The 53,396-nt window shown below is 72.2% G+C and carries 59 protein-coding genes (2 of these 59 only partly in view); 22 read left to right on the plus strand and 37 right to left on the minus strand.

Going from position 1 to position 53,396, the window contains the following annotated elements:
• Nucleotides 1–108: the start of a GNAT family N-acetyltransferase gene (locus tag ACZ7OH_RS07280; RefSeq protein ID WP_470280040.1), read on the minus strand. 408 nt of this gene lie to the left of the window's left edge; 108 of the gene's 516 nt are visible here — the first part of the coding sequence; the start codon lies at nucleotides 106–108; the stop codon falls past the left edge of the window.
• Nucleotides 109–151: 43 nt separating this feature from the next.
• On the opposite strand from ACZ7OH_RS07280, the gene ACZ7OH_RS07285 reads away from it, so the two are divergent.
• From ACZ7OH_RS07285 to ACZ7OH_RS07295, 3 genes are all read left to right on the plus strand, one after another.
• A complete protein-coding gene (locus tag ACZ7OH_RS07285; protein WP_470280041.1) occupies nucleotides 152–715 on the plus strand; it encodes a helix-turn-helix domain-containing protein in 564 nt (187 codons plus the stop codon).
• A 146-nt stretch (nucleotides 716–861) separates the two neighbouring features.
• Nucleotides 862–1,467, plus strand: coding sequence for a TetR/AcrR family transcriptional regulator (locus tag ACZ7OH_RS07290; protein ID WP_470280042.1), 606 nt, complete (start codon nucleotides 862–864; stop codon nucleotides 1,465–1,467).
• Complete coding sequence (locus ACZ7OH_RS07295) at nucleotides 1,451–3,073, plus strand: acyl-CoA dehydrogenase family protein (RefSeq protein ID WP_470280043.1); 1,623 nt, start codon at nucleotides 1,451–1,453, stop codon at nucleotides 3,071–3,073. Before ACZ7OH_RS07290 ends, ACZ7OH_RS07295 begins: the two co-directional genes overlap by 17 nt.
• On the opposite strand, the gene ACZ7OH_RS07300 is transcribed toward ACZ7OH_RS07295, so the two are convergent.
• On the minus strand, nucleotides 3,070–3,603 hold the full coding sequence (locus ACZ7OH_RS07300; RefSeq protein WP_470280044.1) for a TetR/AcrR family transcriptional regulator: 534 nt from the start codon (nucleotides 3,601–3,603) through the stop codon (nucleotides 3,070–3,072). The two genes, ACZ7OH_RS07295 and ACZ7OH_RS07300, sit on opposite strands and share 4 nt — an antisense overlap.
• A 259-nt stretch (nucleotides 3,604–3,862) precedes the next feature.
• Between ACZ7OH_RS07300 and ACZ7OH_RS07305 the strand changes: the two genes are divergently transcribed.
• Nucleotides 3,863–4,138 (plus strand): hypothetical protein, encoded by a 276-nt coding sequence (locus tag ACZ7OH_RS07305; RefSeq protein ID WP_470280045.1) that lies wholly within the window; start codon nucleotides 3,863–3,865, stop codon nucleotides 4,136–4,138.
• Here the strand turns inward: ACZ7OH_RS07305 and ACZ7OH_RS07310 are convergent.
• Nucleotides 4,135–4,335 (minus strand): hypothetical protein, encoded by a 201-nt coding sequence (locus ACZ7OH_RS07310; RefSeq protein ID WP_470280046.1) that lies wholly within the window; start codon nucleotides 4,333–4,335, stop codon nucleotides 4,135–4,137. The two genes, ACZ7OH_RS07305 and ACZ7OH_RS07310, sit on opposite strands and share 4 nt — an antisense overlap.
• The gene (locus ACZ7OH_RS07315; protein ID WP_470280047.1) at nucleotides 4,332–5,261 is read right to left on the minus strand and encodes an ATP-binding cassette domain-containing protein; all 930 of its coding nucleotides are present in this window, start codon (nucleotides 5,259–5,261) and stop codon (nucleotides 4,332–4,334) included. The genes ACZ7OH_RS07310 and ACZ7OH_RS07315 overlap by 4 nt, the downstream gene beginning before the upstream one ends.
• Nucleotides 5,262–5,341: 80 nt before the next feature.
• Between ACZ7OH_RS07315 and ACZ7OH_RS07320 the strand changes: the two genes are divergently transcribed.
• A complete protein-coding gene (locus ACZ7OH_RS07320; protein ID WP_470280048.1) occupies nucleotides 5,342–6,118 on the plus strand; it encodes a TetR/AcrR family transcriptional regulator C-terminal domain-containing protein in 777 nt (258 codons plus the stop codon).
• Here ACZ7OH_RS07320 and ACZ7OH_RS07325 read toward each other — a convergent pair.
• Nucleotides 6,101–7,270: a cytochrome P450 family protein gene (locus ACZ7OH_RS07325; RefSeq protein ID WP_470280049.1), complete on the minus strand. Its 1,170-nt coding sequence runs from the start codon at nucleotides 7,268–7,270 to the stop codon at nucleotides 6,101–6,103. The two genes, ACZ7OH_RS07320 and ACZ7OH_RS07325, sit on opposite strands and share 18 nt — an antisense overlap.
• 86 nt (nucleotides 7,271–7,356) lie before the next feature.
• On the opposite strand from ACZ7OH_RS07325, the gene ACZ7OH_RS07330 reads away from it, so the two are divergent.
• From ACZ7OH_RS07330 to ACZ7OH_RS07350, 5 genes are read left to right on the plus strand one after another with little or no spacing between them, the layout of a single operon-like run.
• On the plus strand, nucleotides 7,357–8,427 hold the full coding sequence (locus ACZ7OH_RS07330) for a TetR/AcrR family transcriptional regulator (RefSeq protein ID WP_470280050.1): 1,071 nt from the start codon (nucleotides 7,357–7,359) through the stop codon (nucleotides 8,425–8,427).
• Nucleotides 8,428–8,447: 20 nt separating this feature from the next.
• A complete protein-coding gene (locus tag ACZ7OH_RS07335; protein ID WP_470280051.1) occupies nucleotides 8,448–9,722 on the plus strand; it encodes an RNA polymerase sigma factor in 1,275 nt (424 codons plus the stop codon).
• Nucleotides 9,719–10,483: an alpha/beta fold hydrolase gene (locus tag ACZ7OH_RS07340; protein WP_470280052.1), complete on the plus strand. Its 765-nt coding sequence runs from the start codon at nucleotides 9,719–9,721 to the stop codon at nucleotides 10,481–10,483. Before ACZ7OH_RS07335 ends, ACZ7OH_RS07340 begins: the two co-directional genes overlap by 4 nt.
• Nucleotide 10,484: 1 nt before the next feature.
• Nucleotides 10,485–10,817 (plus strand): YciI family protein, encoded by a 333-nt coding sequence (locus tag ACZ7OH_RS07345; RefSeq protein ID WP_400907060.1) that lies wholly within the window; start codon nucleotides 10,485–10,487, stop codon nucleotides 10,815–10,817.
• On the plus strand, nucleotides 10,817–11,302 hold the full coding sequence (locus ACZ7OH_RS07350; protein WP_470280053.1) for a GyrI-like domain-containing protein: 486 nt from the start codon (nucleotides 10,817–10,819) through the stop codon (nucleotides 11,300–11,302). Before ACZ7OH_RS07345 ends, ACZ7OH_RS07350 begins: the two co-directional genes overlap by 1 nt.
• Nucleotide 11,303: 1 nt before the next feature.
• On the opposite strand, the gene ACZ7OH_RS07355 is transcribed toward ACZ7OH_RS07350, so the two are convergent.
• Complete coding sequence (locus ACZ7OH_RS07355; RefSeq protein ID WP_470280054.1) at nucleotides 11,304–11,753, minus strand: anthrone oxygenase family protein; 450 nt, start codon at nucleotides 11,751–11,753, stop codon at nucleotides 11,304–11,306.
• Between the two features lie 17 nt (nucleotides 11,754–11,770).
• The gene (locus tag ACZ7OH_RS07360) at nucleotides 11,771–12,592 is read right to left on the minus strand and encodes an NAD(P)H-binding protein (RefSeq protein ID WP_470280055.1); all 822 of its coding nucleotides are present in this window, start codon (nucleotides 12,590–12,592) and stop codon (nucleotides 11,771–11,773) included.
• An 81-nt stretch (nucleotides 12,593–12,673) separates the two neighbouring features.
• Here ACZ7OH_RS07360 and ACZ7OH_RS07365 point away from each other — a divergent pair, with 81 nt between their 5' ends.
• A complete protein-coding gene (locus ACZ7OH_RS07365) occupies nucleotides 12,674–13,600 on the plus strand; it encodes an AraC family transcriptional regulator (protein WP_470280056.1) in 927 nt (308 codons plus the stop codon).
• On the opposite strand, the gene ACZ7OH_RS07370 is transcribed toward ACZ7OH_RS07365, so the two are convergent.
• The 6 genes from ACZ7OH_RS07370 to ACZ7OH_RS07395 all read right to left on the minus strand — a co-directional run bounded on the left by ACZ7OH_RS07370 (nucleotide 13,572) and on the right by ACZ7OH_RS07395 (nucleotide 17,533).
• Entirely contained in the window at nucleotides 13,572–13,976 is a 405-nt protein-coding gene (locus ACZ7OH_RS07370) for a YybH family protein (RefSeq protein ID WP_470280057.1), read from the minus strand. The genes ACZ7OH_RS07365 and ACZ7OH_RS07370 overlap by 29 nt on opposite strands.
• A complete protein-coding gene (locus ACZ7OH_RS07375; RefSeq protein ID WP_400907043.1) occupies nucleotides 13,973–14,404 on the minus strand; it encodes an SRPBCC domain-containing protein in 432 nt (143 codons plus the stop codon). The genes ACZ7OH_RS07370 and ACZ7OH_RS07375 overlap by 4 nt, the downstream gene beginning before the upstream one ends.
• Nucleotides 14,401–14,745 carry an ArsR/SmtB family transcription factor gene (locus ACZ7OH_RS07380; RefSeq protein WP_470280058.1) on the minus strand — a complete coding sequence of 115 codons (345 nt, stop codon included), beginning with the start codon at nucleotides 14,743–14,745 and terminating at the stop codon, nucleotides 14,401–14,403. The genes ACZ7OH_RS07375 and ACZ7OH_RS07380 overlap by 4 nt, the downstream gene beginning before the upstream one ends.
• Nucleotides 14,746–14,784: 39 nt before the next feature.
• A complete protein-coding gene (locus tag ACZ7OH_RS07385) occupies nucleotides 14,785–15,855 on the minus strand; it encodes a hypothetical protein (protein ID WP_470280059.1) in 1,071 nt (356 codons plus the stop codon).
• Nucleotides 15,856–16,001: 146 nt separating this feature from the next.
• Complete coding sequence (locus ACZ7OH_RS07390; protein WP_470280060.1) at nucleotides 16,002–17,192, minus strand: RNA polymerase sigma factor; 1,191 nt, start codon at nucleotides 17,190–17,192, stop codon at nucleotides 16,002–16,004.
• On the minus strand, nucleotides 17,189–17,533 hold the full coding sequence (locus ACZ7OH_RS07395; protein ID WP_470280061.1) for a YciI family protein: 345 nt from the start codon (nucleotides 17,531–17,533) through the stop codon (nucleotides 17,189–17,191). Before ACZ7OH_RS07395 ends, ACZ7OH_RS07390 begins: the two co-directional genes overlap by 4 nt.
• Before the next feature lie 127 nt (nucleotides 17,534–17,660).
• Here ACZ7OH_RS07395 and ACZ7OH_RS07400 point away from each other — a divergent pair, with 127 nt between their 5' ends.
• On the plus strand, nucleotides 17,661–18,692 hold the full coding sequence (locus tag ACZ7OH_RS07400; RefSeq protein ID WP_470280062.1) for a site-specific integrase: 1,032 nt from the start codon (nucleotides 17,661–17,663) through the stop codon (nucleotides 18,690–18,692).
• 1 nt (nucleotide 18,693) lies between these two features.
• Here ACZ7OH_RS07400 and ACZ7OH_RS07405 read toward each other — a convergent pair whose 3' ends face one another.
• Nucleotides 18,694–18,855 (minus strand): hypothetical protein, encoded by a 162-nt coding sequence (locus ACZ7OH_RS07405; protein ID WP_400907027.1) that lies wholly within the window; start codon nucleotides 18,853–18,855, stop codon nucleotides 18,694–18,696.
• Nucleotides 18,856–18,880: 25 nt separating this feature from the next.
• Here ACZ7OH_RS07405 and ACZ7OH_RS07410 point away from each other — a divergent pair, with 25 nt between their 5' ends.
• Nucleotides 18,881–19,390, plus strand: coding sequence for a CGNR zinc finger domain-containing protein (locus ACZ7OH_RS07410; RefSeq protein ID WP_470280063.1), 510 nt, complete (start codon nucleotides 18,881–18,883; stop codon nucleotides 19,388–19,390).
• On the opposite strand, the gene ACZ7OH_RS07415 is transcribed toward ACZ7OH_RS07410, so the two are convergent.
• Nucleotides 19,380–19,613 carry a hypothetical protein gene (locus ACZ7OH_RS07415; protein WP_470280064.1) on the minus strand — a complete coding sequence of 78 codons (234 nt, stop codon included), beginning with the start codon at nucleotides 19,611–19,613 and terminating at the stop codon, nucleotides 19,380–19,382. The genes ACZ7OH_RS07410 and ACZ7OH_RS07415 overlap by 11 nt on opposite strands.
• 121 nt (nucleotides 19,614–19,734) lie before the next feature.
• Here ACZ7OH_RS07415 and ACZ7OH_RS07420 point away from each other — a divergent pair, with 121 nt between their 5' ends.
• Nucleotides 19,735–20,511: an SGNH/GDSL hydrolase family protein gene (locus ACZ7OH_RS07420; protein WP_470280065.1), complete on the plus strand. Its 777-nt coding sequence runs from the start codon at nucleotides 19,735–19,737 to the stop codon at nucleotides 20,509–20,511.
• Here the strand turns inward: ACZ7OH_RS07420 and ACZ7OH_RS07425 are convergent.
• The 6 genes from ACZ7OH_RS07425 to ACZ7OH_RS07450 form a co-directional block, all read right to left on the minus strand.
• Entirely contained in the window at nucleotides 20,491–21,105 is a 615-nt protein-coding gene (locus tag ACZ7OH_RS07425; protein WP_470280066.1) for a TetR/AcrR family transcriptional regulator, read from the minus strand. The two genes, ACZ7OH_RS07420 and ACZ7OH_RS07425, sit on opposite strands and share 21 nt — an antisense overlap.
• Entirely contained in the window at nucleotides 21,086–21,562 is a 477-nt protein-coding gene (locus ACZ7OH_RS07430) for an SRPBCC family protein (RefSeq protein ID WP_470280067.1), read from the minus strand. The genes ACZ7OH_RS07425 and ACZ7OH_RS07430 overlap by 20 nt, the downstream gene beginning before the upstream one ends.
• Nucleotides 21,559–21,876, minus strand: coding sequence for a metalloregulator ArsR/SmtB family transcription factor (locus tag ACZ7OH_RS07435; RefSeq protein WP_400907012.1), 318 nt, complete (start codon nucleotides 21,874–21,876; stop codon nucleotides 21,559–21,561). The genes ACZ7OH_RS07430 and ACZ7OH_RS07435 overlap by 4 nt, the downstream gene beginning before the upstream one ends.
• On the minus strand, nucleotides 21,876–22,262 hold the full coding sequence (locus ACZ7OH_RS07440; protein WP_470280068.1) for a VOC family protein: 387 nt from the start codon (nucleotides 22,260–22,262) through the stop codon (nucleotides 21,876–21,878). Before ACZ7OH_RS07440 ends, ACZ7OH_RS07435 begins: the two co-directional genes overlap by 1 nt.
• Nucleotides 22,263–22,288: 26 nt before the next feature.
• Nucleotides 22,289–23,812 (minus strand): FAD-dependent monooxygenase, encoded by a 1,524-nt coding sequence (locus ACZ7OH_RS07445; RefSeq protein WP_470280069.1) that lies wholly within the window; start codon nucleotides 23,810–23,812, stop codon nucleotides 22,289–22,291.
• Nucleotides 23,813–23,892: 80 nt separating this feature from the next.
• A complete protein-coding gene (locus ACZ7OH_RS07450; protein ID WP_470280070.1) occupies nucleotides 23,893–24,510 on the minus strand; it encodes an acyl-CoA-like ligand-binding transcription factor in 618 nt (205 codons plus the stop codon).
• Nucleotides 24,511–24,663: 153 nt separating this feature from the next.
• On the opposite strand from ACZ7OH_RS07450, the gene ACZ7OH_RS07455 reads away from it, so the two are divergent.
• Nucleotides 24,664–26,007 carry an MFS transporter gene (locus tag ACZ7OH_RS07455; RefSeq protein WP_470280071.1) on the plus strand — a complete coding sequence of 448 codons (1,344 nt, stop codon included), beginning with the start codon at nucleotides 24,664–24,666 and terminating at the stop codon, nucleotides 26,005–26,007.
• A gap of 62 nt (nucleotides 26,008–26,069) precedes the next feature.
• Here the strand turns inward: ACZ7OH_RS07455 and ACZ7OH_RS07460 are convergent, their stop codons facing one another.
• The 7 genes from ACZ7OH_RS07460 to ACZ7OH_RS07490 form a co-directional block, all read right to left on the minus strand.
• Entirely contained in the window at nucleotides 26,070–27,419 is a 1,350-nt protein-coding gene (locus ACZ7OH_RS07460) for an SPFH domain-containing protein (RefSeq protein ID WP_470280319.1), read from the minus strand.
• 88 nt (nucleotides 27,420–27,507) lie between these two features.
• Nucleotides 27,508–27,996, minus strand: a complete 489-nt coding sequence (locus ACZ7OH_RS07465; protein WP_470280072.1) for an SPFH domain-containing protein — start codon at nucleotides 27,994–27,996, stop codon at nucleotides 27,508–27,510.
• On the minus strand, nucleotides 27,993–28,427 hold the full coding sequence (locus ACZ7OH_RS07470) for an NfeD family protein (protein ID WP_470280073.1): 435 nt from the start codon (nucleotides 28,425–28,427) through the stop codon (nucleotides 27,993–27,995). The genes ACZ7OH_RS07465 and ACZ7OH_RS07470 overlap by 4 nt, the downstream gene beginning before the upstream one ends.
• An 84-nt stretch (nucleotides 28,428–28,511) precedes the next feature.
• A complete protein-coding gene (locus ACZ7OH_RS07475) occupies nucleotides 28,512–29,327 on the minus strand; it encodes a DUF3097 domain-containing protein (protein WP_470280074.1) in 816 nt (271 codons plus the stop codon).
• Nucleotides 29,328–29,378: 51 nt separating this feature from the next.
• Nucleotides 29,379–30,266: an aminoglycoside phosphotransferase family protein gene (locus ACZ7OH_RS07480; RefSeq protein ID WP_470280075.1), complete on the minus strand. Its 888-nt coding sequence runs from the start codon at nucleotides 30,264–30,266 to the stop codon at nucleotides 29,379–29,381.
• Nucleotides 30,251–31,054: an SCO1664 family protein gene (locus ACZ7OH_RS07485; protein ID WP_470280076.1), complete on the minus strand. Its 804-nt coding sequence runs from the start codon at nucleotides 31,052–31,054 to the stop codon at nucleotides 30,251–30,253. Before ACZ7OH_RS07485 ends, ACZ7OH_RS07480 begins: the two co-directional genes overlap by 16 nt.
• A 2-nt stretch (nucleotides 31,055–31,056) precedes the next feature.
• A complete protein-coding gene (locus ACZ7OH_RS07490) occupies nucleotides 31,057–31,632 on the minus strand; it encodes a DUF3090 domain-containing protein (protein ID WP_400906985.1) in 576 nt (191 codons plus the stop codon).
• A 76-nt stretch (nucleotides 31,633–31,708) separates the two neighbouring features.
• Between ACZ7OH_RS07490 and ACZ7OH_RS07495 the strand changes: the two genes are divergently transcribed.
• Genes ACZ7OH_RS07495 through ACZ7OH_RS07505 form a run of 3 tightly spaced genes read left to right on the plus strand, consistent with a single transcriptional unit; the run spans nucleotide 31,709 to nucleotide 34,928 of the window.
• Complete coding sequence (locus tag ACZ7OH_RS07495) at nucleotides 31,709–33,628, plus strand: prolyl oligopeptidase family serine peptidase (protein WP_470280077.1); 1,920 nt, start codon at nucleotides 31,709–31,711, stop codon at nucleotides 33,626–33,628.
• Complete coding sequence (locus tag ACZ7OH_RS07500; protein ID WP_470280078.1) at nucleotides 33,625–34,524, plus strand: S66 peptidase family protein; 900 nt, start codon at nucleotides 33,625–33,627, stop codon at nucleotides 34,522–34,524. The genes ACZ7OH_RS07495 and ACZ7OH_RS07500 overlap by 4 nt, the downstream gene beginning before the upstream one ends.
• Entirely contained in the window at nucleotides 34,521–34,928 is a 408-nt protein-coding gene (locus ACZ7OH_RS07505; RefSeq protein WP_470280079.1) for a TIGR03668 family PPOX class F420-dependent oxidoreductase, read from the plus strand. The genes ACZ7OH_RS07500 and ACZ7OH_RS07505 overlap by 4 nt, the downstream gene beginning before the upstream one ends.
• A gap of 3 nt (nucleotides 34,929–34,931) precedes the next feature.
• Here ACZ7OH_RS07505 and mptB read toward each other — a convergent pair whose 3' ends face one another.
• Genes mptB through ACZ7OH_RS07530 form a run of 5 tightly spaced genes read right to left on the minus strand, consistent with a single transcriptional unit; the run spans nucleotide 34,932 to nucleotide 41,917 of the window.
• A complete protein-coding gene (gene mptB, locus ACZ7OH_RS07510; RefSeq protein ID WP_470280080.1) occupies nucleotides 34,932–36,467 on the minus strand; it encodes a polyprenol phosphomannose-dependent alpha 1,6 mannosyltransferase MptB in 1,536 nt (511 codons plus the stop codon).
• Between the two features lie 47 nt (nucleotides 36,468–36,514).
• Nucleotides 36,515–38,167 carry a nickel ABC transporter ATP-binding protein NikE gene (nikE, locus tag ACZ7OH_RS07515; protein ID WP_470280081.1) on the minus strand — a complete coding sequence of 551 codons (1,653 nt, stop codon included), beginning with the start codon at nucleotides 38,165–38,167 and terminating at the stop codon, nucleotides 36,515–36,517.
• Nucleotides 38,164–39,060, minus strand: a complete 897-nt coding sequence (locus ACZ7OH_RS07520) for an ABC transporter permease (protein WP_470280082.1) — start codon at nucleotides 39,058–39,060, stop codon at nucleotides 38,164–38,166. The genes nikE and ACZ7OH_RS07520 overlap by 4 nt, the downstream gene beginning before the upstream one ends.
• Nucleotides 39,057–40,082, minus strand: coding sequence for an ABC transporter permease (locus ACZ7OH_RS07525; protein WP_470280083.1), 1,026 nt, complete (start codon nucleotides 40,080–40,082; stop codon nucleotides 39,057–39,059). Before ACZ7OH_RS07525 ends, ACZ7OH_RS07520 begins: the two co-directional genes overlap by 4 nt.
• A 2-nt stretch (nucleotides 40,083–40,084) precedes the next feature.
• Nucleotides 40,085–41,917 carry an ABC transporter substrate-binding protein gene (locus ACZ7OH_RS07530; RefSeq protein WP_470280084.1) on the minus strand — a complete coding sequence of 611 codons (1,833 nt, stop codon included), beginning with the start codon at nucleotides 41,915–41,917 and terminating at the stop codon, nucleotides 40,085–40,087.
• Nucleotides 41,918–42,086: 169 nt separating this feature from the next.
• Here ACZ7OH_RS07530 and ACZ7OH_RS07535 point away from each other — a divergent pair, with 169 nt between their 5' ends.
• Nucleotides 42,087–42,914, plus strand: a complete 828-nt coding sequence (locus tag ACZ7OH_RS07535; protein WP_470280085.1) for a M55 family metallopeptidase — start codon at nucleotides 42,087–42,089, stop codon at nucleotides 42,912–42,914.
• A complete protein-coding gene (locus ACZ7OH_RS07540; RefSeq protein WP_470280086.1) occupies nucleotides 42,907–44,205 on the plus strand; it encodes a M20/M25/M40 family metallo-hydrolase in 1,299 nt (432 codons plus the stop codon). The genes ACZ7OH_RS07535 and ACZ7OH_RS07540 overlap by 8 nt, the downstream gene beginning before the upstream one ends.
• A gap of 12 nt (nucleotides 44,206–44,217) precedes the next feature.
• Here ACZ7OH_RS07540 and ACZ7OH_RS07545 read toward each other — a convergent pair whose 3' ends face one another.
• Genes ACZ7OH_RS07545 through ACZ7OH_RS07555 form a run of 3 tightly spaced genes read right to left on the minus strand, consistent with a single transcriptional unit; the run spans nucleotide 44,218 to nucleotide 46,773 of the window.
• Nucleotides 44,218–44,457 carry a hypothetical protein gene (locus ACZ7OH_RS07545; protein WP_470280087.1) on the minus strand — a complete coding sequence of 80 codons (240 nt, stop codon included), beginning with the start codon at nucleotides 44,455–44,457 and terminating at the stop codon, nucleotides 44,218–44,220.
• 9 nt (nucleotides 44,458–44,466) lie between these two features.
• On the minus strand, nucleotides 44,467–45,099 hold the full coding sequence (locus ACZ7OH_RS07550) for a class I SAM-dependent methyltransferase (protein WP_400906953.1): 633 nt from the start codon (nucleotides 45,097–45,099) through the stop codon (nucleotides 44,467–44,469).
• Between the two features lie 42 nt (nucleotides 45,100–45,141).
• On the minus strand, nucleotides 45,142–46,773 hold the full coding sequence (locus tag ACZ7OH_RS07555; protein ID WP_470280088.1) for a tannase/feruloyl esterase family alpha/beta hydrolase: 1,632 nt from the start codon (nucleotides 46,771–46,773) through the stop codon (nucleotides 45,142–45,144).
• A 147-nt stretch (nucleotides 46,774–46,920) separates the two neighbouring features.
• Here ACZ7OH_RS07555 and ACZ7OH_RS07560 point away from each other — a divergent pair, with 147 nt between their 5' ends.
• Nucleotides 46,921–51,231 (plus strand): GH92 family glycosyl hydrolase, encoded by a 4,311-nt coding sequence (locus ACZ7OH_RS07560; RefSeq protein ID WP_470280089.1) that lies wholly within the window; start codon nucleotides 46,921–46,923, stop codon nucleotides 51,229–51,231.
• A gap of 67 nt (nucleotides 51,232–51,298) precedes the next feature.
• Here the strand turns inward: ACZ7OH_RS07560 and ACZ7OH_RS07565 are convergent, their stop codons facing one another.
• Nucleotides 51,299–52,045: an alpha/beta fold hydrolase gene (locus ACZ7OH_RS07565; protein ID WP_470280090.1), complete on the minus strand. Its 747-nt coding sequence runs from the start codon at nucleotides 52,043–52,045 to the stop codon at nucleotides 51,299–51,301.
• 91 nt (nucleotides 52,046–52,136) lie between these two features.
• Here ACZ7OH_RS07565 and ACZ7OH_RS07570 point away from each other — a divergent pair, with 91 nt between their 5' ends.
• On the plus strand, nucleotides 52,137–53,396 hold the 5' portion of the coding sequence (locus ACZ7OH_RS07570; protein WP_470280091.1) for a GH92 family glycosyl hydrolase. 1,863 nt of this gene lie beyond the right edge of the window; the window shows 1,260 of its 3,123 coding nt (coding positions 1–1,260); the start codon lies at nucleotides 52,137–52,139; its stop codon lies beyond the right edge, outside the window.

The following is a 53,396-nucleotide window of genomic DNA, read 5'->3' on the forward strand; positions in this document are numbered from 1 at the left end:
GGTGGCGGAGGGCGGTTCGGTTTCGAAGGAGATGGCGGTGTCGGTGACGTAGGGCGCGTAGACGGCGGCGCATGCGGCGGCGTCGGCGGGAAGGGCGTCTCGAATCATGGCTCATATGGTAGCTAAACTGGCTCGTATAGTATCCCGAGTTATGACCGATCCCCTGACCGCGCGTCTGGCGGCCACCGTCCACGCGGCTCGCACGTCCCGAGGTCTGTCGGCCGCTGCGCTCGCGGAGCAGTCCGGAGTGTCGCGCGCGATGATCGGCAAGATCGAGCGGGGTCACGTGCAGCCGACGGCCGCGTTGCTGGCGAAGCTGTCCGCCGCGCTGGGCATGACGTTGTCGGAGCTGATCGCGCGGGCCGAGGGCGACGAGCGGCGGCTGGTGCGCGCGGCGGAGCAGCCGGTGTGGGTGGACCCGGACTCCGGGTACCGGCGGCGGGCGGTCTCCCCCGCGGGCGGGCGTCCGCTGGAGCTGGTGGAGGTCGAGCTGCCGCCGGGGGCGCGGGTCCCGTTGGCGGCGGGGACGTACGCGTTCCTGCACCAGCAGATCTGGGTGCTGGAGGGACACCTGCGGTTCCACGAGGACGCGGAGGTGCACGAACTGGACGCTGGGGACTGCTTGCAGCTGGGGCCGGCGGCGGACTGCGTGTTCGCGAACCCGGGGCCGCTCCCCTGCCGCTACCTGGTGGCGCTGGTGAAGCGGGCCCCCTGACCAGGTGATCCGGGGTGACGAGTACGCGTTCGTGTTGCAGGTCTGCGGGGTGGCGGTATCTGCCGGGGGTGCGGCGGGTGCTGGCGTTCCTGCGTCCGCCGCTCGAGCGTTGACTGAAGCAATGAATCAGTGCTTCACTTCTTGACGTGCCCTACCGCCGCACCCCGAAGGTGCAGGAACGCCTGGACGCCCAGCGCGCGACGATCGTCGCCGCCGCGACCGAGCAGCTGGCCGAACACGGCTATGGCGGCTGCTCAGTCGCCGCGGTGGCCGAACGCGCCGGAGTCGCCGTCGGCAGCGTCTACCAGCACTTCCCCACCAAGGCCGACCTGGTCGTGCACGTGTTCCGGCAGGTCGTGACGCGGGAGGTCGAAGCCGTCCGGGCGGTGTCCGCGCAGCCCGGTGCGCCCGCCGAGCGGGTCCTGGCGGTGTTCGAGACCTTCGCCCAGCGCGCCCTGAAAGCCCCGAGGCAGGCCTACGCGCTGCTCGCCGAGCCGGTCAACGCGCTGATCGACGCCGAGCGGCTGGAGTTCCGGCGCGCGTTCACCGAGGTCGTCGCCGAGCACGTCGCGGCCGGCGTCAAGGACGGCACCCTGCCGCCGCAGGACGACCGGCTCACCGCCGCCGCGCTGGTCGGCGCGGCCGCCGAAGTCCTCATCGGCCCGTTGACCAGCGGCAACGCCGGTGACGTCGCCGAGCTCCGCACGTTCGTCGTCCGCGCTCTAGGAGGTTCCGATGCCCGCCACGCATGAGGTCACCAACCAGGTCCCGCCGCTGACCGGCCACGACGTCGGTGCCGACCCGGCGTTGCTGGAAGGCCTGGAGCGGGCGGGCGCGGGCTGGGCGGCGGGCGAGGTGCACGAGCTGGGCCGGCTGGCCGGGAGCGAGCAGGCCCAGGAGTGGGGCCGGCTGGTCAACGAGAACGAGCCGGTGCTGCGCACCCACGACCGGTACGGGAACCGCATCGACGAAGTCGAGTTCCACCCGCACTGGCACGACCTGATGACCGTCGCGGTGTCGCACGGCTTGCACGGCACGCCGTGGCAGGACCGGCGCGAGGGTGCGCACGCGGCGCGGGCGGCGAAGTTCTACGTCTGGGGCCAGGTCGAGGCGGGGCACAGCTGCCCGATTTCGATGACGTACGCGGCGGTTCCGGCGCTGCGGGCCAACCCGGAGCTGGCCGCGCGGTACGAGCCGCTGCTGGCGGCGACCGAGTACGACTTCGGGCTGCGGGAGCCGAGCGGCAAGCGCGGCCTGATCGCGGGCATGTCGATGACGGAGAAGCAGGGAGGCTCCGACGTCCGGGCCAACACGACGACGGCGACGCCGAGCGCGGACGGCAGCTACACCCTCGTCGGGCACAAGTGGTTCACCTCGGCGCCGATGTCGGACATGTTCCTGACGCTGGCCCAGGCGCCCGGCGGGCTCTCGTGCTTCCTGCTCCCCCGCGTCCTGCCCGACGGCTCGCGCAACCCGATCCGGTTGCAGCGGCTGAAGGACAAGCTGGGCAACCGGTCGAACGCGTCGTCGGAGATCGAGTACGACAACGCGGTGGGCTGGCTGGTCGGCGAGGAGGGCCGCGGGGTCCGCACGATCATCGAGATGGTCAACAACACCCGGCTGGACTGCACGCTGGGCAGCGCGTCCGGCATGCGGCTGGGCGCGGTCCGCGCGGTGCACCACGCGACGCACCGGCACGCGTTCGGCAAGGCGCTGGTCGACCAGCCGCTGATGGCCAACGTGCTCGCGGATCTCGTGGTCGAGTCGGAAGCGGCGACGACGGTGGCGATGCGGCTGGCCGCGGCGGGCGACCGGCGCGAGGACGCGCAGGAGCAGGCGTTCCGGCGGCTGGGCCTGGCGGTGTCGAAGTACTGGGTGTGCAAGCGGGCGCCGATGCACGCGGCCGAGGCGCTGGAGTGCTTCGGCGGCAACGGGTACGTCGAGGAGTCGGGCATGCCGCGGCTCTACCGCGAGGCGCCGCTGTCGTCGATCTGGGAGGGCTCGGGCAACGTCGCCGCGCTGGACGCGTTGCGCGCCATGGGCAAGCAGCCGGAGTCGGTCGCGGCGTTCTTCACCGAGGTCGAGCAGGCAGCGGGCGGCGACGCGCGGCTCGACGACGCCGTGGGCCGCGTCCGCAAGGAGCTGACCGACCTCGACGGCATCGAGTACCGGGCCCGGCGGGTGGTCGAGGCGATGGCGCTGGTGCTGCAGGGGTCGCTGCTGGTGCGCCACGGTCACCCGGCGGTCGCGGACGCGTTCTGCGCGTCCCGCTTCGGCGGCGACTGGGGTATCGCGTTCGGCACGCTGCCGGTCGGGGTGGACACGGGCGCGATCATCGAGCGTGCGGCGGTGCGTTAGCTCCCGAGGGCGTCGAGGGCGCCGGCGACCGCGGCGGCTTTGAGTTCCTCGACGGGGGCGTCGGGGAACTGCATGCAGACGTCCTGCAGGCCGCCGAGCGCGAGGATGGCCCTGGCCTGCCGCTCGAGGGTCGGCGACGGGCCGCAGATCAGCGCGGTGAGCCGGGTGCGCCAACCCAGTGCCTTGTCGATGAGGCCGAGGTCGGCCAGCGTCGGCATCTCGGCCAGCAGCATGATCACGTCGGCGCGGTGCCGGTAGTTGAAGTCGAAGAACCCTTCGACCAGCTGGCGGACCGGGGCGTCGCCGCGGGCTTCCTGGGCGAGGAGGAACTGCTCGCCGTCGTCGAGCATCGGGGCGACGATGCTGCGGACGAGGTCGTCGCGCGACGGGAAGTGGTAGTAGAGCGCGGGTTTGGTGATGCCCAGCCGGTCGGCGATGTCCTGCAGGCTGGTGCGCTGTACCCCTTGCGTCGTGAAGAGGTCGCGGGCGACGTCGAGGATGCGCTGTTTGGTGTCGGAGGGTTTCGGCACGCGCCCAGCATAACTGACTTAACGATAGGTAAGGGCCTGTAATGCAGCTTACCTATCGTTAAGTCAGGGAGGTGCTGATGCGGATCCTCGTCTCGGGCGCCAGCATCGCCGGCCCTGTGCTCGCCTATTGGCTCACCCGCCACGGCTTCGACGTCACCGTCGTCGAGCGCGCCCCGGCGCTGCGCAAGACCGGCGGCCACGCCGTCGACCTCTTCCGGCCCGCCATGGACATCACCGAACGGATGGGCGTGCGCCGCCCGTGGACCTGTCGAAGATCTACCGCGCCACCTCCGACCGGCACGTCGAGATCATGCGCGACGACCTCAGCGAGATCTACTACGACGCCGGCCGCGACGACGTCGAGTACCTCTTCGGCGACTCGATCACGGCCCTCTCCCCCGACGGCGACGTCACCTTCGAGCACGCCGCGCCGCGGAGGTTCGACCTCGTCGTCGGCGCCGACGGGCTGCACTCGAACGTCCGGCGCCTGACCTTCGGCGAGGAGGCCGGGCTGACGAAGTTCATCGGCGCCTAACTGGCCGTGCTGTCCCTGCCCGGCACCTCCGGCCTCGGCGACGGCGAAACCGTCATGCACCTGGCCCCGGCCGCACCGCCGGCATCTACCATCAGGATCGGGAACGCCACCACCGTGGCCAGCCGCGCCGGGCGCCGGGCCAGCTGCGCGAGGTAACGCCCGGTCAGCGTCCAGCCGTCTTCGAGAGCCCACCTCATCGCGACGCCTTTCCGGTCAGCTCCAGGAACACTTCGTCCAGCGTCGGGTGCCGCAGCGCCACGTCGGCGACGGCCAGTTCGGTCGCGGCCAGCTCGCGGACGAGGTCGGTCAGCATCGACGGCTCGGCCGGCGCGCTCACGCGCAGCTCCTCGGTGACCGGCTCGGCGCCGGTGACCCGGGCCAGCAACGCCGTCGCCGCACCCACGACGTCCGGATCGGTCAGCGCCAGCTCGATCCGGGTCGCGCCGAGCGAGCCCTTCAGCTCGTCCGGGGTGCCTTCGGCGATCACGCGGCCGTGCTCGACCAGCGAGATCCGGTCGGCCAGGCGGTCGGCTTCCTCCAGGTACTGCGTGGTGAGCAGGACGGTGGTGCCGTCGGCGACCAGGGACCGCACCGCGCGCCACACTTCGGTGCGGCTGCGTGGGTCGAGGCCGGTCGTCGGCTCGTCGAGGAAGAGCACCCGCGGGGTGGCCAGCAGTGACGCGGCCAGGTCCAGCCGTCGCCGCATGCCGCCCGAATACGCCGAGACCGGCTTCGAGCCGGTGTCGGCCAGGCCGAAGCGTTCGAGCAGGTCGTCGGCGCGGCGCGTGGCTTCGCGCCGGCCCAAGTGGTGCAGCCGGCCGAACAGCACCAGGTTCTGGCGGCCGGACAGGATTTCGTCGACCGCGGCCTGCTGGCCGACCAGCCCGATCGCCGAGCGCACTTTCGCCGGTTCGGTGGCGACGTCGAACCCGGCCACGCGCGCGCCACCACCGTCGTGCCCCAAGAGGGTGGAGAGCACGCGCACGGCCGTGGTCTTGCCCGCACCGTTGGGGCCCAGCAGGCCGTGCAGCGACCCGGCGGGGACGGAGAGGTCGAACCCATCGAGAGCGTACGCGTCGCCGTAGCGCTTGCGAAGTCCCTCGGCGTGGATCTGCGGAGTCATCAAGGCCCCTTAACTCTGTACTATGTACGAAGAAGAGGTTAGCACAACTCTGTACGACGTACGAGAATCCGGTGGGCAGAATGAGCGGCGTGCGCACCGAGGACAACGGCGACGGCGACCCGCGACGGGCGATCGAGCTGCTCTGGGGCGTCTCCGCGCCCCCGCGACGCGGCCCGAAACCCAAGCTGGCCACGGCCGACGTCGTCCGCGCGGCCATCGCGCTGGCCGACGCCGACACCATCGAGGCCGTCACCATCCGCCGCGTCGCCGAGCAGCTCGGCGTCTCCCCCATGTCGCTCTACACCTACGTGCCGGGCCGCGCCGAGCTGCTGGACCTGATGATCGACCACGCCCACGGCGAGCTGCCCGTCCCCGACCCGGCCCTCGGCTGGCGCGACGCGCTGACCGCGATCGCCGAAGACCAGTGGGCGCTGTTCCACCGCCACCCGTGGCTGCTGCAGATCACCAGCAGCCGCTCGGCGCTGGGCCCGCACAGCTTCGCCAAGTACGAGCACGAGCTGCGCGCGGTCGAGGGCATCGGCCTCGACGACGTCGAGATGGACGCCGCCGTCGGCCTCGTCACCGGCCTGGTGCGGACCACCGCGCGCAGCTCGCTCGACGCCGCCCGCCTGGTCCGCACCAGCGGCCTGACCGACGCGCAGTGGTGGGAGCGCGCCGCGCCGGTGCTCGCCGGCATCCCGGCGGCCGCCGCCGAGCACTACCCCCTGGCCTCGCGCGTCGGCCAGGCCGCGGGCGAAGCCCACAACGCCGCCGAAGACCCGGCCTACACCTTCCGCTTCGGCCTCGCCCGCGTCCTCGACGGCATCCAGGCGCTCGTGTCAGAGCGTCAGAAGTAGCTTCGCCGGCCGCCACGTCCCGCCGTCCGGAGCGCGGGGGACGTCGCCGGCCAGCTCCAGGTTCGGGAAGCGCCGGAACAGCGTCGAGAGCGCCACTTCCGTCTCCACCCGCGCGATCGACGCGCCCAGGCAGAAGTGCGGGCCGTGCGAGAAGCCGAGCTGCGCGGGCCCGGTACGCGTGACGTCGAGGCGGTCCGCGTCGCCGAACACGCGCGGATCGCGGTCGGCGGCCACCATCGCCGCGGTCACCCGCTCGCCTTCGCGGATCAGCTGCCCGTCGATCTCGACGTCCTCGCGGGCGAAGCGCGGCGTGGTCAGCAGCTGCGGGCTGCAGAAGCGCATCAGCTCCTCGACCGCACCCGGCCACAACTCCGGGTCCGCCCGCAGCAGGTCCAGCTGGTCCGGGTGCCGCAGCAGCACTTCGACGGCGTTGGCGATCAGGTTCACCGGCGTCTGCCCGGCCAGGACCAGGTGCCAGACGAGGGTGACCAGCTCGGTGTCGGTGAGCCGGTCACCGTCCTGGGCGTGGACGAGGTCGCCGATGAGGTCGTCACCCGGTTCGGCCCGGCTGCGCGCCACCGCCTCCTTCGCGCCCTCGATGATCGCCGGGATCGCGGCGGCGAAGTCCGGACCGGCTCCGCCCGCGACCGCGGCGCCGTACTCCCGCCAGCGCGGCCGGTCGGCCTCGGCGATGCCCGCCAGCTCGCAGATGACGTCCATCGGCAGCGGCCGGGCGAAGTGCGGCACCAGGTCCACGACGCCGTCCTCGGCGTGGCCGGGCAGCTCGTCGAGCAGCCGTCCGGTCAGCTCCGCCAGCCGTGGCCGCAGCTGCGCGGCGCGTTTCGGGGTGAACGCCGGCGCGACCAGCCGCCGCAGCCGCAGGTGCTCGGGGCCGTCCTGCTCGGCCATGGTCCGCAGGTACTCGAGGCAGTGCTCGGGGATGCCGGGCGGGCGCATGAAGCTCTCGGAGCGGACCTCGAACCGCGAGTCGGCCAGCATCGCGCGGGCCTCGCGATAGCGGGTGAGCGCCCAGAACGGGCCGAAGCCGGGGATCACCAGCCGCGCCACCGCGCTCACTTCGCGCGCCTGGTCGTAGGCGGTGAAGGGGTCGGTCAGGACCTTGAAGTCGGTCAGGTCGATCTCGGGGGTCATCCACCACTCCAGATGTTGTAATCAGATGTTCTTATCATCTCAGTGGTCACGGTATCTTGGCTCGCACCGGCACGGCAAGGAGGACGATGGTCAGGCTCAGCAGGGCGGAAACCCAGGAACGCAACCGCGCGAAGGTCCTCGCCGCCGCCCGCGACGAGTTCGCCCGGCGCGGCTTCCGCGAGGCGAAGATCGACGTCATCGCCGAACGCGCCGAGCTGACCCGCGGCGCGGTCTACTCCAACTTCCCCGGCAAACGAGCCCTGTACTTCGCCGTCCTGGCCGACCTCGCCGAACGCGCGCCCCGGCCCGCCACCCCGCCGGCGGACCCCACCGCCGCCGACGCCCTGGCCGCGTTCGCCCGCGCCTGGGTCGCCCGTCTGCCCCTGGCCACCGACGCCGACAGCGGCGAAGCCCGCCTCGGCCGCGACCTGCTCCCGGAGATCCTCGCCGACGAGCACACCCGCCGGCCGTTCGCGCAGCTCATGCGCGTCGACGCGATCCTGCTCGGGCTCGCCCTGGAACGGCTCCGCCCCGGCCGGCGCCTCGTCCGCGTCGCCGAAGCCGCGTTGACGACGTTGCACGGCGCGAGCCAGCTCGCCGCGGCCGCACCCGGCTTCGGCGAACCGTTCCACATCGTCACCGCCTGCGCCGCGCTGCTCGACCTGGGCCTCGACGACGACTGGCCGGCGACCCCGCCCCTCGCCGCCCAGGCCCGGCCCGCCGACGAGCCCTGGGCACCGCCGACGGTGACCGACCTGCTGACCGGCGAGCCGGTCCGGCCCGGCGACGGCGTCGTCACCGTCCTCGGCCTGCACCGCGCCGCCGCCTTCGAAGAAGCCGTGCGCGCCGGCGCCGACGTCACCGCCGTGCTCGTCACCAGCGACCCCGGCGAACTCGCCCCGCTGGCCCGGCTCGCCGTCGCCGACCTGCGCGGCTGCCTCGACCAGGCCGTTGCGCCCCCGGCCCGGCCTCGGCTGCGGCTGATCTGCGACGCGACCGGCGAGCTCGCCGCGGCCGCCGGCGTCACCGCGGTCAGCGACGCCACCGAGACCGCCGTCCGCGTCGAAGACGGCCGGATCGTCGCGCGCGCCGAAGGGTTCGGCGCCTGCCACGCGGCCGCTGTCGGTTCCGGCCCGAGCCGTTCGTCGGGTGGGTGACCCGGCGCGAAGGAGGCACGGTGGACGTCGAGACCGCGGTCGCGGAAGCGTTCCGCGAAGAGTGGGGCCAGGTCGTGGCCACGCTCATCCGGATCACCGGCGACTGGGACCTCGCCGAGGAGTGCGCCCAGGAGGCGTTTGCCCTCGCCCTGCGCACCTGGCCCCGCGACGGCGTCCCGAAACGACCCGGTGCCTGGCTGACCACCGCCGCCCGCAACCGCGCCACCGACCGGCTCCGCCGCGACACCGTCGGCGCCGCCAAGCTGCGGGAGGCCGCGCTGATGGACGTCCCCGACGCCCCAGACCCGGACGGCTCCGGTGTAGCCGACGACCGGCTACGGCTGATCTTCACCTGCTGCCACCCGGCCCTGGCCACCGAAGCCCAGGTCGCCCTCGCCCTGCGTACCCTCGCCGGGCTCTCCACCGCCGAGATCGCCCGCGCGTTCCTCGTCCCCGAAGCCACCATGTCCCAGCGGCTCGTGCGGGTGAAGCGCAAGATCAAGGGCGCCGGCATCCCCTACCGCGTCCCGCCCGCGCACCTGCTGCCCGAACGCACCGCCGCCGTCCTCGGCGTGCTGTACCTGACGTTCAACGAGGGCTACTCCGCCAGCGCCGGACCCGACCTGCTGCGCCCCGACCTCGCCGCCGAAGCCGTCCGCCTCGCCCGCGTCCTGGCCCGGCTCATGCCCGACGAACCCGAGGTCCTCGGCCTGCTCGCATTGATGCTGCTGCAGCACGCCCGCCGCGCCACCCGCACCGGCCCCGACGGCGAGCTCGTCCCGCTCGAGGAACAGGACCGCACCCGGTGGGACGCGGGCGAAATCGCCGAAGGCACCCAGGTCCTGGAGACGGCGTTGCGCCGGCGGCGCCCGGGGTCGTACCAGATCCAGGCCGCCATCGCCGCCTGCCACGCCACCGCCGAGACACCCGCCGACACCGACTGGGCCCAGATCGCGGGCCTCTACGGCGAGCTGCGCAAGTTCGTCCCCAGCGCCGTCGTGGAGCTCAACCGGGCCGTCGCGGTCGGCATGGCCGACGGCCCGCTCGCCGGTCTCGCCCTGCTCGACGAGCTGGACATGGACGGCTACCACCTGCTGCCCGCCACCCGCGCCGACTTCCTCCGCCGCCTGGGCCGGACCGCCGAAGCCGCCGAGTGGTACGCCGTCGCTCGCGACCTCGCGCCCACCGACGCCGAACGCGCCTACCTGACGCGAAGAATTTCGGAGGTGGTGTCGGTCCCGGGCGAGCCCGTTCGTCGGTCGGGCGAAACCCGACCACCGGAGGAAATCTCATGACCACCCTCGCCGTCCCCGGCGCCACGCTCACCTACGACGTCACCGGCCGCGGTCCGGTGCTGCTGCTGGTTCCCGGCGGCCCCGCCGACGCCGCGGTGTTCACGCACATCCGGCCGGTGCTGGCCGAGGACCACACCGTCGTCACCTACGACCCGCGCGGCCTCGGCCGCAGCCCCCTCGACGGCGAACCGGGGGACGACATCGTCGGTGAGCACGCCGACGACGTGCACCGCCTGCTCACCGAGGTCGGGCCCGCGGACGTCTTCGCCAGCAGCGGCGGCGCCATCACGATGCTCGAGAACGTCGTCCGCCACCCCGGCGACGTCCGCACCGTCGTGCTGCACGAGCCACCGGTCAGCCGTTACCTGCCCGCCGGCGCGCTCGACGGGCCCGACATCCCCGCGCTGTTCCGCGACCAGGGCATCGGTGCGGCCTTCCCCGCGTTCATGGCGCTCGTCGGTGTCGACCCCGCGCCGCCGCTAGACCCGCGTGGCGAAGGCAACTTCACCTACTTCTTCCGCCACCTGATGGCCGCCACCGGCGCCTACGAACCCGATCTCGACGCGCTCCGGGCGACGTCCGCACGGCTGGTCGTCGCCGTCGGGGAGAAGTCCGCCGGGTCGACGGCCCACGAAACCGGCCTCGGGCTCGCCGACGGCCTCGGCCTGACCGCCGTGGAGTTCCCGGGCGACCACGGCGGGTTCGCCACCGAACCGGAAGCTTTCGCCGCGCGCCTGCGCGAAGTACTGGAAGGACGCTGAAGTGCGGTACCTGCTGCTGATCGCCGGCGACGAAACCGCCGAAGAACACCAGTACGACGGCTGCGACGGCTGGGGTGAAGACCTCGCCCGCCGCGGCAAGATCCACGGCGGAGGCGGCCTGCGCCCGCCGTCGGAAGCCACCACCATCCGCGTCCGCGACGGTGAAGTGCTGCTCACCGACGGGCCCTTCGCCGAAGCCAAGGAACAGATCGGCGGCTACGTCGTCATCGAGTGCGACGACCTCGACGAAGCCTTGGAGATCGCGGCCAAGCACCCCGCCGCGACGTACGGCAGTATCGAGGTCCGTCCCGTCTTCGTCCCGGAGGAGCCCTGATGCCGTCCATCGTGGACCGGCCGGCCCAGCCCTACGTCGCCGAGCGCGCGACCCTCGGCATCGAGGAGTTCCCGCGCATCGCCGACCGGCTGCCCCCGCTGATCGGCACTCTCGCCGGGCACGGGATCGTCCCGGCCGGCGCGCCCTTCTTCCGCTACCGCGTCCTGCACCCCGGCATGCGGTTCACCGTCGAAGCCGGCGTCCCCATCGAAGGCGGCTTCGACCCCGAAGAACCGGCGTTCCTCGGCGAAGTCCCGGCCGGGAAGTATGTGCTCGACACCTACGTCGGCGCCCCCGACGGCCTGGCCGCCGCGACCGGAGCGGTCCTGGCCTGGGGCGCCGCCGAGGGCCTCACCTGGGACGTCACGGAGGGCCCGGACGGCGAGGAATGGGGTGGCCGCCTGGAAGTCCTGCGCACCAACCCCTTGGAAGTGCCCGACCCGAAAGAGTGGGTCACCGACCTGCTCTTCCGCCTCGCGGACTGAGTCACCGCCTGGTGAGCACGGCGGCGACCAGGCAGCCGAAGCCGGCCGTGCTCACCACCGCGCGCAGGACGTTCCAGCGCACCCACACCGCCTCGAAGTTCGCGCGCACCGCCGCGTAGTCGTCGCCGCCGGAGTCCAGCGCGTTGTTGAGCGGGATGTTCACCACGGCGGTGATCACGACCATCGCCGCCAGGCACGCGAACCCGGCGATCACCCACGGCCGCGGCCCCGGGTCGAGGAAGATCGCCACGCCCGCCAGCAGCGGCGCCCCCAGGAAAGTCAGCAGGAAGACCGGGTTGACGATCGCGACGTTGATCCCGCGCATCGCCTCCACGAACGTCTTGTCGTCGCCGCGGCCGATCCCCGGCATCACCGAGCACGCGTAGGCGTAGAACAACCCGGCGATCAACCCGGCCGCGACCAGCGCGGCCACCAGCACCACAGTGGACATCGGTGTCACCTTCCCCTTCACCGGGCCCAGACCCCGGTCGCCGCCGCGTCCCGCGCGAAGTCCGTGAAGTCCGTCGCCGGGCGCCCCAGCACCCGTTCGACGTCGGCGGTCACCGACTCGTTGCGGCCGTCGAGCACGCGTGCGAACAGCTCGGTCAACGCGCCGATCTCGTCCTCCGGCACGCCGTACTCGAGCGCCGCGGCCGCGTACTCCTCGGCGGAAACCGGAACATAGCGGACATCCCGCCCGGACGCGGCCGTGATTTCCGCGGCCGCATCGGCGAAGCTCAGCAGCCGTGGCCCGGTCAGCTCGTAGAGCTTTCCGGTGTGCCCGGGTTCGGTGAGCACTTTCACCGCGACGTCGGCGATGTCGCGGACGTCGATGAACGGTTCGGTCACCGCGCCCGCCGGCAATGCGATCTCACCGCCGCGCACCGCGTCGAGCAGGAAGTGCTCGCTGAAGTTCTGCGCGAACCAGCTGCACCGCAGGACCGTCCAGCCGGTCCCCGCCTCGGCCACGATCCGCTCGCACGCCTCGGCCTCTTCCTCGCCGCGGCCCGACAGCAGCACCAGGTGCCCGACGCCGTGCGCCACCGCCAGCTCGGCGAACGCCCGGATGTCGGCGGCCGCACCGGGCACCACCAGATCGGGGTAGTAGGTCAGGTAGACGGCGTCGACGTCCTTCAGCGCCGGCGCCCAGGTCTCGCGATCGCTCCAGTCGAACGGCGGCGCCCCGCGCCGCGACGTGATCCGCACCGGCAGGCCGTGCTCCCGCAGCCGGTCCGCCACGCGGCGCCCGGTCTTGCCCGTGCCGCCCACCACCAGGAAGTTCGTTGTCATGGCTCTGAGTCAACCGGCCGCCGGTGAGACTCTCCATAGTTCACAGGCTCGATCGCATATTCCAGCGTCTACACTCAGCGCATGGACCCGCTTGCCGCGCTCCTCGACGGTCCCCGCGCCCACGGCGCGTTCCTGCTCCGCTCGGTGCTGACCCCGCCGTGGTCGCTGCGCATCGAGGACCGGGCACCGCTGACCGTGGTGTCGGTCGTGCGCGGCGAGGCGTGGATCGTCCCGGACGCCGGCGAGGCCGTTCTGCTGGGCGAAGCCGACGTCGCGATCGCCCGTGGCCCGGACCCGTACCTGGTCGCCGACCACCCGTCGACGCCACCGCAGGCGCTGATCCTGCCCGGCCAGGAGTGCCGCACCCCCGACGGCGGTCACCTCACCGACTACGCCGACCTGGGGGTCCGCACGTGGGGCACCGGCGGCCCGGTCGTGCTGCTGACCGGCACCTACGGGATGGAAGGGGAGATCAGCAAGAAGCTCCTCGCGGCACTGCCGGCGTTGATCGTGCTGCGGGCGGCCGACTGGCCCACGCCACTGGTGGGGCTGCTGGCCGGCGAGATCGGCCGGGACGTGCCCGGGCAGGAAGCCGTCCTCGACCGGCTGCTCGACGTGCTGCTGATCGCCGCGCTGAGGGCGTGGTTCGACCGGCCCGACACCAGCGCGCCCGCCTGGTACCGCGCCCACGAAGACCCCGTCGTCGGGCAGGCACTGCGGTTGCTGCAGCACCAGCCGGACGAGCCGTGGACGGTCGCGAAGCTCGCCGCCAACACCGGAGTTTCCCGGGCCTCGCTGGCCCGCCGCTTCGCCACGACGGTCGGTGAGACCCCGATGGCGTACCTGACCGGCTGGCGGCTGGCCTTGGCGGCGGATCTGCTGCGCCAGCACCCGGAGTCGACGATCGCGTCGGTCGCCCGCCAGGTCGGCTACGGCAGCGCGTTCGCGCTGAGCGCGGCGTTCAAACGCGAGTTCGGCGTCAGCCCGCAGCAGTACCGGACGGCGTGAACGGCACGGAACTGTGCTCGTGGACGATCTTCCAGCCGTCCTCGCCGCGGCGGAACCCGACGGTGGCGCGGACCCACATGTCCACCTCGGTGCCGTCGGTCATGGTGCCGCGGACCCGGAACAGGTAGTGCGCGAAGCCGACATCGCCGTCGGCGACCACCTCGAGGTCCTTGATGGTCAGGTCGATCGTGGACCGGTAGCCGCCGAACCACTCCCGCAGCCGGTTCCGTTCGACGTCCCGGCCGGTGTCGCGCAGTGGGCCGAGCGCGTCGAACAGCGTGACGTCCTCGGCGTACTGGGCCACCAGCGTCTCGACGTCCTTCGCCGCCACGGCCCCGGTCCGGGATTCGACGAGGGTGGCCAGCGCAGCGGTCATCGGAGGGCCTCGCCCAGGCGGTCCAGCCAGTCGCCCGTGCCTTGCTCGCGCCACGCCGGTTCTTCGGCGCCGTCGAGGAAGGTTCCCTGCTCGGTGAGGGTCAGGCGGGTGCCGTCGCCGTCGGCGGCCAGTTCGACCGTGGTGATCGACACCGTGGCGAGCGCCTTGCCGCCGCTGAGCGTCGTCGAGTAGACGATGCGCTGCTCCGGCACTATGTCGTGGTAGGTCGAGGTGACGGCGAGCGCGATGCCGTCCGGGCCGGTGGCGCCGACGGTCTCCACGCCGCCGACGCGGAAGTCCAGCTCGTGGGTCCCATCGGGGACGAACCAGCGTGCTTTGGCGGCCGGGTCCGCCCAGGCGGCGAACACCCGCGCCGGCGGGACGGCGTAGGTGCGTTCCAGCGTGAACGTGCTGTGCGTGACGGTCATGACGTGGTCCCTTCCGACGTGTCGGGCGGCTCGGCGAGGAAGTCACCGAGCCGGTCGAGCCTGCTTTCCCACGCGGTGCGCTGCCGACCCAGCCAGTGCTCGCCGGCGCGCAGCATCTCCGGCTCGATCCGGCAGGTCCGCACGCGGCCGACCTTCTCCGACCGCACGATCCCGGCGGATTCGAGCACCTGGAGGTGCTGCACGACGGCGGCGAGCGACATCGTCAACGGCTCGGCGAGCTCGCTGACCGACGCTGGCCCGCGCACGAGCCGCTCCACCAGCGCCCGCCGCGTCCGGTCGCCCAGGGCGCGGAACACCAGGTCCAGCTCATGGTCAAGCATGTACTTAAGTTATGACCATCGGGCGTGATAGTCAAGTAACTACTTGAGCATTGCCGTGACGTCCTCGGGCAGCTCCAGGCCCGGCGCCTCCCTCAGGACCGCCAACGCCCTGGTCAGGGCACGTTCCGCGTTGTCCGCCCGGCCGGCGCTGGCCCGCAGTTCGGCACCGAGGTTCGTAGTGGTCTCGTGCATCGACCGCACGGTCTGCTCGTGGGCCGCCTGCAGCTCGGCCAGGCGCTCGTCGAACCGGGCGCGCAGGCGATCCGTCTCCATTCGTGCCTGGTCCTGGGCGGTTTGGTGGGCAGTAGCTGCCTTGGTCAGCTCTTCGTGTGCCGCGTCGAGGCGTGCGGTGGCGGCATCAGCACGCGATTCGGCCGCTTCGAGACGGAGGGCCGTCGTTTCGGCGCGGCTCTCCGCGGCTTGGCTGCGACCGCGTTCCTCATCGAGGGCGGCGCGGGTGGCGGCGAGTTCGGCGGTCAGCGTCGCGATCGTCCCGGCGCGTTCACCGGCCACCGCGGCGGCGGCGTCGGCTCGCTCGGCGACCCGGGCCAGTTCGTCCCGCACGGCGGCCAACTGGCCTTCGGCGCGCTGCTGCTCCTGCAGTGCCTCCCGCTGGGCGCCGCGGGCCGCGTCCCGCTCCCGGATCGCCGCGGCCTTCTCCTTCTCCGCCGCCGTCGCGGCAGCGGAGGCTTCCTGCGCAATCTCCCGCGCTTGCCCGGCGTCGGCTTCGGCCAGCCCGCGCTGACGGCGGTGTTCGTCGGCCTCGGCCAGCGCGGCATCGCGTTCGGCGAGCGCGGTCGCCGTGGTGGCTTCCAGCTGGTGGCGCAGCGTCGTGAGCGTCTCGACGAGCCCGCGCGCGGGCTCGAGCACCCGGTCGACCTGCCCGGCGAGCGCGGTGACGGCGGTGTCGTCCAGCTCGGTATCGCTTTCCCGCAGCGACTCGGCGTCGGACAGGACGGCCTCGGCGTCGCGGCAGGACAGGTTCCGCCGCCCCCAGATCTTCCCGTCCTGGCAGAACCGAGCCCGGCTCCCCCGTCCCACCGCCGGCGGCAGTGGGGCTCCACAGCGCCGGTACTCGCAAACCCGTGGCTGACCAGCATCTTCCGTCATGATCGAGACTTTATCAAAGCTTCTAATCAGAACTAGAAAGAGCTATTCAAAATCAGAAGTAATCTGGATGGCTGTCTGGGTTTGGATAAGGTCACATATCCGAACTCAGATGTGGTGGTCTCGCTCCAGACAGTCGAGGGCGTCTCCTACGCCGTCGCTGAGGCGCGCTTGCGCTCCAGCAGCGCTCGCTCGGCGGCGTTGCGAGTGAGGTCGATGGCCACGGTGTAGGCCGCCGTCGCTTCCGCGGTTCGGCCCAGGCGGCTCAGCAGGTCCGCGCGGATGGCGTGGAACAGCGGGAACCGAGCCAGATCCAGGTCCTCCACCAACGCCAACGCCTCGCCGGGGCCGTCGACCTCGGCGACCGCGACCGCCCGGTTCAACGCCACCACCGGCGTCGGCGTGATCCCCAGCAGCTGGTCGTACAACGCCTTGACCTGGGACCAGTCCGTCGGCGCGTCGCTGTGGACGGCCTGGATCGCCGCCTGGATCTGGTACGGCCCGGGCTGGTTGCGGCGCAGGCACCGGCGGACGATGCCCTGGCCCTCGGCGATCAGGTCCGCGTCCCAGCGCGACCGGTCCTGGTCGGCCAGCAGCACCACTTCACCGGAGGCGGTCGTGCGGGTCGCGCGGCGGGCGTCGATCAGCAGCATCAGCGCGAGCAGGCCCCAGACCTCCGGCTCGTCGGGCATCAGGCCGGCCAGGACGCGGGCGAGGCGGATCGCCTCGCGGCACAGGTCGTCGCGGACCAGGTCCTCCCCCGCGCTCGCCGTGTAACCCTCGTTGAAGATCAGGTACAGCACGGCGAGCACCGCCGACAGCCGCGCGGGCAGGTCGGCGTCCTGCGGGACGCGGTACGGGATGCCCGCGTCGCGGATCTTGCCCTTCGCGCGGACGATCCGCTGGGCCATCGTGGGTTCGGCGACCAGGAACGCGCCGGCGATCTCGGCGGTGGTCAGGCCGCCGAGCAGCCGCAGCGTCAACGCGACCTGCGTGGGGCGGGCGAGGGCGGGGTGGCAGCAGGTGAAGATCAGCCGGAGCCGGTCGTCGGGCACGGCGCCCTCCTCCACGGGCTCTTCCTCGGCGTGCAGCAACGCCGCTTGGGCGTGCTTGTCCGCGCCGGCGGCCTCGCGGCGCAGCCGGTCGATCGCGCGGTTGCGGGCCGTGGTGATGATCCAGCCCGCCGGGCTGGGCGGGATCCCGGCGTCCGGCCACCGCCGCACCGCCTCGGTGAACGCGTCCTGCACGGCTTCCTCGGCGACGTCGATGCTCCCGAAGACGCGCACCAGCACCGACACGGCGCGGCCGTACTCGGCGGCGAAGACGTCTTCGACGCTCATCCGGCGAACGGCCGCACCTCGACCGGCAGCGGCGCGACGGCGTCGGCGAGCCGGCTGCCCCAGGCGAGCGCCGCGTCGAGGTCGGGCGCGGTGATGATGGTGAACCCGCCGAGGTGTTCCTTGCCTTCGGCGAAGGGGCCATCGGTGATGAGGGTGTCCCCGTCGTCGGCGCGCAGCACGGTGGCGGTGGACGGCGGGTGCAGCCCGCCCGCGAACACCCAGGCCCCGGCCGCCTTGAGGTCGGCGTTGAGGGCGCCAAGCTTCTTCACGACGCCGTCGAGCACGTCCGGCGGCGGGGTCGGCCCGTCGGGCTGGTAGATGCTGAGCAGGTACTGCTTCACGTCGGCTCCTTTCGCTGGCTCGCCCCTCATACGAACGCCGCCCGGCCGGATCGACAACCTCGGCGGACGAATTCTGCGTGGACACCGCCGGAAGGATCAAGACAGCGACATCCCGTAACCTCGGCGCGTGCCCGAGCTGGAACCGGTGACCGCCGCCCTGAGCCCGCAGGACCGGCTCGCCCTGCTGGACGAGGCTGCCGCCCGGCACGTCGATGGGCAACGGCCGCCCAACACGCTCAAGGCTTACGCCCAGGACTGGCAGGTCTGGCAGGACTACACCGCCGAAGCCGGGATCCCGCCGCTGTCGGCGTCGATCGGCGCGCTCACCGGGTTCGTTGTCTGGCTCGAACGCGGGCGGACCCTGCGGCCTGACGAGCGCGCCGTGCCCGAGGTTCCGGAGCGGGCCGCTCCGGCGGCGCCCTCGACGATCGAACGGCGGCTCACCGGAGCGCTCGCCGGGCTGCGCCACCACAAGGTCGTCGTCGACCCCGAGGCCAGCCGCGCCGCGTGGCGGGCGCTGAAGGGCTACCGGCAGCGGCTGGCCCGCGAGGGGATCCAGCGCGGCCGCGGCAAGGCCACCATGGTCACCCTCACCGACCTGCGGGCGATGTCGCGGGCCTGCCCGGACACTCTGGCCGGCGCCCGCGACCGGGCGATGCTGCTGATCGGGTTCCCGATCGCCGCCCGGTGTTCCGATCTGGCGAACCTGCTGGTCACCGACGTCGAGCCGGTCGACGACCGGGGGCTGGCGGTGACCGTGCGGCACGGCAAGAGCACCGGTGACATGGTCGTCCCGCGGCGCGAGAGCCCCGACACCGATCCCGTGCGGGCGTGGCACGCGTGGCGCTCGGGCGCCGGGATCACCGGGGGGCCCGCGTTCCGCCGCGTCGACCGGCACGGCAACGTCGGCGAGCCGGCGCTGAGCACCACCGGCGTCAACCAGATCCTCACCCGCGCGGGCGTCCGCGCGGGCCTGCCGTACCCGGTGACCGGGCACTCGCTGCGGTCCGGGTTCGCCACCGAGGCGCGGCGAGCCGGGGCCGACGACCTCGCGATCGCCGACCAGGGCCGGTGGGTCCGCGGCAGCCGCGCGCTGTACGAGTACATCCGCCGCGTCGACCAGTGGAACGACAACGCCGCGGGCGCGCTCGACCTGTGAGTCACGGCGTGCGCGTGGCGCCCACGACCTCGCCGTCGAGGCGGGCGAGCCAGCTGCCGCAGACGCAGCGCACATAGTCGAGCCGGTGGGTGGCGGGCCGGGCCGCGGTCGCCGGCAGTTCGGCGAGCGGCCAGCCGCAGCGGGGGCAGCGGTGTACGTCCATTCCCCGATCGTGCTGTAATGGCTTTGTGCACTTCAACCCTTACGGCGGCGCGGCCGCGCTCGTGGCCGCCGACGTGGTGAACGCGGGGTCGGCGGGCGAGCTGCTGGCCGGGATGGTCCGCAACGGCATGTCCATCCCGGCGCTGACCGACGACGAGGCGACGCGGATCGCGGGGTGGGCCGCCCGGCTGCGGCCGGTGTTCGCCGCGGACGCCGCCGACCGCCCGGAGCTGGTCAACGACCTGCTGGCCGAAGCGGCGTGCCGCCCGTACATCACCACCCACGACGGCAAACCGCCCCACCTGCACTACTCGGCCGAGGACGCCGGGCCGGTCGGCCGCGTCCGCGCCTACACCGCGGGCGGCCTGGCCCACCTGGTGTGCGAAGCGCCGGACCGCCTGGGCATCTGCGGCCGGGAGGGGTGCGAAACGGCGTACGTCGACACGTCCCGCAACGGCCGCCGGCGCTTCTGCTCGACCCGCTGCGCGACCCGGGTGCACGTCGCCGACCACCGGGCCCGGCAGGTCACCGCTTGACGGCCCGCCAGCCCAGCACGGTCGGCGTGGGTGCGCCGCCCTCGGCGAACCGCTCGAACACCAGCCCCGCGTCGAGGACGGCGTGGAGCAGCTCGGGCAGCGGCCGGTGGGTGGCGCCGACCTTGTCCCGCAGGCCGCGGTCGGTCCACGACGGCCTGCTCGTCGGACCGGTCGGTGAATTCGCCGCAGACGCCGGGACGCACTCCGATGTGGACGCACCCACCGGTTGGGTGGGCGCCGGTGTCGCGGCCGAACTCGTGGCGCAGTCCGGAGCCGTGGGCCGTCATCTTTCCCGGGTACCGGCCCCGGACGGCACCCGGCGGCCCGCTGCCTAAACTGGCGACATGAGCAAGCGCTTAGTGGTCATGGGGGACTCGTTCACCGAAGGCGTCGGCGACGACGATCCGGCTTCCCCGAACGGCGTGCGCGGCTGGGCCGACCGCGTCGCCGAACAGCTCGCCTCGCGGGAGCCGGACTTCCGGTACGCCAACCTCGCCATCCGGGGCAAGCTGCTGCCGCAGGTGCTCGCCGAACAGCTCGACGCGGGGCTGGCCATGGAGCCCGACCTCGTCTCCCTCTACGCCGGCGGCAACGACCTGATGCGGCCCAAGGTCGACATCGACGCCCTGCTCGTCGGCTACGAAACCGCCGTCGCCCGGGTCCGCGCCACCGGTGCGCGGCTGATCCTGTTCACCGGGGTCGACGGCGTCGAGGACCCGCTGTTCCGCACGATCCGCGGCCGGGTGGCGATCTACAACGAGCTCGTGCGCGGGATCGCCGCCCGGCACGGTGCGCTGCTGGTCGATCTGTGGTCGATGCGGCAGCTGTGCGACCGCCGCTTCTGGGCGCCGGACCGGCTGCACCTCAACGCGCTCGGCCACACCGAGGTCGCCATCGAGGTCCTGCGCGTGCTCGGCGTCGAGCACCCGCTGGCCAGCCCGGAGCTCGCACCGCGTGAGACGCTCAGCCCGGCCGCGCGCCGCAGCCAGAACCTGCAGTGGGCGCGGGAGCACGCGCTGCCGTGGGTGCGGCGACGCGTGCGGGGCGAGTCCTCCGGGGACACCATGGCCCCGAAGCGCCCGACGCTGGAGCCGGTCGGCTCAGCCGCGCTGCCCCGCTGACACGCGCGGGCGGAGGCCGTCGAAGAGGATCGTGACGGCCCGGTCGCGCAACTGAGCGTCCGGGCCGGCGTACTCGGCGGCCTTCGCCACGCCGATGATGATCGTGATCAGCTCGCCCGGGACGAGGTCTTCGCGGACCGCGCCCGCGGCCTGGGCCCGCGACAGCAGCACCCCGAGCGCGCCGAGCAGCCGGCCGCCGATCTCGGACTTCGCCTTCGGCACGGTGACCCCGGCGGCGGTGAGCGCCTCGAAGTAGGCGTTCTTCGCGCTGGACATCTCGATCCAGCCGGCGAGGAAGGTGAAGAACGCCGCCCCCGGGTCGGCGGAGTCGGCCGCCACGACGGCTTCAGCCTCGTCGGCGAAGCGGTGCAGCCGGGCGATGAGCACGGCTTCGAGCAGGGCTTCCTTCGTCGGGAAGTGCCGGAACACCGTGCCGATGCCGACGCCGGCCGCGCGGGCGACCTCTTCGGTGGGCGCCCCGGTGCCCTTGGCGGCGAACACGCTCTCGGCCGCTTCCAGCACGCGCGCCCGGTTACGCCGGGCGTCGGCGCGCAGGGGTTTGGACTCGGTGGGCTCAGCGGCGGCGGGGGTCACCTCCCGATCGTAACGGGGTGGGGTCGTCGAGGGTGTCCAGCAACCGGGCCAGTGCGCGCGGCACGTGAGAGCGCCAGCCGCCGCCCATGATGCGCCGGGAGAAGCGCTGGAACTCGTCGTCGGGGTCGAAGCCCTCGTGGCTGAGGAAGAGCCGGGTGCCGGTGCCTTCCGGTTCCAGCCGCCAGGTGACCGTCCACTGCGGACCCCAGCGGATGCTCAGCTTGCGCTCGGGCTCGACTTCCAGGACCTCGCACGCCACCGGCCCGCCGGCGAACCCGGCCGCGGGCACCGGTTCGGCCAAGAGCTGGAACCGGTGTCCCACCACCGGTTTGATGTCGTTGGGCATGTTGATCCAGCGCTCCAGCAGGTCCGGTTCGGTCAGCGCGCGCCAGACCTTGCGGGCCGGGTGGGCGAGGAACTGGTCGACGTGGATCGCGGTCGGGTCGTCCTCGGTCACAGGTCCTCCTCGTCGAGCAGGTCACGCAGGTTGGCGAGCTTGCTCCGCCAGAACCGCTCGTAGGGCGTGAGCCAGTCGGCGACTTCTTCGAGCGGGGCCGCGTCCAGCCGGTAGACGCGGTTGCGGCCCTGCCGCTGTTCGCTGACCAGGCCCGCCTCCCGAAGCACCCGAAGGTGTTCCGAGAGGCTGGGCCGGGCCATCTCGAAGCGTTCGGCGATCGCGCCGGCGGCCATCGGACCGTCGAGCAGCAGCCGCAGGACTTCCCGCCGCGCCGGGCTGGCGAGGGCGGCGAAGACGTCGTCGTTGACCGGCATCAGTTCGGGACGTTGCCGAAGTCCGACGGCTGGAGCAGGCCGAGCGTGTGGCCGTCGAGGTCCTTGAAGGACGTCGCCCGCCCCCACGGCCGGTCGTCCGGGTCGGCGACCTCGACGCCGGCCGCCCGCAACGCGGCGACGTCGGCGTCGAGGTCGGTGGTCTGCAGCTGGAAGTGCCGCGGGCCGGGCTCGACCCCGGTGACCTGCTGGTCGGTCAGCACCACGCCCGTCTGCGCGCCCTTCGGGGCGACCATCACGAACCGCCCGCCCTCCGGTGTCCGCCGGTCGACGAGCGCCTCGAAGCCGAGCTTGCCGACGTAGAAGTCGCGCGCGCGGGCGTGGTCGGCGACCGGCAGGGTCAAGAACTGCACGTGGGTGATCGTCATGCCGCCGACAATACGTAGGAGATCTCCTACATGTCAACGGGCTTGCCGAACCACCGCTCGAGGGCCGTCCGCAGCGCCTTGCGCTCGGTGTCGTCGGGCTCGGCCGCGCTGGTCGCCCAGGCGACGTAGCCGTCGGGACGGATCAGCAACGCGGTCGCGTCCGCGTCCGCCTGACCGCTGACGAGGTCGACGCGATCGGTCCAGCCGCGCAGCTCCCCGCCCAGCGCGCCGGTGAAGTCCAGCAGCAACGGCCGGGCCGTCCGGGTCAGCTCGGCCAGCCGGGTGCCGTCGGCCAGCACGAGGTCCGGGGCCCAGCAGCCGTCGAGCGGGTGCCCGGTGCCGGGTTCGTAGCGGACGTCGGCGCCGGACATCAGGTCGGCGATGTGCCGCACGGTGCTCGGCAGCCGCAGCAGTTCGCCGAACAGCTCCCGCAGCGCCGTGACGTCGCGACCGGGCGCGATCAGCGCGGACTGGGCCTGGGTGTGCATGACGACGCGCTCGGCGACCGGACGGCGTTCGCTCTCGTAGGTGTCGAGCAGGCCGGCCGGCGCCCAGCCGTGCAGCTCGGCGGCGAGCTTCCAGCCGAGGGCGACGGCGTCCTGCAGGCCGAGGTTCAGGCCGGGGCCGCCGATCGCGGAGTGGACGTGCGCGGCGTCGCCGACCAGCAGGACGCGGCCCTCGCGGAACCGGTCGGCCAGCCGGGTGTTGCGCCCGCGCAGCCGCCGCAGCAGGTGCGGCCCGTCGCCCTGCGGCGGCCCGATCGGCAGGTCGAATCCCAGCACGCGCTCGATGCTCGCGCGCTGCTCCCCGAGCGTCATCGCCGGCTCGTCGGCGGGCTCTTCGTCGTCGGTCCACTCCATCGTCGTGACGAGCGGCCCGGCGGGGAACGGCGCGTAGACGAAGAGCCCGGTTTCGGTGCGGTAGTGGAAGAACGGCGGGATCACGCCGTGGCCGGGCACGGTCAGCCCGCCGGACGCCGGGTCGACGAACTCCGCCGGCACGGTCGCGTTCGCGGTGCGGGAGAGCGTGCGGTCCTCGGTAACACCGGGGAAGCCGATGCCGGCGAGCTTGCGGGTGACGCTGCGCCCGCCGTCGGCGCCGACGAGGTACCGGGTGGTCAGCCGGCCCGGTCCTTCCGGCCCGGCGAAGTCGATCGTGACGGCGTCGGCGTCCTGGGTCAGGCCGGTGACCTCGTGCCCCCGGCGGATCTCGACCCCCAGCTCGGTGGCGCGTTCGGCGAGCGTCGCCGCGACGCGCCGCTGCGGCACGCCGAGGATGTGCAGTGAGTTGTGCTCGGGCAGCGTCAGGTCCAGGCGCATCGCGCCGAAGACGAACGCGGGGACGGGCGGCCCGATCGGGCCGGCCAGGCGCTCGTGCAGGCCGCGGCGGTCGAGCAGGCGCACGACCTGGCCGACCAGGCCGTTGGCGCGGTTCTCCTCGGTCGGCTCGGGCAGCCGCTCCAGCACGAGCGGGCGGATGCCGGCGAGGGCGAGCTCGCAGGCGAGCATCAGGCCGTTGGGCCCGGCGCCCGCGATGATGACGTCTTCCATGACGGAACTCCTTGGTGTGGAGAGAAAAGGGCATGACGAACCAGCCCGGCGACCCCGGCCGGGCGTGGGGTGGAGCGGGGTCAGCGCGGTTCGGCCAGACCGGTGGCGAGCCGGCCGAAGACGTCCCGCAGCGCCTCTTCCATCGACTGTGACCGGTCGGCCAGCAGCCACTGCTGCGTGGCGGCGTTGAGTGCGGCACCGACGACGCCCGCGACGAGCCGCGGGTAGACGTCCGTGGCCACGTCGGTGCCGGTGCGTTCGGCGACGACGAGCGCGATTTCGGTTTCGGCAGCCGCGCCCGCCTTCTGGAACTCGCCCTGCAGAGCGGGTTCCGCGACCATCAGCCGGAGGCCTTCGACCCACGACTGCTCCGGCGGCCGCCCTTCGGTCACCGGAGTGCCGAGGGCGAACCCGGCCAGCGCGGCTTCGGTGATGGCCGTCCAGATCGGCTCGCCCGCCGGGCGCTGCCGCAGCGCCTCGGCGATCGCGCGAGCCCGGTCGTGGTGACGGGCGACGATGGCTTCGCCCTTGCTGCCGAAGTAGTTGCTGAACGTCCGGGTGGAGACGCCGGCTTCGGCGGCGATGTCTTCGATCCGGACGTTGTCGTAGCCGCGTTCCACCGTCAGCCGGATGGCCGCCCAGCTCAGCGCGATGCGCGTCTCGTGCTTCTTGCGCTCACGCAGCCCTCTGGCGTCCATGGCTCCACCGTAGCGGAACTTGCTGAATCTGCAAAGTTGCAGAATCTGCACTTTGTTCCTCAACCGGCCGGACTAGATGGCGGCCATCGATCGCCGAAACCGTCGACGGGCGTCACACTGTTGTGTGACATCGGTCACCGGAGGTGTTGCGAGATGGTGTTGGGCGACAACAGCGTCACTCACAAGGTGGAACCGGACACCAAGTCCGGGAAGACGCAAGTACGGCGTGCGGCGCTGGCGAGCGCGATCGGCACGACCATCGAGTGGTACGACTTCTTCCTCTACAACACCGCGGCGGCGCTGGTCTTCCCGCACCTGTTCTTCCCCGCGTCGAGTGCCTACGCGGGCGCCATGCAGTCCTTCGCGACCTACGCGGTCGGGTTCGCCGCCCGCCCGGTCGGCGCCGCGATCTTCGGGCACTGGGGCGACCGGATCGGCCGCAAGGCCACCCTGATCGTCACGCTGCTGCTGATGGGCATCTCCTCCGGCGTCGTCGGGATGCTGCCCGGGACGTCGGCGATCGGGATCGCCGCGCCGCTGCTGCTGGTGCTGCTGCGGCTGGTCCAGGGCATCGCCATCGGTGGCGAGTGGAGCGGGTCGGTCCTGCTTGCGATGGAGTGGGGCGACCAGCGCAAACGCGGGCTGCTGGCCAGTTTCGCGCAGATCGGCGTCCCGGTCGGGCTGGTGCTCGGCACGGGCGGGATGACGCTGCTGTCGGCGACCCTCTCCCCCGCCGCGTTCGACTCCTGGGGCTGGCGGCTGCCGTTCCTGGCCAGTCTCATCCTGGTCGCTGTCGGCCTGGTGATCCGGCTGAAGATCCTCGAGACGCCGATGTTCGCGAAGCTGATCGAGAGCCGGCAGACCGCGCGGACGCCGGTGCTCGACGCGATCCGCCACCACTGGCGCGAAATCCTGCTCTCGGCCGGGGTGCGCTTCAGCGAGCAGATGCCGTTCTACCTGTTCACCAGCTACGTGCTGATCTACGTCGTGTCGCGCCACGACTTCAGCAAGACGTTCGTGCTCAACGCGGTCCTCGTCGGCGCCGCCTGCGAGCTCGCGCTGATCCCGTTCTTCTCGTCGCTGTCGGACCGCGTCGGGCGCAAGCGGGTGTACCTGACGGGTGCGGTGTTCACCGCCGTGATCGCGTTCCCGTACTTCACGATCCTGGCGCACGGCAGCCACGCGCTGGTGTTCGTCGCGGTCGTCGTGTCGTTCATCCCGCACGCGCTGCAGTACGGACCGCAGGCGGCGCTGATCGGCGAAAGCTTCCCGACGCACCTGCGCTACGGCGGCGCGGGCCTGGGCTACCAGCTGGCTTCGGTGTTCGCGGGCGGCCCGGCGCCGCTGCTGGCGACGTGGCTGCTGCACACCACCGGGACGCCGTACTCGATCTCGGGCTACATCGTCCTGTCGGCGGTGGTCACGGTGCTGTGCGTGATCTTCCTGCGGGACCGGTCGAAGGCCGACATCGACGACGTGACCGTCTACCAGCGCTGAACCCGTGACAAAAGGGCCCGCCCACCGAGTTCCGGTGGGCGGGCCCTTTTGTCACGGACGCGTCAGCGGCGCGGGCCGCCGAACGGGGGCTGCTGCGGGAACGGGCCGCTGCCCGGGTTCTGCGGGCCGCCGAACTGGCCCGGCGGCGGGGACTGCGGCGGCGGGCCCTGGTACTGACCACCCGGGGGCGGCCCGGCCGGCTGCTGCGGCTGCGGGAGCGGCTGGCCGCTCTGCGGGGTCGGCGGGTTCTGCAGGGGCTGCGGCTGCTGCGGAGCCGGGGCGACCTCGGTGCCACGCTCGTCGTCCGCCTCGGGCTCGGGCTGCTGCTGCACCGGGCGCGGGATCGACGGCCGCGCGGGCGGGGCCGTCGGCGTACCGAGGGCCGGAACCTCCTGGCGCGCCACGGCTTCCGCGGCCGCGACGGCCTCGGCGACCTTCGGGTCGCTCTTCGTCTCGAACCAGCTGGCGACCTCTTCGTCCTCGAGGTCGACCTTGTCCGGCACGGTGTCGTCCTTCGGCGGCTCGTAGCGGAACACGCCGTCGTCGCCGGGAGCGCCGAGCGCGCGGGCGAAGCCTTCGAGGGCCTTGCCGTAGTCGCTCGGGATCATCCAGACCTTGTTCGCGTCGCCCTGCGCCATCTGCGGCAGCGTCTGCAGGTACTGGTAGGCCAGCACCTCCGGCGTCGGGCGGCCGGCCTTGATCGCGGCGAACACCTTCTCGATCGCCTTCGCCTGGCCCTGCGCCTGCAGGTACCGCGCGGCGCGTTCACCCTGGGCCCGCAGGATGCGGGACTGCCGCTCGGCCTCGGCCGCGAGGATGGTGGCCTGGCGGGCACCCTCGGCGGAGAGGATCTGGCTCTGCTTCTGGCCTTCCGCGGTCTTGATCGCGGACTCCCGCTGGCCTTCGGCGGTGAGGATCATGGCGCGCTTCTCACGGTCGGCGCGCATCTGCTTCTCCATCGAGTCCTGGATGGAGGGCGGCGGGTCGATCGCCTTGAGCTCGACGCGGCCGACGCGGATGCCCCAGCGGCCGGTCGCCTCGTCGAGCACGCCGCGCAGCTGCGTGTTGATCGAGTCGCGCGAGGTCAGCGTCTGCTCGAGGCTCATGCCACCGACCACGTTGCGCAGGGTGGTGGTGGTCAGCTGCTCGACACCGACGATGTAGTTGGAGATCTCGTACACCGCGGCGCGGGAGTCGGTCACCTGGAAGTACACGACGGTGTCGATCGACACCGTCAGGTTGTCCTCGGTGATCACCGGCTGCGGCGGGAACGAGACGACCTGCTCGCGCAGGTCGATCCGGGCGCGCACCTTGTCCAGGAACGGCACCAGGAAGGTCAGCCCGGGCGAGGCCACCGTGCGGAACCGGCCCAGCCGCTCGATCACCGCCGACTGCGCCTGCGGCACGACCATGATCGCCTTGGCCACCGTGATGATCACGAAGAGAGCCAATAAGACGACCACGATGATCACTGTGGTGGTCAAGAGATCTTCCCCTTACCTAGTACCATTCTTGCGCGGTTGACGGTTTTCCGGGCGGCGCGGGCGGGCTCACCGCGAGCTTCAGCTCCCGGGTTTCGATTCCCCAGCGGCCCGTGGTGTCGTGCAGGACCGTCCACACTGTACGGTGCAGGTCTCCTGGTGCGGTGACGGCGCGCTCGGCCGTGGTCAGGCTCGCTTCCTGCCGCAGCGCCGTGGTCGTCAGCTGTTCGATCGCGATCGCCGGGTTGCTGATCCCGTAGGTCGCCAGCCGCGGATCGGTGACGGCGAAGACGACCTCGAAGCCGATGAGGACCTCCCGCCCGTCGCCCGCCTCGATGACGCGCGGTGGCGCCGACAAGACCTGGTCACCGAGATCGACGCGCGCCCGGACGGTGTCGGCGAACGGCAGCACGAAGTGCCGGCCGGGGCCGAGCACGGCACGGAACCGCCCGCCGCGTTCGATCACCGCGGCCCGGCCTTCGGGAACGACGACGAGCCCCAGGCTCACGGCTCGGCCGACACGACGGCGGTGGCGCCGGAGATCTCGACGACCGTGACCGGCGTGCCGGGCTCGATCGGGGGATGGTGTTCCGACAGGCTGCGCGCGGACCAGACGTCGCCGGCCAGCTTCACCTGCCCGGCCTCGAAGTCCACTGTGGACACGACGACGGCGCGGGCGCCGATCAGCGCGTCGATGCCGGTGTGGTGGATCGGCCCGGCGAGGAACCGGCGCTTCAGCGCGGGCCGGACCAGCACGAGCATGCCGACGGAGGCGACGGCGAACACGACGACGTCGACGAAGAGGTTCCCGGTGAGCACGTCGGCCCCGGCGCCGAACAGCGCGCCGACGCCCAGCATGATCAGCACGAAGTCGCCGGAGACGACTTCGGCGATCATCAGGGCGATGCCGACGATCAACCAGACCAGTGCCCAGGACATGGCTTCATGCTCTCAGATCGTGCCGGTTCGCACCGGCACCGTGACTCGACGTGACCTACGCGTGACCTTGGACAATTCGGACATTCAGTCCTCTTCCGTCGGCTCGGTGACGAAGTCGATGAGCCGTTCCACGGCCCCGATCAGCGGGGTCTCGAGGTCGCGGAAACTGCTCACCCCGCTCAGGACACGTTGCCAGCCCTCGTAAGGTTGCCCCCAGCCGAGCGCGTCGCAGATCCCCTGCTTCCACTCGGTGCCGCGCGGGATCTTCGGCCACGCCTCGATCCCGACGGCCGCGGGCCGCACGGCTTCCCAGACGTCGATGTAGGGGTGGCCGGTGACCAGCACGTTCTCGTCGCGGACGGCCTCGACCAGCCGGGACTCCTTGCTGCCGGGCACGAGGTGGTCGACCAGGACGCCGAGGCGGCGGCCGGGTCCGGTGCCGAACTCGGCGATCCGGTCGGCCAGGACGTCGACGCCGTCGAGCGGTTCCACGACGACGCCTTCGACGCGCAGGTCGTGGCCCCAGACGCGTTCGACCAGCTCGGCGTCGTGCTTGCCCTCCACCCAGATGCGCGAGTCGCGGGCTACGCGGGCCTTGAGGCCCTGCACCTTCACCGAGCCGGACGCGGAGACCTGCCGGGCCGGGGCTGTGGCCGGGGCCCGGTACGGCACGAGCGTGACCGGCTTGCCTTCCAGCAGGAACCCGGCGGGGGCGAGCGGGAACACGCGGTGGCGGCCCTTGGCGTCCTCGAGCACGACGTTCCCGTACTCGATCTTCACCACCGCGCCGCAGTAGCCGCTGGCCGGGTCCTCGACGACCAGGCCGGGTTCGGCGGGGACTTCGGGCACCTTCTTGCGGCGCGGGCCGGCGAGCACGTCGTCATACGAGTGGGAGCGCACGACCAGGCAACCTAGTGGTCATCGGGACCCGGACGGGTCATGCCACGCCGGTCAGCGCGCCATCTCCAGCAGGGCATCGGTGAACGGCGTGTGCTCGCCACGGCGCAGCGGCGGATGGGCGGCCAGCGGGGCCAGGGCGACGCACCACGCGAGGGCTCGTTCGCTGTCGAGACCGGGCAGATGGGGGCGCAGTGCGTCGATGCCGTCCTTGAGCATGCCGCCGGCGGCCAAGGGCAGGTAGAGCCAGTCGGCGAGGTCGAAGGCCGGGTCGCCGACGCTCGGGCGCGGGTCGATGGCCACCGCGCCACGGCGGGGGCCGGCGTCGAGGACGTTGCCCGGGTGCAGATCGCCGTGCACGACCGCGACCGGCCCGTCCGAGGCGAGGGCGAGGGCCCGGTTCCGGGCCCTCGCGAGGAGCTCGGGAGTCACGTACTCCGCGGCCGGCGAACCCGGGACGGTGCGCTCGGTGATGTCGAACATGAAGGTCACGCGGTCGGTCAGCGGCGGCAGGCCGGGCGGGGCCGCGACGCTGTGCAGCTCGGTGAGCAGCGCGCCGATCTCCGGCCACGGGACCTCCCGGCCGCGCAGTTCGGTGCCGGGGACCAGGCCTTCGAGCAGGATGGCGCCGGCGCCGAGGTCGGCGTCGAGAACTTGCACCGCGTGGGAGCACCCGGCCCACGCCCGCAACCCGGCGAACTCCAGGTGGGCGACCTCGGGGTCCGGCGTGAGTTTCAGGACCTGCAGGTCGCCGCCGGGGCCGGTGCACAGCAGCGTGCGGCCGGAGTTGCCGGGACGTGCTTCGCGGACTTCGAGTCCCCACTTCGCGGTCAGGCGCGCGACGAGGTCGGGGAGCGCGTCGCACCACGGGTCGGCCAGCTCGGCGCCGAAGCGGGCGGCCAGCCGCGCGCGGGCGGGCGGATCGATCAGAACAGCGGCCACGGGATGGCGCGCCAGTCGTCTCCCGGTTCGGGGAAGATCCCCTCGGTCAGCAGCAGGTCGGTGCGCTCGGCCAGGGCGCGGACCTCGAACTTGGTGATGTGCTCCGACAACGTCTTGCCGAGGCCGCCGTCCAGCTCCGACCGCAGCTTGCGCAGCTTCTCGACGGTGTCCGGCGGCACGGGCTCGCCGATCCAGCCCCACAGCACGGTCCGCAGCTTCGGGTCGGTGTGCAGGCAGATGCCGTGGTCGACGCCGTACACGCGGCCGTCGACGCCGGGCAGCAGGTGCCCGCCCTTGCGGTCGGTGTTGTTGACGACGATGTCGAGCACGGCGAGGTCGCGCAGGCCGGCGTGGTCGGCGTGGGCCAGCACTGCGGGCTCGCCGAGCCGGTCGTGGGCGTGCAGCACCGGCCGCCAGCCGTCGGGGACCTCGTCGGGCGGGAGGACTTCGACGAGGTCGTCTTCGGTGGTCTCGATCCACAGCTGGACCATGCCGGGGCCGAACGGGCCCTCGCGCAGCACGGTCGGCGGGATCGCGCCGATGCCGGCCGAGTCGCTGATGATCGCGGTCGCGACTTCGCGCCCGGCGAGGGTGCCGTCGGGGAAGTCCCACAGCGGCCGCTCCCCCGACACCGGCTTGTACACGACCTGGCCGGTGACGCCGTCGAGCTCGATGGCGCAGAAGAGCGTGACGTTGGAGGCGTCGACCAGGCGGCCTTCGACGTCGATGCGGCCGTGGGTGACCAGCTCGCGGGACGCCGGGTCGGCCGGATCGGGGGTCGTGGCCATGGTCAGTCTTCGTCCGCCTCGGTCTCGCGCCGGTAGCCGTTCTGCCGGGGGCAGATGTGCCCGGCCGGGTCGAGCGGCTCCCCACACAGCGGGCACGGCTTGCGACCGGCGTTGACGACGCGGTCGGCGCGCTCGGCGAAGGCGCGGGCGGCGGCCGGGCTGAGGAAGACGCGGACGGCGTCCGGGCCCTCCTCGGTGTCGTCCAGCACGACCGTCTCGTCGACCTCGCCCTCGGTGATGGCGAGCAGCTCGATGACGACGGCGCTGCTGTCGGCATCCCAGCCCAGGCCCATGGTGCCGACGCGGAACTCCTCCTCGACCGGCACGGTGAGGGGATCGACGTCGACGAGGTCCTCGGGGACGTCGTCGGGCACGTCGGCGCCGAAGCGGCTGGCGACCTCCTCGAGCAGGGAGCTGAGGCGTTCGGCGAGGACGACGACCTGCTGCTTTTCGATGGTGACGCTGATGGTGCGCACATCCTCGGAAGCCTGGAGGTAGAACGTGCGATCGCCGGGCTCGCCGACGGTGCCGGCGACGAACCGATCCGGCTGGCGGAAGACGTGGATTACGCGAGACATAGCACTGTCGACCCTAGGCCACGGGCGCATGATCGGCATCCGCCGCCCCACCTTCGCGGGCCGCTAGCCTCTGGGGGTGTCTCGGATCTCCCCGTACGGAACCTGGTCCTCGCCCATCACCGCCGCCGAGGTGGCCGCCGCCGGTGGCGGCCCGCAGTGGCTCGACGTCGTCGGGGGCGAGGTGTGGTGGGCCGAGGCGCGGCCCGGTGAGCAGGGCCGGGTCGCCCTGGTGAAGGCCGGTGCCGGCGGCACCGAGGACGTGCTGCCGGCACCGTGGAACGTCCGCAACCGGCTGCACGAATACGGCGGGCGGCCGTGGGCGGTCGCCGATGGTGTGGTGGTCTTCACGCACTGGGCCGATCAGCGCGTTTACGCGCTCAGCGAAACCGGTGTGGTGCCGCTGACACCCGAGCCCGCGGAGCCCCAGGGCGTCCGTTACGGCGACCTCCGGGCCGGGCGGCCGGGCGAGGTGTGGGCCGTGCGGGAGCGCGGTGTCGGGCCGCGCCCGACCGACGTCGCGCGGGACCTGGTGGCGATCGCGCTCGACGGCGGTGGCGAACGGGTGCTGGCGGCGAGCCACCACTTCCTGACCGTGCCGAAGCTGTCGCCGGACGGGCGGCACGCGGCGTGGTTCGGCTGGGACCACCCGGCGATGCCGTGGGACGGGACCGAGCTGTGCGTCGCGCCCGTCGCCGAAGACGGGTCGTTCGGGCCGCACCGCGTGCTGGCCGGCGGCGCCGACGTCGCGGTGTGCCAGGTCGAGTGGGAGACGCCGGCGTCGCTGCTGGCGCTGCTGGACCCGGACGGCTGGTGGAACCTGCACCGCGTCGGGCTGGACGGGTCGGTGGTGAACCTGGCGCCGGTGGAGCGGGAGCTGGGCGGGCCGCTGTGGAAGGCGGGGTCGCGGTGGTTCGCGCCGCTCGGCGGCGGCCGGCACGCGGTGCTGGTGTCGGGGCGGCTGGCCGTGCTCGACGAGGCGGACGGCTCGGTGACCCCAGTCGCGGACGAGCTGACCGCGTGGTCGTCGACCTCGCTGGCGGTGCTCGGCGACGAGGTCGCCGGGGTCGCGGGTGGTCCCCTGCGGGAGCCCGCGGTGGTGTCCGTTTCGCTGGACGGCGAGGTCACGGACTTGACACCGCAGCCGGAACTGCCGTCGGCGTACCTGCCGGTGCCGCAGGAGCGGGTCTTCACCACCGCCGACGGCGAGACCGTGCCGGTGGTGCTGTACCTGCCGGCGAACGCGGAGTTCGCGGCGCCCGAGGGCGAGCGGCCGCCGTTGCTGGTGCACGTCCACGGCGGGCCGACCGGGCAGTACCTGCCGGTGGTGGACCTGGAGCTGGCGTACTTCACCAGCCGGGGCATCGCCGTGGCGGCGGTGAACTACGGCGGGTCGACCGGCTTCGGGCGCGCCTACCGGGAGCGGCTGCGGGAGCAGTGGGGTGTGGTCGACGTCGCCGACTGCGTCGCGGTGGCCGACGCGCTGGTGTCGGCGGGGCTGGCCGACCGCGACCGGCTGGCGATCCGCGGCGGCAGCGCGGGCGGGTTCACCGCGGCGGCGTCGCTGACGACGACGAAGACCTACCGGGCGGCCACGGTGATGTACCCGGTGCTGGACCTGGCCGGGTGGACCGGCACCGAGGGCGACACGCACGACTTCGAGTCGCGGTACCTGGACGGGCTGATCGGCCCGCTGCCCTCGGCGCGGCAGCGGTACGTCGAGCGGTCGCCGCTGGCGAACGCGGCGGCGCTGGCCGGGCCGGTGCTCTTCCAGCAGGGCCTGGAGGACAAGATCTGCCCGCCGGAGCAGGCGGACCGGTTCGTGGGCGGGCTGGAAGGACGCGGGATCCCGTACGCCTACCAGCGATTCCCCGGCGAGCAACACGGGTTCCGGCAGGCGTCGACGATCATCGCGGCCTTGGAGGCGGAGCTGTCGTTCTACGGCCAGGTACTCGGGTTCGAGACGCCGGGTGTCGCGAAGCTGGAGCTGTCGCGATGAGGCCACCTCGGTTGCGGGCGGGTGACACGGTGGCGCTGGTGGCGCCGGCCGGCCCGGTGCCGGCGGACCTGCTGGAGAAGGCGGTGCCGGTGCTGCGCGGCTGGGGGGTCGAGCTGCGGGTCGGGCCGTGCGTGCGGGCCGAGCCGGGGACGCCGCCGTACCTGTCGGGTTCGGACGCGGCGCGGGCGGCGGAGTTCACCGAAGCGTGGCTGGACCCCGGGGTGCGGTGCGTGCTCGCGGCGCGCGGCGGCTACGGCGTGCAGCGGATGCTGGACCTGGTGGACTGGGCGGCGTTGCGGGAAGCGGGTCCGAAGGTGCTGGCCGGGTCGTCGGACGTCACGGCGCTGCACCGGGCCGTGGGCGTCCACTTGGGACTGTCCACTTTGTTCTCCCCGATGCCGGCGAGCGTGCTCTTCGACGACTTCGCGGTCGAGCACCTGCGGCGGTCGCTGTTCGAGCCCGAGCTGAACGTGGTGGTGCGCGGCGGTTCGGTGCTGGTGCCGGGCCGGGCGTCGGGCGTGCTGACGGGCGGGAACCTGTCGCTGCTGGCGGCCGGGATCGGGACGCCGGAGCAGGGGTCGGCGCGGGACGCGGTGGTGCTGCTGGAGGACGTCACGGAGAGCGTGTACCGGCTGGACCGGATGCTGACGCAGCTGCTGCGCAGCGGCTGGTTCGCCGGGGTCCGCGGGATCGTGCTGGGTTCGTGGGCGGCGTGCGGTGACCCGGCGGAGGTGCGGGCGCTGCTGCTGGACCGGCTGGGGCCGTTGGGGGTGCCGATGGTGGAGGAGTTCGGGTTCGGGCACGTGGCGTCGTCGCCGACGTTGCCGCTCGGGGTGCCGGTGACGCTGGACGCTGACCTGGGGACGTTGACGTTCGACGCCCCGGCGCTGACGTGAAGCTCCCGGCTTCGGAGGCCCGCGCGCGGTTCGCCGCCGCGCGGGTGGCGCGGCTGGCGACGGTGTCGGCGGCGGGGGTGCCGCACCTGGTGCCGGTGACGTTCGCGGTGCGGGGTGATGAGGTGGTGTTCGCGGTGGACCACAAGCCGAAGTCCTCCGTCGCCTTGCGGCGGCTGCGGAACATCGAGGAGAACCCGGCGGTGTGTTTTCTGACCGACGGCTACGACGAGGACTGGTCACGGCTGTGGTGGGCCCGCGCGGACGGCCCGGCGCGGGTGCTGGCGCCGGGGGCGGAGCCGGTGGCGTGGCTGGTGGCGAAGTACGAGCAGTACGTCGAGCGGCCGCCGGAGCACGCGGTGGTGCTCACGGAGGTGCACACGTGGAGTGGCTGGACGGGCTCGTGAGCGTCAGTCGCGCAGGAACTTCTCCGGGCGGCGCCACGCGTCGATGATGCCCAGCGGGTCCGGGCGCAACAGCGACGCCGCCGAGTACAGGCTCGCCACCACCACCAACGCGATGAACCACCAGTCGTACAGGGCCTGCTCGCCCGTCGGGTAGTACACCAGCGTCACGAACACCGAGACCGCCACCACCAGCGCCAGGTGGCGGGGCTGCCACTTGAACGCCGACAGGAGCACGAAACCCCAGGTCAGGTACCACGGCAGGGTGGGCGGCATGAGGATCGCCACCGCCAGCAGGGAGATGCCCGCCCGGTAGACCGCCTCCGTACCGCCGCCGCGGCCGAGCCACCACTGGCGGATGCCGAAGCCGATCAGGACCAGCATGCCCGCCGCGCGGGCGACCGTCACGAACGGCGACACCTGGACGTCCACCACCAGGTGGACGAGGTTGTAGAACACCTCGCCGATGCCGGTGGGGATGTTCAGCCAGTTCGCGATGAGCTGCGGGGCCTTGAGCCCGGACCACCAGCCCATGTTCAGCGAGCCCAGCGAGATCCACGTGCCCGCCACGAACACCGGCAGGAACAGCCCCACCGAGGCCGCGCCGGCGCGCAGGAAATTGCGGACCTTGGACTCACCGGGCAGGTGGTTGGCCCAGATCCAGACGATGAACGGCAGCGCGATCGCCGCTGTCGGCTTGATCAGCATGCCGATCGTGACCAGGACGACCGCGACGACGTGCTTGCGTTCCAGGGCGGCCAGGACGCCGGTGGTGAGGAACGCGAGCATCATCAGGTCGTTGTGCGGGCCGCCGAAGAGGTGGATGACCATCATCGGGCTGGCCACCGCGAGCCACAGCGCGACCGGGAGCTTGCCGCCGAGGTGCTTGACCAGCCGCGGGAGCGCCCACAGCGTCCCGGCGAGGCCGGCCAGCAGCACGACGCGCATGAGGATGACGCCGAGGATCATATTGTCGCCGGTGGTGGCGACGACTCCCTTGGAGATGAGCAGGAACAGCGGCCCGTACGGCGCCGGGGTGGTCTGCCAGAGCGGGTGGACGTTCTGCACGACGTTCGGCAGCACGTCGAGCTCGGCGGGGCCGTTGGCGTACGGGTCGAGCCCGTAGAGCAGCTGGGCGCCCTGGCCGAGGTAGGAGAAGACGTCGCGGGTGAACAGCGGCGGCGAGATGAGCAGCGGCGCCATCCAGCACCCGGCGGCCACCAGGATCGGGCGGCTGCCGATGCGCCCGGCCAGCACGTAGCGGCCGAGCCGGACCCACGCCCACACGACGAGGCCGAAGCCGGTGTAGAGGACGGCGTTGGCGAGCATGCGCCCGTGGCCGTAGCGGATCCAGGAGAGCGGGCCGTGGCCGAGCACGGGGTCCTTGATCAGGATGCCGCCGGCGCCGAAGGCGGCGAGCATGAGCAGGGTGCTGCCGACCGTGCCCATCGCGATCGTGCGGTACGGGAATCGCGAAGGCACGCGGAGCCGCTCGGCCAGTCCGGCCGAGGGCGTCTGTGTGGGGTCGGTGGTGGTCGCCATTTCCGTTCGGAGATTACACACCGCGCTCGCGCGGGGTTCCCGCAGTGTCAGGTTTCGACGGTGCGGCGCTGGGCCGTGCCGCCGGGGAGGGCGGCCAGCAGGGACTTCGTGTAGTCGTGGCGCGGGTCGAGCAGGACCTGTTCCACCGTCCCGGTTTCGACGAGCTCGCCGCGGTACATCACGGCGACGCGGTCGGCGATGTTCCAGGCCAGGCCCAGGTCGTGGGTGATCACCAGGGCGGCGAGGCCGAGCTCGCGCCGCAGCCGCAGCAGCAGCCCGAGGATCTCGCCGCGCACGGACGCGTCCAGCGACGCGACCGGTTCGTCGGCCACCACCACCGACGGCTCGAGCGCCAGGGCGCCGGCGATGACGACGCGCTGGCGCTGGCCGCCGGAGAGCTGGTGCGGGAGCCGGTCGGCGTACTTCTCCGCCGGCCGCAGCTCCGCGGCCTCCAGGGCCCGGTGCACGACCGCGCGCTCGTCGGCCAGCTTGTGGATCCGGGGGCCTTCGGCGACGGCCTCGTACACCGTGTGCGCCGGGTTGAGCGCGCTCGTCGGGTCCTGCAGCACCAGCTGGACCTGCCGCCGGTAGGCCTTGAGGCCCGCGCCGGAGGCCGGGACCGGCCGGCCGGCGTAGCGGACCACACCGGAGTCGGGTTTCTGCAGGCCGAGCAGCGTGCGGGCGAGCGTCGTCTTGCCGGAGCCGGACTGGCCGACCAGGGCGACGATCTCGTCGCGCGACACCGTGAGGTCGACCCCGGCGACGGCGTCGATGCGCTTGCCGGTGCGGTCGCGGAAGGACACCCGCAGGTTCTCTGCGGCCAGCAGCGGCTCGCCGCCCACCACGCGGTCCGCAGGTTCGGGCGGGAGCGGGTTGCTGGTCGCCGGGGCGAAGCGGGACACGGGGTCGCCGACGGTCGGGAACGCCGCGGCCAGCGCCCGGGTGTGCTCGTGCTTCGGGGCTCCCATCACCTCGGCGCTGGGGCCTTCCTCGACGATCTGCCCGTCGTACATCACCGCGATGCGCTCGCAGGTCGAGGCGAGCACGGACAGGTCGTGGCTGATCATGATCAGGCCGATGTCCTGCTCGGCGACCAGCCGCGAGAGCAGGGCCAGAACCTGGGCCTGGACGATGACGTCGAGGGCGGTGGTCGGCTCGTCGGCGATGATCAGCCGGGGCGAGCAGGCCAGGGCCATGGCGATCATGACGCGCTGCTTCTGCCCGCCCGACAGCTCGTGCGGGTAGGCACCGGCGCGGCTCGGGGGCAGGTCGACCTGGGTGAGCAGCTCGGCGACGCGGGCGTCGACCTGGGCGTCGGTGAGCGCCCCCGCCGCGGGCGGGTGCAACCGCAGCGGTTCGGCGATCTGCTCGCCGATCTTGCGGACCGGGTTGAGGGCGTGCATGGCGCCCTGGAAGACCACCGACGCCTCGGCCCAGCGGACCGCGCGCAGGCGGCCCCACTTCATGGCGGTGACGTCTTCGCCGTCGAGGACGATCTCGCCGGTGATCTTCGCCGTGCGCGGCAGCAGCCGCAGCACGCTCATCGCGACCGTGGACTTGCCCGAGCCGGATTCGCCGGCGACGCCGAGGGTGCCGCCGGGGTCGAGGGACAGGTCGACACCGCGGACGGCGGGCACCTCCTGGTCGCCCACCGCGTAGGTGACGTTGAGGTCCTTGAGCTGCAGCAGCGGGGTGGTCACTTCTTCAACCTCGGGTTGAACACGGTCTCCAGGCCCCGGCCGACCAGGGTGAAGAAGAGGACGACGAGCACGATCGCGATGCCCGGCGGGAGCACGTTCCACCAGGCGCCGCGGCTGATGGCGCCGTTGTTGAGCGCGCTTTCGAGCACCAGGCCCCAGGTGACGGAGTTGGGGTCGCCGACGCCGAGGAACGACAGGGTCGCGTCGGCGATGACGGCGTTGCCGACCACGAGCGTCGTGTTGGCCAGCACCAGCGGCATCACGCCGGGCAGGACGTGCTTGCCGACGACGTGCAGGTGGCCGCCGCCGAGGGCGTGGGCGCGCTCGATGTAGGGGCGGCTTTCGATGGTCAGCGTCTGGGCCCGGACCAGGCGGGCGGTGCTGGGCCAGGCGGTGAGGCCGATGGCGACGATGATCGTCCCGACCCCCTTGGGCAGCACCGCCGAGAGCGCGATCGCGAGGATCAGCGACGGCAGGACCAGGAAGAAGTCGGTGAAGCGCAGCAGCGTCGCCGACACCCAGCCGCCGAAGTGGGCGGCGGCGATGCCGATGAGCGTGCCGATGACGACCGACAGCAGCGCGGCGGAGAACCCGACGAGCAGGGAGATCCGGGTGCCCCAGATGGTCATCAGCAGCACCGAGCGGCCGAAGTTGTCGGTGCCGAGCCAGTGCTCGGCGTCCGGCGGGGACAGCGGGGCCCCGGTGGCCTTGGTGACGTCGAGGCCACTCTGGTCGCTGATCAGCGGCAGCAGCAGCGCGACGACGACGGTGGCGCCGAGCAGGACCAGCCCGATGAGCGCGGCGCGCTGGGCGGCGAACTCCCGCCAGGTCCGGGCGAGCGACGCGCGCCGGCGGTGCCAGGCGATCTGCCGGGGTGTCTCGGCGGTGGTCATGAGGTACGCACCCTCGGGTCGAGCACGCGGTAGAGCAGCTCCGCGAGCAGGTTCATCAGCACCACGGCGCTGGCCAGCACGGTGAACACGCCTTGGAGCACCGGCAGGTCGGGTCCGTGCAGGGCGTCGTAGGTCAGCTGCCCGAGCCCGGGCCAGCTGAACACGGCCTCGACGGTGACCGCGCCGGCGACGACCTGGCCGAACTGCATGAACACCAGCGTGGTGGTCGGCAGCAGGGCGTTGGGGACGGCGTGCCGCTTGCGGACGAGGTCGTCGCGCAGGCCCTTGGCGCGGGCGGTGGTGAGGTAGTCGGCGTTCATCTCCCCCAGCAGCGACGACCGCATGATGAGCATGTACTGGGCGTAGAACACCGCCAGCAGCGTCACGCACGGCAGCACCAGGTGGTGCAGGACGTCGAGGGTCTGGGAGAGGACGTCGGGCGCGGCGTCCGGGGAGTGCATGCCGCGGCTGGGGAACAGGCCGTTGGTGACGACGAGCAGCATCAGGCCGAGCCAGAACTGCGGGACCGACCAGAGGGTCAGCGCGATCCCGGTCTGGGCGCGGTCGAAGAAGCTGTCGCGGCGCCAGGCGGCGCGGATGCCCAGCCAGAGCCCGATGAGCACGGCGAGGACGGTCGCGCTGCCGACGAGCAGGATGGTCGGCCAGAGGCGTTCGCCGATCATGTCGGCGACCGGGCGGCCGTTGTTGAGCAGCCGGGACTCGCCGAGGTCGCCGTGCAGCAGGTTCCAGAAGTAGGTGCCGAACTGGACGAGGACGGGCTTGTCGACGCCCATCTTCTCGCGGAGCTCGGCGATCTGCTGGGGGCTGGTGACGCGGTCGCGGGTCATCGCCGCGACCGGGTCGCCCGGCAGCATCCGGAAGAGGAAGAAGAACAGCACGACCACCAGCACGACGCTGACGACCGCTTCGAGGATTTTGGTGAGCACGAACCGGGCGGTGCCGGTCCCGCCGCGGTGCTCGTCGGGGTCGACGAGCACCGCGGCTTGTTCGGGGGCGGTCATTCCTACTCGCGGTCTTCCGAGGCTTTGTTCCGGCGGCTGATGATCACGCCGCCGGCGACGACGATCACCACGACGATCGCGCCGACGACGATCCACACGACGGTGCCGCTGCTGCCGGAGTCGGCCGTGGCCTCCGTGCCGGCCGGGGTGGCGCCGTAGACGCCCCAGTAGCCGGTCTGCTCGAGGATCGCGCCCTTGGGCTGCGGCTGGGTCGTGAAGGCGGAGAACTTGTCGGAGCGGTAGGCCTCGAGCGCGTTCTGGTAGTCGAGCACGATCGTCGGGAACTGGCTGTAGAGCCGGGCCTGGGCTTGCTTGACGTAGTCCGCGCGCTTGGCGTCGTCGGTTTCGGTCAGCTGCTTCTTGTAGAGGTCGTCGTAGGCGGCGTCGCAGAAGAACGTGTCGGTGCTGCCGCCCTTGCCGTCCGGGGCGGGGCGCGCGGCGCAGGTGTGCAGCGAGAGCGCGTAGTCCGGGTCGGGGTTGGTGCCGTAGCCGCTGATGGCGAGGTCGTACTTGCCGACGGCGGTGCGGTCGGACAGCTCGTCGTCGGAGACGAGGTCCTGCTTGACGGTGATGCCGATGTCCTTGAGCCAGCCGGTGACGTACTGGGCGACGCCCTGGTCGTAGCTGCGGTTGGAGTGGCCGGTCAGGCGCAGCTCCAGCTTGGCGCCGCCGGGGGCGGTGCGGACGCCGTCGGGGCCCTTCTTGTAGCCGGCCTGCTCGAGGGTGGCGTTCGCGGCGGCGAGGTCGAACTTGATCTTCTCGCTGTCGCTGGGCGCCCAGTGGTAGTCGGCGTAGACGGCGGGCACGACGCCGCCGCCGACCTGGCCGAGGCCCTTGAGGACCTTGTCGACGATCGCCTGGGTGTCCACGGCCTGGGTGATGGCCTTGCGGACGTTGATGTCCTTGAGGACCGGGTTGCCGTCGCCGATCGGGTTGTTGGCGTTGTCGGTGACGCCGAAGTTGATCGACAGCTCGTCGTAGCGGCGGCCCGGGGCGGCGTTGGTGGTGATGCCCTGCTGGCCCTGCAGCGCGGCGAACTGGTTGGGGTTGAGCCGGTTGATGACGTCGACTTCGCCCTGCTTGAGCGCGTTGACCGCGGCCTCGGTGTCCTTGAACTGCAGCAGCTGCAGTTCGTCGACCTTCGGGGCGCCGCGCCAGTAATCCTTGTTGGCCTTGAACTTGACGTACTCGTTCGGCTTGTACTCGGTGATCTGGAACGGCCCGTCGGAGACGCCGGCGACCTTGAGGTCGTCGGTCGAGGCGTCCTTGAGGTCCTTGATCGGCTCCCAGATGTGCTGCGGCACGATCGGGACGTCGAGCAGGTTCATGTTGACCTGCACGGTCTTGGTCTTGATGACGAGGGTGGTGTCGTCGGGCGCGGTGACCGTCTCGAAGTTGGCCACGTAGTTGCCGTTGGCGGTGCGGGCGTTCTCGTCTTGCAGCATCCGGTTGAACGTGTACGCCGCGTCCTTGGCGGTGACCGGCTGCCCGTCGCTCCACTTGACGCCGCTGCGGATCTTGAACGTCCAGGTCAGCTTGTCCGCCGACGGCGTCCAGGACTCGGCGAGCGCGGGCGAGGCCTCGGCCTTCGCCGCGTCCGGGACGGTGAGGAACTCGTAGGTGAACCGGCCGATCTGCGTCGACGCCGAGAGCACGGCGGTGAACGGGTTCAGGTGGTCGATGCCGGTGGTCAGCGCGACCCGCAGCACCTTGCCCTGCTGGGCCTGGGCGGGCAGGGCGAGCGGGATCCCCGCCAGCGCCGCGGCCGCGACGACCGCGCCCACGCGGCCGAGCCGCCCGATTCTGCGTTGGACATGCACCAAAAACCACCCCATCGTTCTCGCTGTGAGCCTCCCCAAGGACGAGAAGTAACCACATACCGCCACAACCGCGCAATATGTTGCCGCTGCGGAAGGTGTCCGATCGTTATCGATCGGTTTTGGTGACGCTGAGTGATCGGGGAGGTGTGCCCGGAGGCGCGGCGGCCTGGCTAGAGTGCCGGGCATGCGCATCATGATCTCGGCGGACATGGAGGGCGCCACCGGTGTCACCTGGACCGACGACGTCGTGCCCGGTTCGCCGCAGTGGGACCGCTTCCGGCGGCTGTTCACCGGTGACGTCAACGCCGTCCTGGCCGGGCTGTTCGAGGCCGGGGCCGCGGATGTGCTGGTCAACGAGGCGCATTCGTCGCAGCGGAACCTGCTGCTGGAGGACCTGGACCCGCGGGCGCGGATGCTGACCGGGCGGCACAAGCCGCTGTCGATGATGCAGGGCGTCGACTCCGGTGTGGACGGTGTGGTGTTCCTGGGCTACCACGCCGGTGCGGGGTTCGATGGGGTGCTGTCGCACACCTACCTGGAGAACCAGATCACCGGGGTGTGGCTGGACGACGTCCCGGCGAGCGAGGGGCGGCTGAACGCGGCGATGGCCGCGGAGTACGGCGTCCCCGTCCTGCTCGTTTCGGGTGACGACAAAACGTGTGACGACGCCCGTGACTACGCTCCGGAGGCGGAGCTGGTCCAGGTGAAGGAGTGCGTCAGCCGGTACGCGGCGATCTGCCTGCCGCCGGCGCGCACGGCGGACCTGCTGACCGGCGCGGCGGCCGACGCGATGGCGCGCGCCGGGCGGGAAGAGCGGCGGGTGCGGGCGCACCGGATCGAGGTGGAGTTCGACGCGAGCCACCTGGCCCAGGCGACGGCGGTGATCCCGACGGTGGAGCAGATCGGGACGCGCCGGGTCGGGTTCGACGCGCCGGACATGACCGAGGCGATGAAGTGTTTCAAGGTCGTCACGGCGATCGCGGCGGGGGCGGTGCAGGGCATCTATGGCTGACGTCGTCGAGCTGTGCGCGGACCTGATCCGGTTCGACACGACCAACCGCGGGAACAACGACGCCTCCCCCGAGCGGCCGGCGGCGGAGTACGTGGCGGCGTTCCTCGACGGCCTCGGGATCCCGTCGCGGATCCTGGAGGCCGCGCCCGGGCGGGCCAGCGTGATCGCGCGCGTGCCGGGCACGGACCCGTCGCTGCCGGCGCTGCTGGTGCAGGGGCACCTGGACGTCGTCCCGGCGGACGCGGCGGACTGGTCGGTGCACCCGTTCGCCGGCGAGGTCCGCGACGGCTGCCTGTGGGGGCGCGGCGCGACCGACATGAAGGACTTCGTGGCGATGGTCCTCGCGGCGCTCGCGAGCGGGGTGCGGCCGCGGCGTGAGCTGGTGCTGGCGTTCGTCGCCGACGAGGAGGACCGCGGCGAGTGGGGCGCGCACTGGCTGGTCGATTCTCATCCCGAGTTGTTCGAAGGCTGCGAAGCGGCGATCAGCGAGTCGGGCGGCTACACCTACCACGTCCCGGCGGCCGACGGCCGTGACGTGCACCTGTACCCGGTCGGGACGGCCGAGCGCGGCACGGCGCACCTGAAGCTGACCGCGCGCGGCCGGGCGGGGCACGGGTCGCGGCCCAACGACGAGAACGCCGTCACGCGGCTGGTGGGCGCGCTGCACCGGATCGCGGCGCACCGCTGGCCGGTGTCACTGACCCCGGCGGTGCGGGCGTTCCTGGAGCGGACCGGCGCGGCGCTGGGGGTGCCGGTAGATCTGTCCACTTCGGACTCCGTGGACGCGGCGGTGGCGGCGGTGGGGCCGGCGGGTTCGCTCGTGCTGCCGACGGTCCGCAACAGCACGACCCCGACGATGCTGGACGCGGGCTACAAGGTGAACGTGATCCCGTCGACGGCGACCGCGCAGGTGGACGTGCGGGTGCTGCCGGGCACCGAGGAGGCGTTGTTCGCGGCGCTGGACGAGCTGCTCGGCGAGGGCGTGACGCGGGAGTTCGTGGCGCACCAGCCGCCGGTGCAGGCGCCGGTGGACTCGCCGTGGTTCTCCGCGATGGCGTCGGCCTTGCGGGCGGAGGATCCCGAGGCGGTGGTGGTGCCGTACTGCCTGGGCGGCGGGACGGACGCGAAGGCGTTCGCGCAGCTGGGGATCGCCAACTACGGGTTCGCGCCGCTGTGGCTGCCGAAGGGCTTCCCGTACCGCGCGATGGCGCACGGGGTGGACGAGCGGGTCCCGGTGGAGGGCCTGCACTTCGGGACCCGCGTGCTGTCACGGTTCCTGGCCGGCTGCTGAGGCGCGCCCGGCTCAGCGCACCGGCGGGTTGGGCAGCTCCGCGGCGATGGTGGGCTCCGGCAGTGGCCGCGCACCGGCGCCGCTGAGCGGGGACGGCGGAAGCGGGCGGCGCGGCTCGCGGACCCCGACGCCGCCGTCGTCCCCGGTGTCGTCGTCCCGCCCGGGATCGGGCCGCCCGTCCGCGGCCGGCGGCATCCCGGAGGACCGGTACTTGAGCTGCCGCGCGACTTTGCGGCGTTTCCCGTCGGGCATGGGAGGTCCTCAGCGCGTGAACTCGGCCCAGTAGCGGGCCCCGTCGTGGATGGTCTCCAGGCCCACCAGCTTCACGCCGTCCTGGGCCACCGACTCGATCTCCGCGCGGCTGAACGGCCACGGCGGCCCCGGTTCCGGTGCCACGTTCTCCTCCGCCACCTCCGACACCAGCATCGTCCCGCCCGGGGCGAGGAAGCCGGCCAGGGACGTGATCGCCGCGGCGCGGAAGTCGCGGGGCATCGCCTGGATGTTGATGATCTCCACGACCAGGTCGAACGCGTGGTGCCACTCCCCCGGCGGCTTCAGCAGGTCGGCCACCACGTAGTCCACCGCCGACTCCGGGAACCGGGCGCGGGCGGCCTCGACCGCAGCCGGGGCGACGTCGAAGCCCGTCACCGCCCAGCCCGCCGCCGCCAGCAGCTCCGAGTCGTCGCCCAGGGCGCTGCCCACCACCAGAGCCCGGCGGCCCTCGCCGGGCTCCACCCAGTCGGCCAGGTCGGCGTTCGGCGCGCCGCGGGTCCACGGGACCTCGGCCTCGCCGCGGGCGGCGGCGGTGTAGAGCTCGTCGAACCAGCGGGTCGGGCTGCCGTCGGCGAGGGAGGCGCGGGAGAGCACTCGGTCGGCGGGTTCCGGCGTCGTCATGGGCGTGACCTTAGCGGCGGCGCCGGGCCCGCGGGAGCCGTTTTACCGCGCTACCGGCCCGGGAATCGCGTACAGGTACTCACCGGCCCAGTGGACGGTGTCGCGGACCGGCGAGGTGGGCGGGGCCGGGCGGAAGCTGGCCGCGTCGTCGACGCTGCCGGTGCCGTCGTAGACCGCACGCCACGGGTAGGCGAACACCGGCCGCGTCCGGGTCACGTTCCCGGCGGCGTCACGGCCGGTCGCGGTCACCACGGTCGGCGTCGTGCCGCGTTCGACCCAGGCGACCAGCTGCTTGAGCGGGTCGAACTCGGTGAGCGTCGTGCCGCCGCCGCAGTGGTAGAGCGACGGGACCATGAACAGCCGGACCCAGTCCTGGAAGTGGCCGCCGGTGAGCCGCTGGTAGTAGTCGAGCGTGCCGGCCGGCGGGATGGCCTCGTCGGCCCAGCCGTGCCACAGCACGAGCTTGCCGCCGCGCCGCTGGAACGCCGACAGGTCGAGGCTCAGCGCGTCGTAGCGGACGCCGACCGGGGTGAGCCGGTCGAACTCGCGCCGGGTGAAGGCGAAGGTGTCCACGGTCGAGGCAGGTGCGCCGATCGGGTAGCCGAGGTAGCGCAGGTAGTTGTCGGCGAGGCTGCGGGCGAAGGCGAAGCCGCCGGTCTCCGGGGTCGGGATGATCCACCCCGCCCAGGACAGCTCGGAGCCGGGCAGCTGGCCGCCGGGGTAGAGCCGAGTCCCGTGGGCGTCGGTGGGCGGCGAGTAGAGCCGGCGGGTCGCGGCGACCTGGGCCGGGGTGAGGCAGGACGGCGTGTCGGCGCCGGCGCAGGTCAGCGTCGCCGGGTCGAAGCGGCAGGCGCGCGGGTCGTCGAGCTGGCCGTCGGCGAGCCCGTCGAGGCGGTCGCAGGCGGCGAGCACGGCGTCGTGCAGCGCGGGCAGCTTGGCGGCGGTGAGGATCGGGCTGCCGTCGGCGGCGGCGTTCGCCCGCGCGAGCCAGGTCTGGTACTCCCCGAGCAGCGGTCCCCAGTAGTTCGCGGGGGCGCCGGCGTCGATGCCGTCGAAGTCCGCCGGGTACCGCTGGGCCAGCAGCAGGCCTTCGCGGCCGCCGTCGGAGCAGCCGGTGAAGTAGGACTTGCGCGGCGGGGAGCCGTAGAACGCCTGGATGATCGCCTTCGACGCGCGGGAGACGACGTGGGGCGCGCGGAACTCGAAGTCGTCGCGCGCGGCCTGGTTGTCCGCGCCCCAGCTGCCGTCGTCGACGACGGCGGGGGTCGTGCCGACGTGCCCGTCGTCGGTGGCCGCGACCGCGACGTCGCCACCGTGGGGCAGCCCGCAGTCGGCGAAGGCCGGCGGGTTGACCAGGCCGCAGAAGCCGCCGCAGCCGTACTGCAGGTAGCGCCCGGCGTAGGTCGTGGTGGGCAGCCGCAGCTCGAAGCGGACGGCGGGTTCGACGTAACCCTTGACGCCGCAGTACTCGGGGTCGGTGGCGGTCGCGGCGACGACGGCCGCCGACGTGACGTGCGTGGCGGCGCCCGGGAGGGCGTACCCGCGGACGAGGTCGCCGCAGGTGGTGATCGGCCGGACGGGGGACTCCGTCGCGGCGGACGCGGCCACCGGGGCGAACCCGGTGGTGGCGAGCAGGAGTGCGGTAAGTGCGAGGAAGATCCGGACTGGTCTCATCGGGTTCCCGTTCCCTCGGTTGTCCAGTTCTGGCCAGGTTTGCCGACCGGTCTTGACATCGATGTCACCCGCGCGTTTCGCTCTCTGGGCGCCGCCGGTCCCCCCGTCCGTCGGTCCCCAGTTCACCCTCCAGAGCTTGGAGCAACGATGCCCCGAAGCGCCAGACCGCCGGTCGCTTTCCTGGTGACCGCCGCCGTGGTCGCCGCCGGCCTGGTCGCCCTCCCCGCGACGGCGTCCGCCGCCGATGAAGCCCTCCCCGCGGATTTCTCGTCGTCGTTCGAGCCCGGTGACGTCCAGCCGACGTGGACCGACACCGTCGACACCGACGCGGCGGGCAAGCCGCGCGCCTACGGCGTCAACGGCGCGAACGGCACCGCCATCCCCGGTGACATCCGCGGCAAGGTCACCGAGACCAGCGCCAGCAGCGAGAACACCGACGGCGGCGAGGTGGTGGCGAACCTCGTCGACGGCACCACGGACACCAAGTGGCTGTCCTGGGACCCGACGGCGTGGGCGCAGATCAACCTGTCCGAGGCCACCTCGATCACGCACTACGCGATCTCCTCGGCCAACGACTTCGACGAGCGCGACCCCAAGGACTGGACGCTGCAGGGCTCGAACGACGCGAGCACCTGGACCGACCTGGACAAGCAGACCGACCAGGCGTTCACCGCGCGGTTCCAGCAGAAGGACTACAAGCTGGCCGCCCCGAGCGCGGCGTACAAGTACTACCGGCTCGACGTCACGCGCAACAACGGCGGCCCGATCCTGCAGATGTCGGAGCTGCTGCTGGCCAACGACGACCCGGCCCCGCCGCCGCTGCCGAACATGCGCAGCTTCGTCGACTCCGGTCCGACCAGCGGCTACACGAACAAGAACCGCGTCGGCTTCACCGGCATGAAGGCGTTCCGCTACTCGGGCAGCCAGACCGCCACCGGGCACGGCTGGTCCTACAACAAGATCTTCGACGTGAACATCCCGGTCGTGGCCTCGACCGAGCTGTCGTACAAGGTGCAGCCGCAGTTCATCACCGGCGACCTGAAGTACCCCAGCACCAACGTCGCGATCGACCTGGCCTTCACCGACGGCACCTACCTGCGCAACCTCGGCGCGACCGACCAGTACGGCTTCCCGCTGACCCCGGAGGGCCAGGGTGCCTCGAAGGTCCTCTACGCCAACCAGTGGAACCTGGTGCGCTCGGCGATCGGGCAGGTCGCCAAGGGCAAGACGATCGACCGGATCCTCGTCGGGTACGACAACCCGAACGGCCCGGGTTCGCTGCAGGGCTGGCTCGACGACGTCAAGGTGTCGGCGACCCCGACCCCGCCCGCGAGCACCCGCCCGAGCGACAACGTCGTCACGACGCGGGGGACGATGGCCAACAGCACGTTCTCCCGTGGCAACAACTTCCCGGCCACCGCGGTGCCGCACGGGTTCAACTTCTGGACCCCGGTCACCGACGCCGGTTCGGGCAGCTGGCTCTACAACTACAGCACCCAGAACAACGGGCAGAACCTCCCGCAGCTGCAGGCGTTCAGCGTGAGCCACGAGCCCAGCCCGTGGATGGGTGACCGGCAGGCGTTCCAGGTGATGCCGTCCGCGGCCGCCGGGGTGCCCGACGCCAACCGCGACGCGCGGGCGCTGGCCTTCAAGCACAGCGACGAGGTCGCGCGGGCGCACTACTACGGCGTGCAGTTCCAGAACGGGATCAAGACCGAGATCGCGCCGACCGACCACGCGGCGATGATGAAGTTCTCCTTCCCGGGCGCGGACTCGAGCCTGATCTTCGACAGCGTCAACAACTCCGCGGGGCTCACGCTCGACCCGGCGAGCGGCACGCTCTCGGGCTACACCGAGACCGGCGTGTACGCCGGCGCGGGCCGGATGTTCGTCTACGCGACGTTCGACAAGCCGGTCACCGCTGGCGGCAAGCTCACCGGGCAGGGCCGCGACAACGTCACCGGCTACCTGCGGTTCAACGCGGGCGCCGACAAGACGGTGAACATGCGGATCGCGACGTCGCTGATCAGCGTCGAGCAGGCGAAGAAGAACCTGGCGATGGAGATCGCCCCGGCCGCGACCTTCGACTCCGTGCGCGACGCGGCGCAGAAGGCGTGGGACGACCAGCTGAAGGTCATCGAGGTCGAGGGCGCGTCGAAGGACCAGCTCACGACGCTCTACTCGAACCTCTACCGGCTGTTCCTCTACCCGAACTCGCAGTTCGAGAACACCGGCACCGCCGACAAGCCCGCGTACAAGTACGCGAGCCCGGTGTCGCCGAAGACCGGCGCGGACACCGCGACCCAGACCGGGTCGAAGGTGGTCGACGGCCAGATGTACGTCAACAACGGCTTCTGGGACACCTACCGGACGACGTGGCCGGCGTACTCGCTGCTCACGCCGGACATGGCCGGGAAGATGGTCGACGGGTTCGTGCAGCAGTACCGCGACGGCGGCTGGATCGCACGCTGGTCCTCCCCCGGCTACGCGGACCTCATGACGGGCACGAGCTCGGACGTCGCGTTCGCCGACGCCTACCTCAAGGGCGTGCGCAACTTCGACGTCAAGTCGGCCTACGACGCGGCGCTGAAGAACGCCACGGTGACGCCGCCGAACTCGGCGGTCGGCCGCAAGGGCCTGGACCAGGGCATCTTCCTCGGCTACACGCCCAACACCGCCAGCGAGGGCTTCTCGTGGGCGATCGAGGGCTACGTCAACGACTTCGGCATCGCGAACCTGTCGAAGAAGCTGGCCGACGAAGCCGCGCCGAACGACCCGCGCAAGGCCGAGTACCAGGAGAACTACGAGTACTTCACCAGCCGCGCCCAGCAGTACGTGAACCTGTTCGACCCGAGCGTCGGGTTCTTCCAGGGCAAGGACGCGAACGGCAAGTTCACCAAGACCAAGGACCAGTACGACCCGCGCTCGTGGGGCGGGGACTACACCGAGACCGACGGCTGGGGCATGGCGTTCACCGTGCCGCAGGACGGCAAGGGCCTGGCCAACCTCTACGGCGGCCAGGCGGGCCTGGCGAACAAGCTGGACCAGTTCTTCGCCGACCAGGAGACCGCCAACTACCCGGGTTCCTACGGGGGCGTGATCCACGAGATGCGGGAGGCGCGGGACGTGCGGATGGGCCAGTACGGTCACTCCAACCAGCCGGCGCACCACCTGCTCTACATGTACGACTACGCCGGTCAGCCCTCGAAGACCCAGGCGAAGGTCCGTGAAGCGCTCTCGCGGCTCTACAACGGCGCCGAGATCGGTCAGGGCTACCCGGGCGACGAGGACAACGGCGAGATGTCCGCGTGGTACATCTTCAGCTCGCTGGGCTTCTACCCGCTGCAGATGGGCAGCCCGAACTACGCGATCGGGTCGCCGCTGTTCAAGAAGGCCACCATCCACCTGGCCGGTGGCAAGGACCTGGTGATCAACGCGCCGAAGAACAGCGCGAAGAACGTCTACGTCCAGGGCGTGAAGGTCAACGGCAAGGCGTACTCCTCGACGTCGCTGCCGCAGGACGTCATCGCCCGCGGCGGGGTCATCGACTTCGACATGGGCCCGAACCCCTCGAACTGGGGCACCGGCCCGAACGACGCGCCGAAGTCGATCACCACGGGCGACGCGGTCCCGACGCCGCTGCACGACGAAACCGGGGCGGGCAAGGGCACGCTGTCCACTTCGGACGGTTCCGACGCCGCGGCGCTGATCGACAACACCTCGCGCACCCAGGCCGCCGTCACCGGCGCCCTGCAGTACCAGCTGAACAACACCGACGAGGCCGTCACGCACTACACGCTGACGTCCCAGACCGGGGCGGGCGACCCGAAGAGCTGGACGCTGAAGGGCTCCTACGACGGCAAGACCTGGGCGGTGGCCGACCAGCAGGCGAACCAGGCGTTCAGCTGGCGGCAGCAGACCCGCGCGTTCAAGGTCGCCAACCCGGCGCACTACGCCTACTACAAGCTCGAAGTGACCGCGACCAGCACCGGCGCCCCGGCGCAGCTGGCCGAGTTCGAGCTGCTGGGCAAGCCGGACGCGTCCTGCACTCGCACGATCACCGGCGCGTCTTCCGGGCCGCTTTCCGTCACGTCCGGCACGGTGTGCCTGCAGGACGCGACGGTCTCGGGCCCGGTGACCGTCGCACCCGGCGCGTCGCTGATCGTGCGGGGCGGTGAGATCAAGGGCCCGCTCGCCGCCACGGGCGCCGCCCAGGTCGTGCTCAACCGCACGAAGGTGGACGGCCCGGTGGCGATCACCGGGACGACCGGGACGGTGTCGATCGAGCTGACCCAGGTGGGCGGCCCGGTCGCGCTGACGGCCAACCACGGTCCGGTGCTTACTGCGAGCACGATCGGCGGCCCGCTGGCCTGCGCGGCCAACTCGCCGGTACCGACGGACTACGACCTCCCGAACACCGTCCGCGGCCCGGCCGCCGGGCAGTGCGCGAAGATCTAGTCCCGTAGTTCGATGGATGCCCTCCCCGCCGGTTCGGTGGGGAGGGCATCCCCGCGTCAGCAGCCGCTCAAAAGCGCCGCAACCTCGCCAGCGTCGTGCACAGTGCCGGGGCGAAGGCGTCCACGTCGGACTCGAACCCACGGTGACCGCCCGGGAAGCGCGCGTACCGGCACGCCAAATGCTCCGCCTGGATCCGCGCCGACCGCTCCAAGCACGTGTCGCGGCTGGCCTCGCCCGCCGCCGTCGTCACCGGGATTCCCGTCCGGCGGACCGCGTCGAGGTCCGGGGTGTGCAGGACCACCGCCGGGAACTCGCGCGCCAGGAACGACGCCGCCGATGACCGGTCCGGGAAGTCGCCGGGCGACAGCCCCGCCAACGCCAGTGCCGCGTCCAGGCCGCCCCGCTCGTGGGCCGCACGGACCTCACGCGCCAGCGCCAGCCACTTCGGCGCGTCCGGCAGCAGGGTGATCGCCGGGGCCTCGTGGACCACCAGCTCCGTCACCACGTCCGGGAGCTGCGCCGCCAGCTCGAACGCCACCGAACCGCCGCCGCCCTGGCCGAACACCGCCGCCCGCGGGGCCACCGCGCGGATCACCGCCGCCGCGTCGCGGGCCTGCTGGCCCAGGTCGAAGTCGGCGTCCGGGCCGCGGCGGTCGTAGGTGAGCACCGCGTACGTGCCGGCGAGCCGCCGCGCGAGCCCGGCGTACCCGGCGCCGGAGCCGCCGCGGCCGGGGATCAGCAGCAGGACCGGCCCGGTGCCCCGCAGCTCGCAGCGCAGCTCGGCACCCTCGTTCCGGACGGTGTGCCTGCTCACTGTGACCTCCCCCCCCACTGTGACGTCCCCCCACCAGGACCTCCCCCCGCGTCGAGCACACGCTACGCCGTTCGGCCGATACGGTGGGCGCATGCCCGACGCCGTGTTCTTCTCGTCTTTCGAAACCGGTGATCCGCAGCCGGCGGACCCCACGCTGACGGTCGACAGCGGACCGGACCGCTCCCCCACGGCCAAGACCGGCGTCGGCTTCACCGGGGCCCGCGCCCTGCGCTACACCGCGCGTCCCCGCAGCGTCCTGTTCGAGCTCGACGCGCCCGTCACCGAACGCACCGAGCTGTCCTATGTGGTCTTCCCCCGGGCCGACGGCGAGATCCCCGCCTACCACGCCACCCGGGTCGCCCTCGACGTCGAATTCGCCGACGGCACCACCGCCGGGTTCGACCCGGTGGACGACAAGACGCTCTGGGTGGACCAGTGGAACCCCGTCCGCCGCCCGCTCGGGGCGTTCGCCGGGCGCCGGATCAGCCGGATCGTGCTGCGCACCGACGCGCCCGGGGAGATCACCGGCTGGCTCGACGACGTCCGCGTCGCCGAACGCCCCGAGCCGCCGCACGACCCCGTCGACTGCGTCCGCACCACCCGCGGCACGCACTCCAGCGGCGACTTCTCCCGCGGCAACAACTTCCCCGCCACGGCGGTGCCGCACGGGTTCAACTTCTGGACCCCGGTCACCGACGCCGGCGTCACCAACTGGATCTACTCCTACCACCGCCACAACGACGAGGAGAACCGCCCGGCGCTGCAGGCGTTCGCGCTGTCCCACCAGCCGAGCCCGTGGATGGGCGACCGGCACACCTTCCACGTCATGCCCGGCACCGGCCCGGTGGAACGCGACCGCCGCAAGCGCGCGCTGGCCTTCTCCCACGACGACGAGACCGACTCGCCGCACCACTACGGCGTCCGGTTCGCCAACGGCATGACCGCCGACCTCGCACCGACGTCGCACGCGGCGATCCTGCGGTTCACCTTCCCGGACAAGCACGGCTGGCTGCTGTTCGACAACGTCCGCAACCGCGGCCGCCTGCGCCTGAACGCCGACACCGGCGTGATCAGCGGCTACACCCGCGTCCGCAGCCGCCTGTCCGCCGGCGCGCGCCGGATGTTCGTCTACGGCGTCACCGACGCCCCGGCGACGCGCGGCGCGAAGGTCCGCGTCCCGCCGTGGCGGCGGGTGTCGGGCTACTTCGAGTTCGACGGCCCCGACGCGACGCTGCGGATCGCGACGTCGCTGATCAGCCTGGCCCAGGCCAAGCGCAACCTCGAGCTGGAGATCCCGGCCGGGACGACGTTCGAGCAGGTCCGCGACCAGGCCCGCGAGCTGTGGCGAGAA

Source organism: Amycolatopsis sp. NPDC114478 (assembly GCF_055633805.1).

What these genes read in the sequence shown, in the direction of transcription:
- ACZ7OH_RS07285 (WP_470280041.1), top strand. Translation starts at nt 152, where the DNA reads ATGACCGATCCCCTGACCGCGCGTCTGGCGGCCACCGTCCACGCGGCT.
- ACZ7OH_RS07295 (WP_470280043.1), top strand. Translation starts at nt 1,451, where the DNA reads ATGCCCGCCACGCATGAGGTCACCAACCAGGTCCCGCCGCTGACCGGC.
- ACZ7OH_RS07310 (WP_470280046.1), bottom strand. Translation starts at nt 4,335, where the DNA reads ATGAGGTGGGCTCTCGAAGACGGCTGGACGCTGACCGGGCGTTACCTC.
- ACZ7OH_RS07315 (WP_470280047.1), bottom strand. Translation starts at nt 5,261, where the DNA reads ATGACTCCGCAGATCCACGCCGAGGGACTTCGCAAGCGCTACGGCGAC.
- ACZ7OH_RS07320 (WP_470280048.1), top strand. Translation starts at nt 5,342, where the DNA reads ATGAGCGGCGTGCGCACCGAGGACAACGGCGACGGCGACCCGCGACGG.
- ACZ7OH_RS07325 (WP_470280049.1), bottom strand. Translation starts at nt 7,270, where the DNA reads ATGACCCCCGAGATCGACCTGACCGACTTCAAGGTCCTGACCGACCCC.
- ACZ7OH_RS07330 (WP_470280050.1), top strand. Translation starts at nt 7,357, where the DNA reads ATGGTCAGGCTCAGCAGGGCGGAAACCCAGGAACGCAACCGCGCGAAG.
- ACZ7OH_RS07340 (WP_470280052.1), top strand. Translation starts at nt 9,719, where the DNA reads ATGACCACCCTCGCCGTCCCCGGCGCCACGCTCACCTACGACGTCACC.
- ACZ7OH_RS07350 (WP_470280053.1), top strand. Translation starts at nt 10,817, where the DNA reads ATGCCGTCCATCGTGGACCGGCCGGCCCAGCCCTACGTCGCCGAGCGC.
- ACZ7OH_RS07355 (WP_470280054.1), bottom strand. Translation starts at nt 11,753, where the DNA reads ATGTCCACTGTGGTGCTGGTGGCCGCGCTGGTCGCGGCCGGGTTGATC.
- ACZ7OH_RS07360 (WP_470280055.1), bottom strand. Translation starts at nt 12,592, where the DNA reads ATGACAACGAACTTCCTGGTGGTGGGCGGCACGGGCAAGACCGGGCGC.
- ACZ7OH_RS07365 (WP_470280056.1), top strand. Translation starts at nt 12,674, where the DNA reads ATGGACCCGCTTGCCGCGCTCCTCGACGGTCCCCGCGCCCACGGCGCG.
- ACZ7OH_RS07370 (WP_470280057.1), bottom strand. Translation starts at nt 13,976, where the DNA reads ATGACCGCTGCGCTGGCCACCCTCGTCGAATCCCGGACCGGGGCCGTG.
- ACZ7OH_RS07375 (WP_400907043.1), bottom strand. Translation starts at nt 14,404, where the DNA reads ATGACCGTCACGCACAGCACGTTCACGCTGGAACGCACCTACGCCGTC.
- ACZ7OH_RS07380 (WP_470280058.1), bottom strand. Translation starts at nt 14,745, where the DNA reads ATGCTTGACCATGAGCTGGACCTGGTGTTCCGCGCCCTGGGCGACCGG.
- ACZ7OH_RS07385 (WP_470280059.1), bottom strand. Translation starts at nt 15,855, where the DNA reads ATGACGGAAGATGCTGGTCAGCCACGGGTTTGCGAGTACCGGCGCTGT.
- ACZ7OH_RS07390 (WP_470280060.1), bottom strand. Translation starts at nt 17,192, where the DNA reads ATGAGCGTCGAAGACGTCTTCGCCGCCGAGTACGGCCGCGCCGTGTCG.
- ACZ7OH_RS07405 (WP_400907027.1), bottom strand. Translation starts at nt 18,855, where the DNA reads ATGGACGTACACCGCTGCCCCCGCTGCGGCTGGCCGCTCGCCGAACTG.
- ACZ7OH_RS07420 (WP_470280065.1), top strand. Translation starts at nt 19,735, where the DNA reads ATGAGCAAGCGCTTAGTGGTCATGGGGGACTCGTTCACCGAAGGCGTC.
- ACZ7OH_RS07435 (WP_400907012.1), bottom strand. Translation starts at nt 21,876, where the DNA reads ATGCCGGTCAACGACGACGTCTTCGCCGCCCTCGCCAGCCCGGCGCGG.
- ACZ7OH_RS07440 (WP_470280068.1), bottom strand. Translation starts at nt 22,262, where the DNA reads ATGACGATCACCCACGTGCAGTTCTTGACCCTGCCGGTCGCCGACCAC.
- ACZ7OH_RS07445 (WP_470280069.1), bottom strand. Translation starts at nt 23,812, where the DNA reads ATGGAAGACGTCATCATCGCGGGCGCCGGGCCCAACGGCCTGATGCTC.
- ACZ7OH_RS07450 (WP_470280070.1), bottom strand. Translation starts at nt 24,510, where the DNA reads ATGGACGCCAGAGGGCTGCGTGAGCGCAAGAAGCACGAGACGCGCATC.
- ACZ7OH_RS07455 (WP_470280071.1), top strand. Translation starts at nt 24,664, where the DNA reads ATGGTGTTGGGCGACAACAGCGTCACTCACAAGGTGGAACCGGACACC.
- ACZ7OH_RS07460 (WP_470280319.1), bottom strand. Translation starts at nt 27,419, where the DNA reads ATGGTCGTGCCGCAGGCGCAGTCGGCGGTGATCGAGCGGCTGGGCCGG.
- ACZ7OH_RS07470 (WP_470280073.1), bottom strand. Translation starts at nt 28,427, where the DNA reads ATGTCCTGGGCACTGGTCTGGTTGATCGTCGGCATCGCCCTGATGATC.
- ACZ7OH_RS07485 (WP_470280076.1), bottom strand. Translation starts at nt 31,054, where the DNA reads ATGGCCACGACCCCCGATCCGGCCGACCCGGCGTCCCGCGAGCTGGTC.
- ACZ7OH_RS07490 (WP_400906985.1), bottom strand. Translation starts at nt 31,632, where the DNA reads ATGTCTCGCGTAATCCACGTCTTCCGCCAGCCGGATCGGTTCGTCGCC.
- ACZ7OH_RS07500 (WP_470280078.1), top strand. Translation starts at nt 33,625, where the DNA reads ATGAGGCCACCTCGGTTGCGGGCGGGTGACACGGTGGCGCTGGTGGCG.
- mptB (WP_470280080.1), bottom strand. Translation starts at nt 36,467, where the DNA reads ATGGCGACCACCACCGACCCCACACAGACGCCCTCGGCCGGACTGGCC.
- ACZ7OH_RS07520 (WP_470280082.1), bottom strand. Translation starts at nt 39,060, where the DNA reads ATGACCACCGCCGAGACACCCCGGCAGATCGCCTGGCACCGCCGGCGC.
- ACZ7OH_RS07525 (WP_470280083.1), bottom strand. Translation starts at nt 40,082, where the DNA reads ATGACCGCCCCCGAACAAGCCGCGGTGCTCGTCGACCCCGACGAGCAC.
- ACZ7OH_RS07530 (WP_470280084.1), bottom strand. Translation starts at nt 41,917, where the DNA reads ATGGGGTGGTTTTTGGTGCATGTCCAACGCAGAATCGGGCGGCTCGGC.
- ACZ7OH_RS07535 (WP_470280085.1), top strand. Translation starts at nt 42,087, where the DNA reads ATGCGCATCATGATCTCGGCGGACATGGAGGGCGCCACCGGTGTCACC.
- ACZ7OH_RS07540 (WP_470280086.1), top strand. Translation starts at nt 42,907, where the DNA reads ATGGCTGACGTCGTCGAGCTGTGCGCGGACCTGATCCGGTTCGACACG.
- ACZ7OH_RS07545 (WP_470280087.1), bottom strand. Translation starts at nt 44,457, where the DNA reads ATGCCCGACGGGAAACGCCGCAAAGTCGCGCGGCAGCTCAAGTACCGG.
- ACZ7OH_RS07550 (WP_400906953.1), bottom strand. Translation starts at nt 45,099, where the DNA reads ATGACGACGCCGGAACCCGCCGACCGAGTGCTCTCCCGCGCCTCCCTC.
- ACZ7OH_RS07555 (WP_470280088.1), bottom strand. Translation starts at nt 46,773, where the DNA reads ATGAGACCAGTCCGGATCTTCCTCGCACTTACCGCACTCCTGCTCGCC.
- ACZ7OH_RS07560 (WP_470280089.1), top strand. Translation starts at nt 46,921, where the DNA reads ATGCCCCGAAGCGCCAGACCGCCGGTCGCTTTCCTGGTGACCGCCGCC.